The following is a 56190-nucleotide window of genomic DNA, read 5'->3' as shown; positions in this document are numbered from 1 at the left end:
ACCACGTGGCGCTGCTGGCAGATGTTGTTGGTTGGCGTGACCCAATTGCCAAAGGCGAGGTAGGGCTTGTGGAGCACGGGCGCGCCCTCGGCGCGGGCCTCCTCGATGGAGCGCACGGGCTCGAGGACCTCGTACTCCACCTTGACGGCACGCTTTGCCTTCTCGAGCGTGGCCGCGTCCTCGGCCACCACCAGGGCAATCGCGTCGCCCACGCAGTGGGTGATGTCGCCCTCGGCCGTCATGACGTCCCAGTCGTAGAGCAGGTGGCCGACGGCGTTCACGGGCACGTCGGCGGCCGTGAGCACGGCGAGGACGCCCGGCATGGCACGGGCCTTCTCGGCGTCGATCTTGACCACGCGGGCGCGCGGGTACTTGGAGCGCACGGCGCTGGCGTAGGTGAGGTCGGGGAAGTCGCGCTCGTCGATGTCGTCGGGGTACTTGCCGTAACCAAGGACCTTGCGGCGCACGTCCACGCGGAAGGCGCGCTTGCCCACGCCATAGTCGTCGCCGCGCTCGAGCTCGGGGTCGATCTGGGCGTCACCACGCAGGATGGCGGCGGCGAGCAGGATGCCCTCGATGATCTTCTTGTAGCCGGTGCAGCGGCAGACGTTGCCGCGGATGGCCACCTTGACCTGGTCCTCGGTGGGGTCGGGTACCTTGTGGACGAGGGCCGCGCCCGCCATGACCATGCCGGGGATGCAAAATCCGCACTGGACGGCTCCCACGGCGCCGAAGGCGTAGACGAAGGCCTCCTGCTCCTCGTGGGGCAGGCCCTCCACGGTCACGATGTCGCGACCGTTGGCCAGGCGCGTGGTGAGGACGCACGCCTTGGTGGCGCGGTCGTCCACGAGCACGGTGCAGGTGCCGCACGCGCCCTCGGAGCAGCCGTCCTTGACGGAGGTGAGATGAAGCTCGTCGCGCAGGTAGCGCAGGAGCGGCTTGTCGGTGGTAACGACCTGCTCCTCGCCGTTGACGGTGAAGCGGTACTCGGCGGGTGCCTTGACGGCGGTGCCAGCTGCCATGGTCTCCTCCCCTACTGGGCCGGGGCGTAGATGCCCAGCGTGTCGTGGATGACGCCCTTGCGGCACTTGGTGGCGCACATGCCGCACGCGATGCAGAGCGCGTAGTCGATGCGGGCCTGCTTGTCCTCCACGCGCATGGCGCCGGTGGGGCACGCGCGCTCGCAGAGGTGGCAGCCTATGCAGCCCTCGTCGGCGACCCAGATGCGCTTGAGCTCGTCGTCCATGTCTCTCCCCTCCGGCGTGCAAAGGGGACAGTCACTTTTGCACGCACCCAGATTCCGAACCCGGCGAGTTCATGCGCGGCGTGCAAAAGTGACTGTCCCCTTTGCACGCTGCGGCTTGGTTACTTCAGCAGATAGGCGTAGCTGTCGCGGACGGCGCAGATCGTGAGGCGCACGTCCTCGGGCAGGCCGCAGGCGGCGTCGTTCACGTCGTAGACGCCGTCGGAGCCGGCCAGGCGCACGCGGAAGCCGCCCTCGACGGGCAGGAACCCGCGGTTCTCGCTCGCGTCCATGTCCTCGGCGCTCCAGAAGAGCGTGAGCTTGTCCTTGTACGGACGGCCGCTCCACGGGCAGAAGACGGCGCAGTTGCCGCACTCGTTGCACATGCCGTCCACGTGGACGACCTGCTCCTGCGCGAGGCCCGGCACGTGCACGGCCACGTTGGCGCGGTTGGGGCAGACGTCGCAGCAGACCTCGCAGACGGTGGCGCAGCCCAGGCAACGGCTCGTGGTGCAGCCGGCCACGTCGAGGCAGATGTCGCCCTTGCGGCCCATGATGGCGTCGTACTTGTCTGCGCGGACGTTCTGGGCGGCATAGGCGTTGAAGTCGACGCCGGCCAGGTCGCGGGCGACGGCCTGCGCGTCGGCGATGGCCTCCACGAAGGTGGCCGGCCCGCGGCGGCAGTCGCCGGCGGCCCAGACGTGGTCCACGCCGGTGGCGGTGCCGGCCGGGCGTCCCCGACGGTCGACCTCGACGCCCGCGCCCTCGTAGAGCCCGCGCTCGATCTGCTCGCCCACGGCGCATATCACGGCCGTTGCCGGAACGTCCACGGTGTCGCCCGTGGGCTCGGGACGGCGACGGCCCGACTCGTCCGGCTCTCCGAGGCGCATGACCTCGCAGGCCAGCTGGCCGTCGGCCACGCCGATCGGGGCGAGAAGCTCGCAGAGCTCCACGCCCTCCTCGAGGGCCAGCTGCAGCTCCTCCTCGTCCGCCGGCATCTCCTTCTTGGTGCGGCGGTAGACGATGCGCACGTTCTCAACGCCCTCGGCGCGCTTGGCCACGCGCGCGGCGTCCATGGCGGTGTTGCCGGCGCCCACGATCACGGCGTCCGTGCCCAGCTCCATCGGCTCGCCGGACTTGGCGGCCTCGAGGAACTCCAGGACGTCGATCTCCTCGCCGGCCTTGAGGCCCACCTTGCCCGGCGCCCACGCGCCCGTGGCCACCACGACGTCGGTGAAGCCCTCGTCGAAGAGCTCGGCCACGCTCGTGACCTCACGCCCCATCTGGACCTGCGCGCCAAAGGCGAGGCAGAGCGCCACGTCCTTGTCGATGTCGTCGTGAGAGATGCGGAACTCGGGGATGACGTGGCGCGCCACGCCACCGAGCTTGTCGGTGCGCTCGATGATGGTAACGCGCGCGCCCGCGCGCGTGAGGAAGAACGCCGTGGCCAGACCCGCCGGGCCGCCGCCCACGACCGCCACGTTCTTATCGGCCGCAGAAGCCAGCTGAGAAGGACCGGCGGCCCGCAGCGCCTTCACGACCTCGTCGAAGCCGCCGCGCGCCGCGGCAAGCTTGTGCTCGCGGATGCGCGCGCCCTCGGGCTCGTAGAAGGCGCGCTCGCACTTGGCGCCACAGGGGTGCGGGCAGAGGTTGCCGGTGATGTGCGGCAGGGCGTTGCGCTCCACGATAATCCGCAGCGCCTCGGCGAACTTGCCCTCGTCCACGCGGGAGAGGTAGGCCGGGATGTCCTGCTGGATGGGACAGCCGGTACGGCACGGCGCGGTGAAGCAGCTCATGAGCGGGAGCTCGGCGTCAATCTTGTGCGACTTGGCCGGCTTGATGGGCTTCTGGTAGTCGCGCCCGGAGGCCACGCGGGCCGCAAGCTCGGTCACGGCGTCGACGTCCACGACCTCCGCGCGCTTCTCGCCGGCGAGAAGACCGGCGATCTGGAAGAAGCGCTCGTAGCCACCGGGCTTGAGGACGTTCGTGGCCATGGTGATCGGCCAGATGCCGGCCGCGTAGAGCTCACGGATGTTGCGCGCATCGGCACCTCCCGAGTAGGAGATGCGCAGCTTGCCGTCAAACTGGCGGGCGATGCGGCGCGCCAGCTCGATCGTGAGCGGGAAGAGCGAGCGGCCGGACATGTACATCTCCTCGCTCGGCAGCTCGCCGCGGGTCACGTCCACCGGGAAGGTGTTGGTGAGCTTGACGCCAAACGCGAGGCCCTTCTCGGCGCAGAGCTTGATGAGGCGGTTGAACATCGGCACGGCGTCGACCCACTGCAGGTCCTCGCGGAAGTGCGTGTCATCGAAGACGATGTAGTCAAAGCCGAGCTCGTTCAGGCGCGCGCGGGCAAAGTCGTAGCCCAGGAGCGTCGGGTTGCACTTGATGTAGGTGTTCACGCCCTTCTCGGTGATGAGGTAGGTGGCGATGCGCTCGATCTCGTCGGGCGGGCAGCCGTGGAGCGTGGACTCGGTGACGGAGGTGGAGACCTGCGGGGAGACGGCGTTCACGAAGTCGGCGTCGACGTTGTCAAAGCGGTCGAGGTTGGCGAGGGCCCAGTCGCGGCACTCGGCCCAGACGTCGCTCCCAGAGGCGTCCTTCATGCCCTCGATGTAGCGGTCGACCTTCTCGGACTTGATGCCCTCGAGGCTGTAGCCAACGGACATGTTGAAGACGAAGCCGTCCGGATCGCCGAGGCCGTACTCGCGGGCGATGAGCTTGCACGCCCACCAGGCCTTGACGTACTCCGCGAAGGCGTCAGGCACCGTGAGCTCGGTGGACCACTCGCAGTTGTAGCACTCGTCCTCGGCCACGATGCAGGGCTTGTTCACGCAGGCGGAGAGCTCCTCGCCGTCCATGACCTGGACGGTCTTGAGCTCAAAGAAGCGCGAGCCCGCCACGTAGGAGGCCACGATGTTCTGCGCGAGCTGGGTGTTGGGGCCGGCGGCCGGGCCAAAGGGGGTCTCGATCCTCTCGGCAAAGATCGGCTCGGCGCCGCCCTCGTGGACGTAGGCCTTGCGCACGCCGAAGATGGACCCCTGCGTCTCGTGCTCGGTCAGGACCCAGTCCATGACCTGCGCAAACGGCATCGGCCTCATGACGTCGCTCATTGTTGCTCCTCTCCGTGTGCAAAGGGGACAGTCACTTTTGCACGGTCCTCACGATTGATCGCGCCCCTCCGCGTGCAAAAGTGACTGTCCCCTTTGCACGCCGCGCAGGACGGTCTAGTACGTGCGCTCGTTCAGCGTGCCCCAGAGCAACTTGCTCTGCTCGAGGGTCCAGGCGTTGATGCGCTCCTCGTCAAAGGCCACGAACTCGCGGTCGCGGTAGAGTACCTTGCCGTTGACGATGGTGGTGCGGCAGTTCTTGCCCATCATGCCGAAGAGCATGTGGCCGTCGACGTTCTCGTCCGAGAAGGGCGTGAAGACCGGGTAGTCCATCACGATGACGTCGGCCGCAGCGCCGGGCGCCAGGACGCCGATCTTGCGCCCGAAGTACTCGCTCGCCATGGCGGGGTTATTCTGGAAGAGCATCGTCATGGCCTCGACCCAGCCCACGTTGGGCATGGCCGCGTTGTGGCGCTGGATGATGAGGAAGACCTTGAGGCTCTCCAGCATGTCGTGCGTGTAGGCGTCGGTGCCCATGTGCACCGGAATGCCGCGGCGGAAGAACTCGAGCACCGGCGCGCAGCCCACGGCGTTGCCCATGTTGGACTCGGGGTTGTTGACGATGTGGGTGCCGGTCTCGTGGATGATGTCCATCTCGGCGGGCGTGACGTGGATGCAGTGGCCGAGCATCGTGCGCGGGCCCAGAAGATTGTGCTGCAGCAGGCGCTCCACGGGCGAGATGCCGCCGCGGTTGAGACGGCTGTCCCAGACGTCGTTCATGCCCTCGCAGACGTGGATGTGGAAGCCGGTGAGGCCGGCGTTGGCCTCGGCCATCTTATCCATCGTCTCGTCGGAGAGCGTGAAGGTGGCGTGCCCGCCGAACATCGCGGCGATCATGGAGTTGCCCTCGGCCCGGGCCTTCGCGGCCCACCGCGCGAACTCGGCGTTCTCGGCGATGGCCTGGTCGCGCTTCTCGGGGCCGCGACGGTCGGAGGTCTCGTAGCAGAGGCACGCGCGGATGCCCGTCTCCTCGCAGACGTCCTTGATCGCAAAGAGCGAGCCCGGAATCTCGCAGAAGCTCGCGTGGTGGTCGAAGATCGTGGTCACGCCGTCGCGCAGGCTGTCGAGCACCGTGGCGTAGGCCGAGGCGCGCGTGCCGTCGAGCGTGAGGTTGTCGTCGATCTTCCACCACTGCTGCTCGAGGTTCTCGAGGAAGTTGGTGGGGTTGCAGCCCTTGATGGAGAGGCCGCGGGCAAGGCCGGAGTAGATGTGGGTGTGGCAGTTCACGAGGCCCGGCATGATGACGCCGCCGTGGGCGTCCACGTACTCGGCGTCCGGGTACTTCTCGACAAGGGCGGCCTCGGGCCCCACCTCAGCGATCGTGTCCCCGTCGATGGCCACGGCCCCGTGCTCGAGGTATGCGTTGTCAGCGTCGCGCGTGATGACGCGACCGTTTGCGACGAGCAGCATCTGCTCCTCCTATCTTTTGCTGGCGAGAAGAACGCGAGAAGAACGTCAGGCCGTTCTGGCCGGGCCTCGCGGCAAAGGACCCTGCCGCCCTTGCCGCGAGGCCCGGGACCGGCTACTCCTTGCTGGCGGGCATGACCTTGGCGACGGCCTGCTCGCGGGTCGCCGCGCGGCGAATCTCGTGCGGCGGGTCCACGGGCAGGATGAGGTTCAGGATGATGGCCATGAGTGCGGCCGGAGTAATGGCGTTGGAGCCGATGACGGTGGTCACCCAGGAGGGCATGCCCTCGCCGCCAAGGCACCCGGAGGCCATCCAGATGCCCAGGCCAAAGACCACGGAGGTGCCCACGATGGTGGTGGTGCGCGGCGTGAGGCCGTCCTTGGTGAACATGCGGATGCCGTTCATGGTGATGGTGCCAAAGACGCCAACCGTGGCGCCACCGATGACGGGCTGCGGGATGGCCGTGAGGAGCGCCGAGAGCTGCGGCAGCAGGCCGGCGGCGGCAAAGACGGCCGCCACGATCACGAAGACCCACTTGTTGACGACCTTGTTGGAGACGATGATGCCCACGTTCTGGCCAAGGGCCGAGGTGGGCAGACCGCCGATGAGGGCGGAGACGATCGAGGTGCAGCCCTGCGAGACGATGGCGCCGGAGAGCTCGCGCTCGGTGGGCATGCGGTCCATGGAGCCGAGGCAGGCGGCGGAGACGTCGCCGATGACCTGGATAGCCACCATCGGGTAGACCACGGCCAGGGTGATGCAGACCTCGGGGTGGAACTCGAGCGCGTACGGCATGATCTTGGGGAACGCGAAGATGCCCGCGGAGCCCACGGCGGAGAAGTCGAGCATGCCAAAGGGCGCGGACACGATGATGCCGGCGATCATGCCAAAGAACACGCTGCCCAGCTTGAGGGTGCCCTTGGCAAAGTTGTTGAGGCCAAAGACCACGGCAAACGTGACGAGCGCCACGCACCACGCCTGCGGGGTGCCCCAGAGCGCGGTGCCCTCGCCGCCGGCCATGTACTTGATGGCCGTGGGGTAGAGCGAGACGCCGATGGTAAAGATCACCGTGCCCGTGACGACCGGCGGGAAGAACGCCTTGAGCTTCCCGTAGAAGAGGCCAAAGAGGATGGCCGCGATGCCTCCCACGATCTCTCCTCCGAGCAGCGCCCCAAAGGAGAACGTGGCGCCCATGGCCTGGAGGGCCGGCAGGAACGCAAAGGAGACGCCCATGACGATGGGCAGGTTGCCGCCGATGCGGCGGAACGGCGCAAAGGCCTGCAGGCCCGTGTCGATCGCCGAGAGAATGAGCGCCACCTGGATGATGTCGGTGCGCTGCTGGGTGGTGAAGTCAAACGTGGCGGCAATGAGGATCGCCGGCGTGATGATGCCGGCAAAGGAGGCCAGTACGTGCTGGAGCGCACAGGGGAGCATCTCCCCCACGGGCGGCATGCCCTCGCGCCTGAACAGGTTCGCGGAGGCACCCTTGGGCCCCGCAGCGGCAGTCTTCGCCATGATCGTCCTCTCCACGATGCTGCGAACTATGTTTCGATGGTATTGCGTGGCGCGGCTAACAAATTGTCTGCTTTCAAGAAAATCTGTTAGACGGTAGGTTGTGGGGCGTGAGCGGTCGAGCGTGCCGCCGACCATCCCCTCCCCCGTTATCTGCGTGGTGATATAACGGCATGTCAGAACCCCCGCTCCGGTCCGCACGGCCCCCCGAAGGGACAGTTTTGACACCTAACAAAAAGTCAGATTTCAGGCCAATCAGGTAGTATGGCTATCATACGCCCCGCTTCCAAGGAGGTCTCATGCAGGAGGCACAGCTCGACTTCTACCGACGCCTCGCCCACGCGCTCGCCCTGCAGTTTGGCAGCGGCTGCGAGGTCGTGGTGCACGACCTCGAGACGAAGGACCCCAGCCACTCGATCGTGGCCATAGAGAACGGCCACGTCACGGGACGCAAGGTGGGCGACGGCCCGAGCCACGTGGTGCTCGAGGCCCTGCACGCCGGCGAGCACACGCTCGAGGACCGCCCCGCCTACCTCACCAAGACCGCGGACGGCAAGACCCTCAAGTCCTCGACCGTCTTCATCCGGGACGAGCGCGGGCGGGCCGTGGGAATCTTTGCCCTCAACTTTGACATCACGGTGCTGCGCGCCGCCGGGGACCTCATCGGGGAGCTCGTGGGCACGGAGCCCAGCGCCCCGCACGAGCCCGAGCCCATCGTGCGCAGCGTGGCCGACCTCCTGGACGACCTCATCGAGCAGAGCGTGCAGCTCGTGGGCACGCCCGTGGCCCTCATGACCAAGGAGGAGAAGGTCCGCGCGATCCGCTACCTCAACGACACCGGTGCCTTCCTCATCACCAAGAGCGGTCCCAAGGTCTGCAAGTACTTCGGCATCTCCAAGTACACCCTCTACAGCTACCTCGACGAGGCACGCTCCGGCGAGAAGGACGCGTAGGTCGGGCGCTTTCGGCGCGTCCTCGGCTCGCTTTCGCGGCGCTACTCGAGCGCGGCGCAGTACGCGCGGGCATCCATGCTGGGGACACGCGACCCACGATAGGCCGACGCGTCACGCGTGACGATCGCCTCGGCACCCAGAAGCTCCGCCGTCGCGCGGACGATGCCGTCCTCGAGGTCCGGCTCGTCCGACGCGAGGGCCGCGTCCAGGACGGGACCCGTAAGCTCCGCCACCTCCATCAGCGCGCGGAAGTCGTCCAACCGCGACCGCACGAGCGCCTCGTCGTGATAGTGGCGACACAGGATGTAATAGGCGTCCTTGATGCCGGCCGCAAGGATCACGGGCGTCTTGTCCTCCGAGGAGAGCAGCACCTCAAGCAGGTCGACGGCATCGTGGTGCCTCTCGCGCGTCGCGCTGAGGTAGTCGAGGATGATGTTGGTGTCGAGCACGACCCTAGCCAAAGCGCCTCACCCTCTCCTCGTCGAGCAGCTCGCGGTCGCTCTTGTCCGCCTCCCAAGCCGGCTCACGCGAGACGTCCTGCTCGATGGAGGCAGTGAGCGCATGAAAGCGCTCGAGGCGCGCGCGGCGGCTGGCCGCCTCGGGATCGGCCGGGTGGATGGTGACCCATGGCCTGTTGTTCTTGAGCACCACAAGCGTTGACCCCAGCTCGTTGACCTGTGCGGTCAGCTCGCTGAATCGGTTCTTCGCCTCACGGACGCCCACCGCAGAAAGCTCCGTCATGTCAGCCTCCCTCAACGTAGCTACAATATACCCCTTTGTGGCCACATTACGAGGACACCGCAGAGACCCACGAATGTGTGCGGGATATAAGTTCACCGTCATTCTCGCCATCGCGCCCACCCCTTGGACCTAGGTTGGAAGGGAGTCGGAACACCCCCCTTGGGCGAGAAGAACGGCGGGAGATGATGGGGATGCGCAACGCAAGGACCCTGTCAGGCGTGCTGGGCATCGTCGCCGGCGCGCTGGCGCTCTTTGGGACCGTGGCCGTCGTGGGCGTGGAGCTCCCGCTCGCAACCATGCCGCTCTCGGCGGGCAGGCTGGCGGACGCGCTGCTCACCGCCTCGGAGTCACTGCAAAGCATGCCACTCGTCGGGGAGCGCGTCGCGCAGGTCGTCGCCTTCCTGCAGAGCGTCTCCGGCGGGAGCCTTGCCGCCCTGCTGTGGGCGCTCAGCATCGGGCACGTGGCCGTGTGCGTGACCGCCATCACTCTCGCGGCGCTCGGCCTCCGGGACACGGGCCGCACCTGGCAGCTCGCGGTGGCGGGCGCGCTCGTGGCGGCCGACGTCATCGCGGTCCTCATCCTCTGCTCGGTCATGAACTGGCAGCTCTACCTTGTGGTCCGCTCGGTCGCGCAGGGCAATCCCTGGGCCGTGGGACGTGGGGTCGCGGGGCTCGAGCTTACGCTCACCCCGGGACTTGGCCTTGCCATCGGCGGCTTTTCCGGCGGGTACGCGCTCGCGCAGGCGCTTCTCGCCCGACGCCGCGCCAGCTAGTTGACCCCACGGAAGCCGCGGCCGATGATCTCGGAGCTGCTCGTGATGGTGATGAAGGCGCCCGGGTCCGTCGCGCGGACAAAGAGCCGCAGCTTCATGGCCTCGCGGCGCGAGAGCACGCTCGTGAGGATGGTCACGCGGCGGCCGGAGTAGGCGCCCCAGCCCTGCGTGACCGTGGCCGTGCGGCCGAGCGCCTTGACGATGAACTCCTCCACCTCGCGCGGGTGCGAGCAGATGACCTGGCAGACCTTGCGCTGGCGAATGGACTCGATGAAGCCGTCCACCACGAAGGTCTTGCCGATGAGCGCGAGCACGCAGTAGAGGCCCACGCGCGGCCCGTAGAGCCCGATGGCCGCCACGACCACGGCCACGTCCACCGCAAAGAGCGCCTTGCCGATCTCCAGGTCCGTGCGCTTGCGCAAGATCATGGCCAGGATGTCCGTGCCGCCGGTGGAGGCCCCGATGTCAAATACGATGGCCGAGCCCACGGCCGGCAGCAGCACCGCAAAGCAGACGTCGAGCCAGAGGTCGCCGGTGATGGAGGACGTCACGGGGAAGAGCCACTCGAAGAGAGATGTGTAGCCCGAGAGCGCAAAGGACGCGAAGGCGCTCCAGAGCACCGCCTTGCGGTCCAGGAAGAGCAGGCCCAGACCCACGAGCACGGCGTTCAGGATCCACATGTACACGGAGACGGGCAGCGCGGGAAACACCGTCGCAAGCAGGATGGCAAAGCCCGTGGTGCCGCCAAAGGCCAGGTTGTTGGGCGTCTTAAAGAGCACGAGCGCCACAGCGGTGAGGATGAGGCCCACGTTGAGCAGGCCAAAGAACTGCGGGAAGCTGTAGGCCATGCGCCTCTTGGAGAGCCTCTGCCCGCGCGCCGCCTCGTCCTCCGTCACGACCTCAGAGACCGGCTCCACCGCCGCCTCCATCTGCTCGTCCACCGCACGCTCCCCTCTTGCGAACCTGCCCCCTGAAGACGGCAGTCTAGCAGGTTGGCGCAGCTGCGGCATGGACGCGCAAACTCGTTTTACAGAAACTGCGAGCTACGCGTTATGTAGTTTGAGTTTTTTCACGCGTAAACTCGTTTTCCTGTTCATTTTTACCCTTTTCCTCGCGTTACGTATTCAAAATATGAAACTGAATAACGCGCATTCTCAGAAACCCGAAAACCGGGATTGCGCATGCATCCCACAAAACACGAACAGCAAGAGCCCCCTCGCGAGAAAAACCTCCGCCCCACCTCATATCCCGGCGGTTCGCCTTGCGACGAACGAGAGGCCGCACCGGGAAACGGCGGCGCCCCACTTGGCGACGCAGGATCTTCCGCGTAGCGCAGTCCTGCGTGCCAAGTGGGGCGCCGCCGTTTCCCGGTGCGTCTACCCCTCGAGCTTCTCGGCGAGCATCTTGTTGAACGCCTTTGGGTTGCCGGAGCCCTTGGCCGCCTTCATGCACTGGCCCACAAGGAACCCGAGCACCTTCTTGTTGCCGTCGCGGTACTGCTGGACCTGGTCGGTACAGCGGCCGAGCACCTCGTCCACGATGGCGCCGAGCGCGTCCGTGTCCGTGGACTGGCGCATCCCGTGGGCGTCCACGTAGGCGGCCGGGTCCTCGCCGGTGCCGTTGACGGCGTCGAGCACCTCGCGTGCCTGCGCAAACGTGATCGCGTCTTCGGCGAGAAGCCCCGAGAGGCTCGCGACCTGCGCCGGCGTGAGGGCGTCGTAGCTGGGGACGAGGTTCACCATGACCTTGGCCACGGTCTCCACAGCCTTGACGTTCTTCTCGCCCGCGCCCGCCGCAGCGAGCGCCTCCTCGAAGAAGGCCGCGACCGTCGGGTCGCCCGCGAGCTGGGCGGCGTCCGCGCGCTTGAGGCCAAAGTCGGCCATGTAGCGGTCGCGCTTGGCGTCCGGCAGCTCCGGGATGCGCGTGCGGCAGCGGTCGATGAACTCGTCCGTGAGGTCGAAGGGCGCGAGGTCCGGGTCCGGGAAGAGGCGGTAGTCGTCAGCGGTCTCCTTGACGCGCATGACCACGGTGCGCCGCCGGCTCGGCTCCCAGTGGCGCGTCTCCTGGTAGACGATGCCACCCTCCTCGAGCACCTCGGCCTGGCGGCAGATCTCGTACTCCAGCGCGTCGTGCAGGCTCTTGAAGGAGTTGATGTTCTTCATCTCGGTCTTGGTGCCAAACTCCGTGGTGCCGCGGCGGCGCAGCGAGATGTTGCCGTCGCAGCGCATCGAGCCGCTCTCGAGCGAGCAGTCGGAAATGCCGAGCGTGAGGAACGTCTGGCGCAGCTTCTCCATGAAGAGGCGCGCCTCCTCGGGCGTGCGCAGGTCGGGCTCGGTGACGAGCTCGATGAGCGGCGTGCCGCAGCGGTTGTAGTCGATGAGGGACTCGGTGGCCGCGGTGATGCGGCCCTCCTCGCCGCCCACGTGCACCATCTTGGCGGCGTCCTCCTCCATGTGGATGCGCAGGATCCGGATGGGCGCCACGTAGGAGCCGTCGTCGTTCTTCTCGACCGTGGAATCCGGGCGCTCCTTGGCGCCGGCGCCGCTGACCTCAAGGTCCAGGTGGCCGTGCATGCAGAACGCCACGGGGCCCTGCGTGGTCTGGAAGTTCTTGGCCATGTCCGGGTAGAAGTAGTGCTTCCGGTAGAACATGGAGTGGCGCTGGATCTCGCAGTTGGTGGCCAGGCCCGCCATGACGATCGACTCGATGGCCTTCTCGTTGGGGACGGGCAGCGCCCCCGGCATGCCCAGGCAGACGGGGCAGACGTTGGTGTTGGGCTCGTCGTCGTGGCTGAGGCGGCAGTTGCAGAACATCTTGGTCTCGAGCGTGGTGAGCTCGGTGTGGACCTCGAGGCCGATCACGGCCTCCCAGTCGCGCAGGACCTCGGCGAGCTTCTTCATGCGAGCTCACCCCCCTTCCCGGCAAACGCGGGCGCGACGGGGGCCCCGGAGTCGGACGGCGAGAAGGACCGCTCGATCGCGCGCGCAAACGTGAGCAGCGTGGCGTCGGCGAAGGCCGGGCCCTGGAGCTGCGCGGAGACGGGCAGGCCGCTCTGCGCGCCCAGGCCCAGCGGCACGGAGACGCCGCCGTTGCCGACGATGTTGTTGGAGATCGTGAACAGGTCGGAGGCGTACATCTGCGTGGGGTCGCTGAGCTCGCCGAACTTGAACGCCGTGCGCGGCGCGGCCGGCATGAGGATGACGTCGCACTGCTCGTAGGCGCGGGCGTAGTCGGCCGTGATGAGGGTGCGGACCTGCTGCGCCGGGTAGTAGTACTTGTCGTAGGTGCCGCTGGAGAGGAGGTAGGCGCCCAGCATCTGGCGGCGCTTGGCCTCCTCGCCAAAGCCGTGCGCACGGGAGAGCGAGGTCTGCTCGGCAAGCGTGGCCTGGCCGGGCTCCTGGTAGCCGTAGCGTACGCCGTCGAAGCGCGCGAGGTTGGAGAAGGCCTCGCACGGCGCGATCACGTAGTAGGCCGCGATGGCGGAGGCGATGTTGGGAAGGTCCACCTCCACGAGCTCGGCGCCCTGGTCGGCGAGGGCCTGGCCGGCAGCGGTGACGGCGTCGCAGACCTCCTGCGTGAGGCCGGCGGCCTCCATGAGGGCGGGCACGATGCCCACGCGGCGCCCCTCGATGGGGTCGTCCAGGTGGGCGAGAAAATCGGTGGCGACCGGCTGGCTCGTAGAGTCCCACGGATCGCGACCACCGGCGGTGAGCGCGTTCATGGCCAGGGCCACGTCCTCGACGCGGCGGCCGAAGGGGCCCACCTGGTCGAGCGAGGAGCCAAAGGCCACGACGCCATAGCGGCTGACCGCGCCGTAGGTGGGCTTGAGGCCCACGACGCCGCAGAGCGAGGCCGGCTGACGGATGGAGCCGCCGGTGTCCGAGCCCAGGGAGACCGTGACCTCGCCGGCGGCGACGGCCGCAGCGGAGCCGCCCGAGGAGCCGCCCGGGACGCGCGCGGTGTCCCAGGGGTTGGCCGTGGGGTGGAAGGCCGAGGACTCGGTGGAGCTGCCAAAGGCGAACTCGTCCATGTTGGTCTTGCCCACGGGCGTGGCGCCGGCGTCGAGCATGCGCTGGACGCAGGTGGCCGTGAACGTGGACTCGTAGTTGGCGAGCATCTTGGAGGCACAGGTGGTGCGGGTGCCCACGAGGTGCATGTTGTCCTTGAAGGCAACGGGAACGCCGGCGAGAGGACCGAGCTTCTCGCCCGCCGCGCGGGCCTTGTCGGTCTTCTCGGCCGCCGCGAGCGCGAGGTCAGCGGAGACCTGCAGGAACGCCTTGACCTCGCCGTCGCGGGCCTCCACGGCGTCAAGCGCCGCCCGGGCCACCTCGGTCGCGGTGAAGTCGCCGTTTGCGACGCCCGCCGCGATCTCACGCGCGGAGAGCTGGTCGAAGTTGGCCATCAGCGGTCACCCCCCTGGTCGCCGAGGATGGACGGCACGCGGAAGCTGCGGTCGCGGGACGCGCCGGCGTTCCTGAGCGCCACGTCCACGCTCAGGTGGCGCACCTCGGTGTCCGGCACGTCGTCGGCCATCACGTTGGAGAGGTCGCCGATGGGGTGGAACGTGGGCTCGACGCCCTCGAGGTCGTACTGACGGATGGGCTCGAGCAGGTCGATGGCATCGTTCATGTACGCGGTCATCTCGTCGAGCTCCTCGGGCGTGAGCGCGATCCGCGCGTAGTCCGCGATGCCCGCGACGTCTTCTCTGGTAAGGGGCATGGGTCCTCCTATCTTGGCTGCGCCCCATTCTACGACAGGGCGCGGACGGAGCACCCGCGCGGCGGGTCGGCCGTATCCCCTCCGAAACAGGGCGTCGCGGCCCTTCTCGCCCCGTGGCCCTTCTCACCCGCCGCCTTGCCCCACGCTTTCGCCGAGTGTACGAGTTACCCGCCAACCACGAGCAAGAATCGTCATCGGTACGTATGTTTCAGCAGATAATACATGTCCATATGCTCATATATTCACGAGAAAATCGGCTAACTCGTACACTCGATGAGCGATGAGGAGGGGGTGAGGCAACGAATCCCGCACCCGCCGCGCCTCAACCTTACGAAAGTGAAAGCCGGCAGTAAGGCGCGTCGATGGCTCCGCGGGCGCGCCCCTGCGAGGATTGACCCAGCAACCACGAGGGAGGTCACCATGAAGAAGCTCATCTTCATCGCGCTGGTCGTCATCGCCGGACTCGCGGTCATCCTCGACGACGGCAAGCCGCGCCCGCGGATGTACCGCCACCACTAGGCCCCGTGCCCGTCCCCCGCGCGCCCGGCGCGCCGCAGCCGCCGCAGCAGGCTGCCAAAGAGCGAGGCGAGCACCTGCTGGAAGAGCGTCCCTATGACCACGGGGAACATCACTTCGCCGGGGAAGTACTCCCCCGCGATCACGGCGCCGGCCGAGATGTTGCGCATCCCCACGAGGAAGGTCATCGAGGCCGTCTGGTCGTCCGGGCAGCGCAGCGCTCGCGCGGCGAGAAGCCCGAGCGCGTAGCCGCACGACGCGAACGCGGCAATGAAGATCGCCACCGCGACGAGCGTCGGCGTGAGGTGGCGCACGTAGGGCGCCACGCCGGTGGAGTTGCTCAGGATCACCAGCACGAGCGCGATCTTGGCAGCCGGGGCGATGGCCGGAGAGAGCTCGCGCGCCGCCCACCCGCGCGAGAGGTCGTTCGCCGCCGTGCCCACAAGCGCCGGCAGCGCGATCGAGACCGCCATCTCCCCCATCATCCGCGCCGCGTCGACCTCGACCGTCTGGCCGAGAAGGACATGCAGGGTGAGCGGGATCGTGACGGGCGCGGCAACCGTGGAGACGAGGATCGTGGCGAGCGAGAGCGCCGGGTCGCCGCCGAGCATGTTGGTCCACATGGCGGCGACCACCGCCACGGGCACGCAGTACTCGAGCACGATGCCGCACACGAGGTTGGGGTCGGAGCCAAAGAGCGCCGTTGCGAGCGCGCACGCCACGACGGGCATGGCGACCGTGGCCAGCACCAGAGAGACGAGCATCGGCGCCGGGTGGCGCGCCGTCCGCGCGAGGTTGCCAAAGGTGTTGGAGAGCGCGCTCTGGAACGTCATGAACGCGAAGAAGGGCGTCACGAACGGGTGGAGGATGACGTCGACCTGCGGAAACAGCACGCCGAGCGCCACGCATACAGGCGAGACGAACGCCATGTGGCTCCCGATGAAGCCGCCGAGCCGCTTCCACGCGTCCATCCCGAGAACCACCTCCCTTGCGTCGAGCGCCCGCGCACATGGTACTTCTCGGCCGTGGGGCGTCCCGCAGCCGTAACGCGGCCGCAAAGGGGCGCGCCCGCGGGCCGCCTGAAATGCCCCCAAGCTAGTAGGAATTGTTGCGAAGCCACGTTTTTCTCGGCTGAGGCCTTGCCTTTAATTCCCCACTCATTACTATGAATTAGGCAAAAAAGACGCGGCGCCCGCGGGCCCGCGAGGAGAAAGGCAGACCACCATGGCCACCCAGCTGCTCACCGTGAGCAACCTCTCGGCGGGAACCGAGGACAAGCCCATCCTGCACGGCGTCGACCTGGCCGTGGGCGCCGGCGAGTGCCACGTCCTCATGGGCCCCAACGGCGCCGGCAAGTCCACGCTCGGCCACGTCATCATGGGCGACCCCGCCTACCGCGTGACCTCCGGCAGCATCGAGTTCGACGGCGCCGACGTCACCGAGCTCTCGGCCGACAAGCGCTCGCTTGCCGGCATCTTCCTCTCCTACCAGGCGCCCGTCGAGGTGCCCGGCGTGCCGCTCTACAGCTTCCTGCGCTCGATCTGCCAGATGCGCCCGGAGCTCAAGACCACCGCGCGCAAGTTCCGCGAGCGCGTGGGCGCCATCGCCGACCAGCTGGAGCTCGACCAGGGCTTCCTCATGCGCGAGCTCAACGTGGGCTTCTCCGGCGGCGAGAAGAAGAAGATCGAGATGCTGCAGCTGCTGCTGCTCCAGCCCAAGCTGGCCATCCTCGACGAGACCGACTCGGGCCTGGACGTGGACGCCCTGGGCATCGTCTCCCGTGGCATCCAGGCCTATCGCGAGCAGGTGGGCGGCGCGCTGATCGTGATCACGCACAACACGCGCATCCTCGAGCGCCTCGAGGTCGACCGCACCCACGTCATGGTCCACGGCCGCATGGTGGCCGAGGGCCCGGCGGAGCTCATCGCCGACATCGACAGGAACGGCTTCGAGCGCTTCGAGAAGTGCGAGGACTGCGGCGGCTGTCCCATGGTCGGTGATGCCGAGTGAGCGACGAGCGCAAGCGCACGCAGGTCGCCGACGTCGATCGCTCCCTCTACGACTTCACCAAGTCGGAGGAGGGCTACGAGCGCTACGACGACGGCCTGACGCCCGAGATCGTCCGCGCGATCTCCGCCAAGAAGGACGAGCCGGAGTGGATGCTCGAGATGCGCCTGCGCGCACTCGACCTCTACCACGCGCGCGAGATGGCGCCCAACTGGGGCCCGAGCATCGAAGGCCTGGACCTGGACCACATCTCCACGTACGTCTCGCCCAAGACCAAGCAGGCCAAGAGCTGGGACGACGTGCCCGCAGACATCAAGGACACCTTCGAGCGCCTGGGCATCCCCGAGGCCGAGCGCGAGAGCCTCGCCGGCGTGGGCGCCCAGTACGACTCGGAGATCGTCTACCACAACATGCGCGAGGAGGTGGCCGAGCAGGGCGTCATCTACACCACGATCGAGGACGCCCTCCACGACCCCCAGTGGGAGCCGGTGGTGCACGAGTACTTTGGCACGCTGATTCCGCCCACCGACCACAAGTTCGCGGCGCTGCACTACGCCGTATGGAGCGGCGGCTCCTTCGTCTACGTGCCCGCCGGCGTGACGCTGCCCTACCCGCTGCAGAGCTACTTCCGCCTCAACGCCGCCGGCGCGGGCCAGTTTGAGCACACGCTCATCATCGTGGAGCCGGGCGCCGACCTGCACTTCATCGAGGGCTGCTCCGCACCCAAGTACTACGAGGCCAACCTCCACGCCGGTGCTGTGGAGCTCTTCGTGAAGGACGGCGCGCGCCTGCGCTACTCCACGATCGAGAACTGGTCCAAGAACATGTACAACCTCAACACCAAGCGCGCCACCATCGGTGCCGACGCCAAGATGGAGTGGGTCTCCGGCAGCTTTGGCAGCCACGTGAGCTACCTCTACCCCACCACGATCATGGCGGGCGACCGCGGCACCTGCGAGTTCACCGGCATCACGTTCGCCGGCGCCACTCAGGACCTGGACACCGGCTGCAAGGTGATCATGAACGGCGCGGACACCACGGCGTCCGTGAGCACGAAGTCCATCTCCAAGGACGGCGGCGTGAACACGTTCCGCAGCTCCGTGGTGATCGGCCGGCACGCGGACCGCGCACGCTGCAGCGTGAGCTGCCAGAGCCTCATGCTCGACGACATCTCCCGCTCCGACACGATCCCCGCGATGGACGTGCGCAACGCCACCGCGCAGGTAGGTCACGAGGCCACGATCGGCCGCATCTCGGACGACACGGTGCTCTACCTCATGAGCCGCGGCTGCTCCGAGGCCGAGGCGCGCACGCTCGTGGTCAATGGCTTTGCCAACCCCGTCTCCAAGGAGCTCCCGATGGAGTACGCCGTGGAGATGAACAACCTCATCAAGCTCGAGATGGAAGGGGCGATCGGATGATGGCCGAGAAGGACCTGGCGCCCGAGCTCACCCTCGAGCGCGTCAACGTTGCCCCCGCGCAGACGTGGAACCGCCTGCGCACGAACGACATCACGCTCACGGTGCCCGCGCGCGGCCGCAAGGGCGACGTGTACTTCTCGCTGCCGCGCCTCTTCGAGGGCGTGGAGTGCGGGATGGGCCGCGAGGTCACCGACTGGGTGGAGTCCCAGGCGAAGGACGCGCGCTACGTGGAGGTCCCGCGCGGCGAGAAGCGCGAGGAGCCGATCGTGGTTGCCGTGGGCTCGGGCGACGTCGCCGACACCGGCGTCCTGGTCCGCGCGGGCGCCGAGGCCACCATCGTCGTGGCCGCGGACGCAGGCGAGAAGGACGGCGAGGCCGGCACGTCCGCGTCCCTCGTGCGCATCATCGCCGAGGCCGGCGCGCGCGTCCACCTGCACGAGTACGTGGGCGTGGGCGCGGGCCAGCAGCACCTCGAGAGCGTGGGCATCTCCGCGGCTCGCGACGCCCGCGTGGACGTGCGCCAGTACCTGCTCGGCGGCGGGACCGTCGCGCTGGGCTTTGCCTGCGACCTCGCCGGCGACCACGCCCGTGTGGATCTGGGCTGCCGCTACCACGCCGGCGGCACGGAGGTCCTGGACATCAACGAGATCGTGCGCCAGCACGGCCGCAGGACGCGCTCCGAGCTCTCCTACAACGGCGTGCTCGAGGACGCCGCGCGCAAGGACCTGCGCACCACGATCGACCTTATCCACGGCGCCAAGGGCGCGCAGGGCAACGAGGCAGAGACCGTGCTCGTGCTGGGCGATGACGTGGTCAACAAGACGCTGCCCACGATCCTCTGCGACGAGGACGACGTCGCCGGCAACCATGGCGCCACAATCGGCTCCGTGAGCCCCGAGCAGCTGGCCTACCTCGCCGACCGCGGCCTCTCCCGCGCAGACGCCGAGCGACTCTTCGTGCGCGCCCTCTATGAGGACGCCCTCATGCACGCCCCTTGCGACGAGGCCCGCGCCGTCGTGGAGGCGGGCGCCGGCACCCTGCTCGACGAGGAGGCGTAGGCGATGGACATCCGTCAGAACCCGTATCGCGCGGACTTCCCGCTGCTGGCCGCCCACCCCGAGATCGCGTTTCTCGACAGCGCGGCCACCGCGCAGCGCCCGGCCTGCGCGCTCGACGCCCAGCGCCGCTTCTACGAGACCATGAACGCCAACCCGCTGCGCGGCCTCTACAGCCTCTCCGTGGCGGCCACCGCGGCCATCGCTGACGTCCGCGCGCAGGTCGCCGCCCTCATCGGCGCGCCCGACGCGCGCGATGTGGTCTTCACGCGCAACACGAGCGAGAGCCTGAACCTCGTGGCCAAGTCCTTCTCGCCCTGCGTCCTGGGCCCCGGCGACGAGGTGGCCATCACGATCATGGAGCACCACTCCAACCTGATTCCCTGGCAGGAGGCCTGCCGCGCCGCCGGCGCGCGTCTCGTCTACCTCTACCCCGAGTCCGACGGCACGCTCACGGACGCAGAGATCGCCGAGAAGATCGGGCCGCGCACCAAGATCGTCTCCTGCGCGCACGTCTCCAACGTCATGGGCTGCGAGCTGCCCGTTCGCAAGCTGGCGGACGCCGCACACGCCGTGGGCGCCATCATGGTCGTGGACGCCGCGCAGTCCGTGCCCCATCTGCGCGTCAACGTGGACGAGCTGGGTGCGGACTTCCTCGCGTTCTCCGGCCACAAGGCGCTCGGCCCGATGGGCGTGGGCGTGCTCTGGGGGCGCCACGACCTTCTCGACCAGATGCCGCCGATGCTCACCGGCGGCGAGATGATCGACTCCGTGCGCGAGCAGGACGCCACGTGGGCGCCCGTGCCCGAGAAGTTCGAGGCCGGCACGCAGGACGCCGCCGGCATCTACGCCACCGGCACCGCGCTCGCCTACCTCACCGAGACCGTGGGCATGGACGCCGTGGCCGAGCGCGAGGCGGCACTCGTGGCCTATGCGTTCGAGCGCCTGGCGGATCTGGACTTCGTCGATCTTATCGGCAGCGCCGACCCCGCCCGTCACCACGGCGTCATCAGCTTCAACGTGCGCGGCGTCCACCCGCACGACGTGGCGAGCATCCTCGACGCCTCCGGCGTGTGCATCCGCGCAGGCCACCACTGCGCGCAGCCGCTGCTCGCGTGGCTCGGCGTGGAGAACCTCGCGTGCTGCCGCGCGAGCCTCGCGTTCTACAACGACGCCGCCGACGTGGACCGCCTCGTCGACGGCCTGAGCCAGGTCTGGGGGATCTTCCATGGCAGTGACTGACCTCTACAACGCGGCCTTCATGGACCACGTCTCGCACCCCGACTACAAGTACCAGATGGAGGACGCCGACTGCAGCCACGAGGGCGTGAACCCCTCCTGCGGCGACGAGCTCACGTTCTCGGTGCGCTTCGCCGACGACGGCACCATCGAGGAGGCGGCGTTCACCGGACACGGCTGCGCCATCTCGCAGGCGAGCGCCGACATCATGAGCGACCTCATGATCGACAAGACGCCCGAGGAGGCGCGCGAGCTCTGCGCCCTGTTCATGCGCATGGTGCGCGGCGAGGAGACCGACGAGGCCGCGCTCGAGGCGCTGGAGGACGGCGTGCTTCTGCGCGACATCGCGCACATGCCGGCGCGCGTGAAGTGCGCCGAGCTCGCCTGGCGCACGCTCGACGAGATGCTCGAGGCCCGGCAGTGATGCGTGCGGCGTGCAAAAGTGCCTGTCCCCTTTGCACGGGGAGGTGACGAGATGGCTGGGATGTTCTCGACCAAGGGGATGTACGCGCTGCGCGCGATGGCGGACCTCGCGAGCCACGAGGGCTGGGTCTCGCTTGGCGACGTCTCGCGCCGACAGGGGATCTCGCGCAAGTACCTGGAGCAGGTCATCTCGCTCATGCACAAGGCCGGCTACGTGCGCAGCCAGCGCGGCAAGGGCGGCGGCTACCAGCTCACGCGCAGGCCGGAGGACTACACCTTGGGCGAGCTCCTGCGCGCCGCGGAGGGGTCGCTCGCGCCCGTGAGCTGCCTCGACTGCAGGAGCGACGAGCTCTGCCCCCAGCGCGACACCTGCACCACCGTGGGCGTCTGGCGCGACCTCGGCCGCGTGACGTCCTCCTACCTCGACTCAAAGACCCTCGCCGACCTCGTGCGCCCCGACGACGCGGGCCCCTGCACCGCCAAGCCGATCTAGCGGCGCCGCAGCGCCCTGCGCCCCACTCCGGCAAGCGTTCCCGGAAAGGCCGACGAGCCCTCCCGCAAGGAGAAGGACGACGCAGGAGAGAAGGACGAGCGCCTGGTCCGGGTAGAAGGCCGCAAAGTCGCGCCAGCGCATGCCCGTGAGAAGCGGCGGCACGCCCAGCAGGTAGACGGGCACCGCCAGATGCAGGAGCAGGGCCGGGAGCGCCCGACGGCCGCGACGGCAGCCAAGGCGCCGCCGCAGCGCGCCCCACGCGAGCGGCAGCGCGCAGAGCAGCACGGCCAGCGCGTAGAGCGCGTCGTAGCGCACGTGCTCCCCCAGCGGCGGCACCACGTCCGCGGGGTCCGCGCGCCCGCCCACGGCGATGGCCGTCACCCCGTCCGCCAGCGAGAAGAACGCCTCGTTGCCGCCGAACTCGTCGTTGCCGTCCGCCAGCACCACGACCCCGAGGTCGCGCCCGGGAATCGCGCACATGCGCGCCACGTAGTTCTCCACCTGCCCGTCGTGCGACATCACGAGCTCACCGTCGTCCCAGGAGTAGGTGGTCCAGCCCATGCCGTAGTAGGTGTCGCCCGCAGGGTCGGGCACGCGCGAGAAGACCATCCGGTGGACGGAGCCCGCCGAGAGCACGCGCGCCCCGCCGGGCGCCGCGCACCCGCTGTTGAGATACATCCGCAGGTACGCCACCATGTCCGAGACGCTCGCGCGGACGTAGCCGGAGGCCGGGCCGCCCCAGGCGTCATCCCCCTCCCCGTGCTCGAAGCCGTCCGCCACCCACGCGCCGAACCACGAGCGGTGCCCCTCGGCCCGGGGCGCCCGCTCGGGCTCGTCGCCCGCCGAGGCGTCGTCCATCCCCAACGGCGAGAAGACGCGCTCGCGCAGGTACGTCCCGAGGCCCAGCCCGCTCACGTCCTCCACGATGCGGCCCAGAAGGTCGTAGTTGGCGTTGGCGTACGAGAAGGACCCGGCGCTCTCGCCCACGGACGCCCCCGCGAGCGGCTCGAAGTACCCAAAGCCGCTCGTCTGGTTGAGCAGGTCGCGCACCGTCACCGCGGCGGGGACGCCCGTCTCCGGGGCGTAGGCGCACGCGGGCCCGTCAAGGTCGACGAGCCCCTCCTCGACGAGCTGCATCACGGCCACGGCCGTCATGGACTTGGAGAGCGAGCCCACCACGAACGTCTGGTCCTCGCTCGTCACGTCCCCCAGGCAGCGCAGGTAGCGCACGCCGCCCGCATCCACCACGGCAACCGCGGCGCCCGGCATCCCGCAGGCGGGGAAGGCCTCGTCGAGAAACGCGTCGAGCCGCGACGCGAGCTCGGCGCCCACGGGCTCGTCGCCCGGCAGCGCCGCGCCCTCGTCGGTGGGGTCGAGCTCGGGTGCGGCGATTTGGGCGACCTCCTCCTCGGAGAGGCCCGGGTCGCCGACGTCGTCGGGTCCGGGCAGCAGCGCCTCGTCGGCCCGCGCGGGCGCCGGGGCGCCGAGCGCGCACGCCGCCAGAAGCGCGGCGGCCACGACGCCCGCCGCGAGCAGCCGTCCCCGACCCCTCATGCGACCATGCCTAGAAGCTGTCATAGATGAACTGCACCGGCCCCGAGAGACCCGAGAACACCAGGAACCACGCGATCACCGCCACGAGCGCCACCACGGCGAGAAACGCGCCCGCCGCGAGCAGCCCCGGGCGCGCCTCCAGCCACGTGCGGGCCCGCGCGGCGAGGTCCTTCCTGCCCGGCATCACGAGCCACCTCCCTCCGCGGCGAGCCCCGGCGCGTCGCCAAGGTCCGCGCCGCCCAGGAAGTCGTCGTCGCGGCCGTTCACGAAGTCGTAGAGCGCGCGCTCGATGCGCACCCAGCCCACCCAGCCGGGATGCACCGTGTCGCACAGGAAGTACTTCTCGTACTCGCAGCTCGAGAAGTCCGCATAGGCCGCGCCGGCCTCGTCGCAGATGCCGCGGATGCGCTGGTAGTAGGCCGCGCGCTCCTCGGCGGAGACGTCGGCGAGGTCATACCACGCCCCGTGCACGGGCAGGATGCACACGAGCGGCTCCAGGCCCGCCTCCCGGCAGACCTCGAGCAGGCAGGCAAGATCCGCGTACTCGTCGTCCGCCTCGTGGAAGTTCTCGAAGAGCTCGGGCATGTAGGTGTGGTTCTTCTCCCAGTACGCGTCATAGACGCCGTAGTCGTTGGTGGTGCAGGACGCCGCCCCCTCGGCGCGCGCCGCGTCCAGCAGGGCGTCCCAGTCGGGCTCGCCGGTGGGCTCCCCCGCCGCGCGCGCCGGGCTCTTGGAGGGCGCAATGGCCACGATCCCGGGCACCTCCGAGCGCAGGCGCCAGCCGTCCGCAAGCGAGAGGAACCAGTCGTTCACCGCGTCGAGCGGCGTGTCCTGCGCGGCGGCCGCGAGCTGGCCTGTGTCCACGCCCAGCTCCTCGCAGCGCCGCCGCACGTAGGCCTTGGTCTCATCGGAGATGCTTGGGTTCTGCGCGAAGGCGCGGTAGAGCGAGTAGGAGAACTTGCTCTCGAACTTGTCCTGGTCGCCGTTGCCCTTGAAGAACCACTGCGGCGAGACCACGATCATGACCTTCTTGTTCCTGACGCGGCCCCCGTAGGCGCCGGCGGCGATGGCCTGCCAGAGGCTCTGGTCGTAGCCCTGGCCCACGAAGGTCATGTCCACGCCGGTCACGTTCTCCCCAAAGACGGCCTGCGGGCACATGCTCACCTTGTCCTTTGAGATGTAGAACTCCGAGGAGCCCAGGCAGAGGTAGGAGTCGTCCGACATGTTGGCGAGCACGAAGTCCGCGTTCTCCGACTTGCCGTCGGCATAGACGTAGTCGTAGATTCGCGAGGGATCGGCGGGGCCGTTGCCGGGGAGCAGCACGTCCAGCGCCACGAGCCCCGCCGCGGCCACCACGAGCCCGGCCGCCACCGCAAGGAGCAGCCGCACGCCGGGGCCCATCCGGCGACGGGGGCGCCCCAAGGCGGCCGCGGCCGCGTCGTCCTTCTCGCCACGCCCCTTCCTGCCGCGCATCACGCCACCCGCTTCTCCACCTGCGCGACGATCTTGTTGGGCGTGTTCATCTGCTCGCGCGGCACCGCCGTGGGCGCGATGGACACGCCCAGCTCGTCCTCTATGCCCACGAGCAGCTCGATAGCACCCATCGAGTCAAGAAGCCCCAGCTCAAAGAGGTCATCGTCCAGGTGGTCCCGCACCGCGTCGTCCCCGCAGACGTCCACGAGGAGGTCGAGCACCCTCTCCCGGACCGTCACGTCGCCATCTGCCATGTCAATCAGGCTCCCTTCACGAGATAGGAAATCTGGCCGGAGAAGATCGCAAAGCCCAGCATCACCAGCTGCAGCGTCACGAACCACATGAGGGCGCGCATCCAGCGGTCGCGCCGGTGCGCGCGATAGAACCCGGAGCGCTTCTGGAGCCACTCGTTGGCGGCGAGAAGGACCCCGTGGTAGAGGCCGTAGCCCAGGTAGTCGGGCGTGAGTCCGTGCCAGCACCCCATGACGAGCATGTCCGCCACGAACCCCGCCTGCGCCACGCGCACGCGGTCGCGCGCCCAGCCCCAGCCACGCCGACGCCCGCAGCGCATGAGGGCGCGCGTGAGCCGCATGAAGACGAAGTCCCTGAACCACGTGGAGAGCGTGATGTGCCAGCGGTTCCAGAAGTCGATGACGTCGGACGCCAGGAACGGCGCGCGGAAGTTGCGCGGGCAGCGGATGCCCAGGCAAAAGCTCGCACCCATGGCCATGAGGCTGTAGCCCGCAAAGTCAAAGAAGAGGTAGGCGGCGTAGGCATAGGCGATGCGTACCTGGTTTGCCAGCTCGGCGAGCCAGGGGCGTCCCCCCAGGGCTCGAGCACCCACCAGCGCTGCGCGACCTGGGCGATCACCAGCTTGTAGACCATGCCGGCGAGCAGCAGCAGGATGCCGCGCGCGAGCATGCCGGCGTACTCGTCGCGCGCGGGGACGCGGTGGGCGTCCGCGAGGAAGCGGCGGCTGCGGTCGATGGGGCCGGAGGTGAACTGCGGAAAGAAGAGCAGGAAGCTCAGGTAGTCGAGAAGGCCTAGCTCGTCGCGCCCGATGAGCCCGTCGTGCACCTCAAAGACCACCTGGAGCGCCTTGAACGTCACATACGAGATGCCCGCGAAGCCCCAGAGCGAGACGCTGCCCGCGGTGAGCTTGTAGACCACGAGCGGCAGCAGCGTGAGGCCGGCGGACGCGTAGAAGAGCCGCTGGTCGTCCGGGTGGCCCGCCAGGACCACCACGCACGCGCGCGCGACGGCGAGAAACGAGACGAGCGCCACGGCCTGCGTCCCCGAGCCCAGCAGGCAGGCGAGAAACACGACCGAGGTCACAAGGCCCCAGCGCTGGAGCGAGTGCCCCGTCAGGCCGAGCACGGCCGCCACCGCCACGGCGGCGGCGAGGAGCACGAAGAACGCAGGGTCGGCAAAGAACTCCACCTCGGGTCACCCGCGGCTCGCGAGCGCGCGGCGGTCGATCTTCTCGTTGGCCGTGAGGGGCATCTCGTCGATCACGCGGATGCGACGGGGCACCATGTAGGAGGGCAGGGTGCGCCCGAGCGCCGCTTTGAGCGCACGGGAGAGCTCGAAGTCCCCCGGCACCCCGCCGGCCAGCCCGAGCCCACGGGCAAGCGCGCCGCGGTCAACCACCACGAACGCCGAGAGGCTCGTGACGCGGCCCCGGGCCTCGCGCGGCACCACGGCCGCCTGCTCGATGCCTGCCATCCCCTCGAGGGCCCCCTCGACCTCGGTGAGCTCGATGCGAAAGCCGTTCACCTTCACGAGCGAGTCGAGCCGGCCCGCGCAGTGCAGGACGCCGCGCCCGTCGAGATGCCCCAGGTCGCCCGTCCGATAGCCGCGCGCGGGCGTGCCGTCGGCGAGGGTCGTCTCGAAGAAGCACGCGGCCGTCTTCTCGGGGTTTGCGTAGTAGCCCTTGGCCACGGTGTCCCCGCAGATGACGATCTCGCCCGTCTCCCCCGCGGGAAGGCGCGCGCCCGTCTCGTGGTCCACAATCAAGAGCTCGGTCCCCGGGCGCGGGCGGCCCACCGGCAGCGGCTCGGGGTCCGCGAGCTCGGCAGCGCCGATCTCCCCGTAGGTCACGGCGACGGTGGACTCCGTGGGCCCGTAGGTGTTCGCGATCACGGCGTCCGGGAAGCGCTCGGCGAGCGCGGCCGCCGTGGTGTGGTGGAGCGTCTCCCCGCAGAACAGGAAGAGGCGCAGGCGCGGCAGCAGCTCCGAGCGGAAGGATGGGTCGGCAAGGCAGAGGTCCGCGAAGGAGGGCGTGGAGACCCACACCTCCAGGCCCGAGGCGGCGAGTCCCGCAAAGAGCCGCGAGAAGTCCATCTCGTCGGCGCCGCCCACCGCGCAGAGGCACCCGCCCGTGGCGAGCGCGCCCACGAGCTCGTACTCGGAGAGGTCGAAGGAGTAGTGCGCCTGGTCGAGAAAGGCGCGCCCCCCGTCGCGGATGACCGGGAAGCCCACGAGCCAGCGCATGAAGGCGACCACGTTGTCCGCGCTGACCTCGATGCCCTTGGGGCGGCCCGTGGATCCGGAGGTGAAGATCACGTACTGGGTCTCGTCCCCCGCAACCCAGACCCGCCGGTCGGGCACCTCGCCCGCCGGCTCCCGGAGCAGGCCGTCCGCGTCGAGCAGCTCGCAGCCCGTAAGAACCGAGCGCAGCTCGTCCGGCAGCGCGCAGGTGGCAAGAAGGACGGGCCGCTCGATCTGCCCCGCGATGTCGCGCACGCGTGCGGCGGGGAGGCTCGCGTCCACCGGGACGAAGGCGTGCCCGCTCATGAGGCAGGCGAGAAACGCGGCGACGGTGCGCGCGTCCTTCTCGCCGAGCACGAGCACGGGGCCGCGCCCGCGGGTGTTGCGCACGAGCGCGGAGGCGAGCGCCCCCGCGAGGCCCCAGAGCTCACCGTAGCTCGTCACCATGCCGTCCGCCGACCTGAAAGCCGGGGCGCCCGGCGCCGCAAGAGCGTTCTTCCTGACCGCCTCGAGCAGCTCGTTTGCAGAATCGCCCATGCCCGTCCCCCTTAAACCTGGAGCATGTCACGGGGCATGGTAGGGCCGCGGGGACCTGCCGGGAGGCACCCTGCGCGCATCGGCACAAAGGGGAGAAAAAGTATAAAGTCAGCTGAATACGTGGCCCGGCGCACGCTGCACGGGACCCCCCAACCGCTGCGCGCCGTCGGCGCGCACGGGGACCAACGGCCCAAGAGGCCCCTCACCTGCGATATCGCAGCAGCGACCCGCTCTTCGCGCCCAGGGGCCGGGCTTTGGGGCGGCGCCACAGAAAGGCGCCCGGCCCCGCGTGCGGCGGGACCGGGCGTCGGCGTTACCTATGCGGCGCGAGGGTTCTTCTCGCCCGGCGCGCGCTTTTCTTGCTACGCCCAGCCCTTGCCGTCGGAGCCAAACTCAACCATGAGCTCCTTGGTGCGAGCGACGATGGCGTCACGACCGGGCTTGAGGAGCTTGCGGGGATCGAAGCCCTTGCCCTGCTGGTCCTTGCCCTCCTCGATGTACTTGCGGGTGGCCTCGGCGAAGACGAGCTGGAGGTCGGTGTTGACGTTGATCTTGCAGATGCCGAGGGAGATGGCCTTCTGGATCTGGTCAACGGGGATGCCGGTGCCGCCGTGGAGGACGAGCGGCAGGTCGCCGGTCTCGGCCTTGATCGCGGCGAGCTGGTCGAAGGACAGGCCCTCCCAGTTGTCGGGGTAGATGCCGTGGATGTTGCCGATGCCGCAGGCGAGGAAGTCGACGCCCAGGTCGGCGATGGCCTTGCACTGCGCGGGGTCGGCGAGCTCGCCCTTGGCGGTCACGCCGTCCTCGGTGCCACCGATGCCGCCGACCTCGGCCTCGACGGAGATGCCCTTGGCGTGGGCGGCCTTGACGACCTCCTCGGTGCGCTTGAGGTTGATCTCGAAGCTCTCCTCGTGGGAGCCGTCGTACATGACGGAGGTGAAGCCGGCCTCGATGCACTTGAAGACGTCGTCATAGGAGCCGTGATCGAGGTGCATGGCAACCGGGACGGTGATGTTCATGTCCTCGACGAGGTTCTTGACGAGGTCGGCAACGACCTTGTAGCTGGTCTGCCACTTGGCGGCGCCGGCGGTGCACTGGATGATGACCGGGGACTGAAGCTCCTCGGCGGCCATCAGGATGCCGGTGGCCCACTCGAGGTTGTTGGTGTTGAAGGCACCAACGGCGTAGTGACCCTTCTCGGCGGCCTTCAGCATGGCAGCGGCGTTGACGAGCATGTTTACCTCCACAAGTTGGAAAAGCCCGACAGAACAATGCATGTCTATCATACCCTCTCCCGGGCCCGTTGCCGCGAGGCATCGCCAACTTTTTCACCTTGCGGACAGCCGCGGGCTGCCTGCCGTCGCCCCCGCAGCGGGAGGGCCGCCCCACGCGGTCGCCGGATGGTAGAATCGGGGGCTGTCATGTACCTACGAGAAGGGAGCCACCACCACATGGATCGCCCGAACGCCTGGAAGGACTACACCGCCGAGCAGCTCGACCGCCTGCACTACCTCTGCGAGGGCTACAAGGCGTACCTCTCCGAGAACAAGACCGAGCGCGAGTGCGTCGCGGCCGGCGTGGCCATGGCCGAGGAGGCCGGCTACGTCGACCTCGCCGACCGCATCGCCTCCGGCGAGCCGCTCGCTGCCGGCGACAAGGTCTATGCCGTCAACCGCGGCAAGACGCTCATGCTCCTCCACCTGGGCACCGAGCCCCTCACGAACGGCGTCAACATCCTCGGCGCCCACGTCGACTCGCCGCGCCTCGACATCAAGCAGGACCCCGTCGAGGAGCGAAACGAGCTCGTCACGCTGGACACGCACTACTACGGCGGCGTCAAGAAGTACCAGTGGGTCACCATGCCGCTCGCCATCCACGGCGTCGTTGCCAAGAAGGACGGCAGCGTCGTGCCCGTGGTGATCGGCGAGGACGATGACGACCCGGTCTTCTGCATCACGGACCTCCTCCCCCACCTCGGTGCCCAGCAGATGGGCAAGAAGGCCTCCGAGGTCATCGAGGGCGAGATGCTCGACGTCCTCGTGGGCAACCGTCCGCTCGTCATCGAGGAGGGCGAGAAGAACGACGACGCCGAGAAGAACCCCGTCAAGGCCAACGTCGTCGCCATCCTGCGCGAGACCCTCGGCATCGAGGAGGAGGACCTGCTCTCCGCCGAGCTCGAGGTCGTGCCCGCCGGCCCCGCCCGCGACCTCGGCCTCGACCGCTCGATGATCCTTGGCTACGGCCAGGACGACCGCGTCTGCGCCTACACGAGCCTCGTGGCGCAGCTCGACTGCGAGACGCCCGCGCGCACCGCGGTGACGCTGCTCGTGGACAAGGAGGAGATCGGCTCGGTGGGCGCCACCGGCATGACGAGCCACTTCTTCGAGGACACCATGGCCGAGGTGCTCGAGCTCGCCGGCGAGAGTGGCCCGCTCGCGCTGCGTCGCTGCCTCGCGCGCTCCAACATGCTCTCGAGCGACGTCTCGGCTGGCTTTGACCCCGCCTTCGCGAGCGTCTTCGAGCCCAAGAACTCCGCGTACCTGGGCCACGGCCTCACGTTCAACAAGTTCACCGGCCGCGGCGGCAAGGGCGGCTCCAACGACGCCGACGCCGAGTACGTGGCCACCATCCGCCGCGTCATGGACGAGGGCGGCGTGCACTGGCAGACCGCCGAGCTCGGGAAGGTGGACGCCGGCGGCGGCGGCACGATCGCCTACATCCTAGCCACCTATGGCATGAGCGTCATCGACTGCGGCGTGCCGGTGCTCTCCATGCACGCGCCCTGGGAGACCACCAGCAAGGCCGACGTCTACGAGGCCTACCGCGGCTACCAGGAGTTCCTCAAGCTCGCATAGGAGACTTCGTTACGGCAGCGACGGCCGTCCCTCCGACCTGCACGCAGAACTGCGCTTTGCGGAAGATTCTGCCTAGCAGGTCGGAGGGGCGGCCTCTTGCGTGAGCGGCTGTCTGCAGCGGCGTGAGGAACTCCTGGTGGCCGTCGCTCAGGGCTCCACCTTCTGGAGGGCGCGGGGAGGGTCACTCGATGGCGAGCGTCACCTGGGTGTTGGGGAGGCCGGTCACGGTGGCGGTGGTGCGGTCGCGGTCCCAGCTGAGGAACGTATCGCTGTTGATCCGGAACTCCCACTCCTTGCCGGCCTCGTCGACGCCACGGAGGTAGTACGTCGCGCCGCTCTCGCCGCTCACGTCCCTCGTCTCGACATCGTGCAGCTCGACGCGCACGGGATCGAAGAGGTACGGAATGTCCAGCAGCGGCTGCCCCACGAAGACGTAGCAGGTACACACCATGAGCGCGATGATGACCGCCCCGAAGATGCGCTCGCCCACGCCCTTGAAGTCGTCGCGCAGCTGCTGCGCCACCGCCACGACGCCAAAGGAGAAGATGGCAAGCCAGCCTGGAACGCCCACGAGCCGATACACCACCGCAATCGGCCCCTCGTCCGTCTTGCCCAAGGTAAAAAGGCCGATGAGCCCCCACACGACGTAGCTGACCACGGCCAGGGGAACAATCACAATCAAGGCAATCGCCAGATAGCGGCGCCGGCGGTCACGGGCGGACTCCACGGGGGACTCGCTCGCCTCCGCCTCCTCCATCGCCGCCTTGAGCCTCGCGTACGTATCGTCCTCGTGCGCTTCCATATACCCCCTCTGCTCTCAGGACAACGTTAGCCTGACGCAAGGGGAAATGTTGGCTTGGCCGGCATCCCTTGCGCAACGCTTACGTCGCGGGCCAGGGCGGCCGGGCCGGGCAGGACCCTTTGCAGAGATCTCGGATTGCGCATGGCGAGAAGAGCGCGTAGCTCGGGATTTTGCGGCCAGACGGCCACATTTCCCAAGCTACGCGTTCGGTAGTTCAACTTATGCCCTCACGCACCAACCGCATCCTGGAGATCCTGACCGAGCGCGAGCGCGTGGAGGTCTCAGCCCTCGCCGAGGAACTCGGCGTCTCGCAGGTCACCATGCGCAAGGACCTCACGGAGCTCGAGCGCCGTGACCTCATCCGTCGCGAGCACGGCTGGGCCATGCTGCGCAGCACGGACAACATCGAGGGCCGCCTCGCCTACCACTACGAGGAGAAGCGCACCATCGCCCGGCGCGCCGCGGAGCTCGTACACGACGGCGACACCGTCATGATAGAGAACGGCAGCTGCTGCGCCCTGCTCGCCGCCGAGCTCGCCGCCCAGGGCCGCGACGTCACCGTCGTCACCAACAGCGCCTTCATCGCGGCCTACGTCCGCGACACGGCGAGCGTGCAGACGGTCCTTCTTGGTGGCATCTACCAGAAGGACGCACAGACCACGGTGGGGCCCATGGTCCGGCAGTGCGTCGAGGGGTTCTTCGTCGACCTGCTGTTCGTGGGTACGGACGGCTTCTCCGAGCGCACCGGCTTCACCAACTGCGACCAGATGCGCGCCCAGGCCGTGCGCGACATGGCGGAGCACGCGGAACGCGTCGTGGTGCTCACGGAGAGCGAAAAGTTCAGCCACCACGGCACCGTGCCGCTTGCGCTGGGCGAGAAGAACGTCTGCGTGATAACCGACGTGCACGTGAGCGACGAGGCGCGCGCCGAGCTCGCCGCCGCCGGCGTGGAGCTCGTCTGCGCCGAGTAGGCTGCGTCCTTTTGGAACGCGCTCTACGCCTCTGACCCCCTGTCGACGCTCATCCGCTCGGCATAGGCGTGGGCGCGCTGGAGCTGGTCGTTCAGCACGTCAATGGTCTTGGAGAAGGACTCGTTTGCCTGCTCGCGGAACTTGTCGATGCTGTCAAGCGTGGAGAAGACCGCATCATAGGCCCGGCGCAGCGTCTCCGGGGAGACGCCACTCGAGACCGCCTGCTGCTGCGTGCGCAGGGAGTTCTCCTGCAGGAGCTTGCTCGTGCGGTCAATCATGGCGTCCGTGGTCTTGTTGACCGCGTCGATCTGGTCGAGCACGAGCTTCTGGTTCTCAAGCGACTGCGCCACGATCACGGCCGTGCGCAGCGCGGTCACCGTGGTGGTCTTGGCGCGCTCGACGCCACGCACGAGCTGGTCGTTGTTCTGCTGGATGATGCCCATCGAGAGGTAGGCCTGGATGGTCACGGCGGCCTGCGTCTGCACGTCCTGGCGACGCTGGCGCACCGCGAACAGGGCGTCTCTCTCGAGCGATGCCGCCAGCTCGGCGTTTCCCGCCGCACGCTCCCGGTCGATGCGCGCCACGAGCTCGCCGTCGATGCTCGTGAGCAGCTCGTAGGCGCGCTTGAGGGTGCCCAGGTTGCCCCAGAGGCTGCGGCGCTCCACGTTGAGGGCGGCGTTGTCCCTGCGCAGCAGGTCCTGCCCCTTGCCGAGCGACAGCAGGATGGCGTTGAGCTGCTGCTGGTTGGACTCGTAGCGCTTGAAGTAGCGCTTCACGCGATTGGCGAAGGGCAGGGCCCCCAGCAGGCGCTCGGCGAAGGTGTCCTCCCCCGGCGCGAGCTCGTCGACCTCGTTGCGCAGGTCCACGAGGCTCCTGGAGACCTGCTCCTGGGCGCCTCCGCTCTTCGACGTCACCAGGGACTGCTCGAGAAAGCGGCTCGAGGTGCTGGCCGTCTCCCGGAAGGCGTCGGACCCCACCTCGAAGATCGCGTCGACCTCCTGCTTGAACTCCAGGCTCTGGGGCGGCAGGGCGGCCACCTTGGCAACCCAGGAGCTGGCGTTGCCGCTCAGGCGCAGGAGCTCCTCGGGGCTTGGCGCGGGCACCTGCGCGAGGGCGCCCTCGGTCTTGACGGGCTCCGGCGCCGGCGTCACCTCCAGATCGAAGCTGTCGTCGGGCGCGTCGAGAAGGTCGTGTGCCATGATGGCTCCTCTCCAAGTGTCAGATCGTTCCGTCGGCTACGAGAGGTCATCGGGAGGCTCCCCCAAGGAGAGCTCGGGTGACCGATGGCCGAGACGCTGGCGCAGGTAGTCGGAGCCCGTCTCGATCTTCGCGGAGGCCCCGTCGACTATGTTGGTCCGTATGCGGTCGAGCGCGCCGGCGACGTGCGCGCACTGCTCGTCGAGCGCGGTCACGTTCCGCCTGGCGCGCGAGCTCGCCCGACCGCCAAACCCCAGGTAGCGGACGTTGGTCACAAGCTGGTCCCAGGCGCCCGGCAGCCATGTGGTGGCAAGCGAGAGGACGAGGTGGCGGTCCTCCTCCGCCCCGGCCGTGGCAAACTCGGGCAGATCCACGAGCTCCGCCATGGAGGACACGAGGGCCCGCAGCCGCTCGGACTCCGCCGCGATGCCGCGGGGGCTGTCCGCGGCGCACGCCTCGTCGATGCGGCCCGCCATGCCGCTCACGGCCTCGGCGGACTCCTTGAGCGTGGGGTCGGCCCCGACGAGCGCGTCCAGGTCTATCGCCGCCACGTGACGAGGCATGTTGAGCGAGGTGAGCAGCAGCCACGAGCCCGCCGACATGAGGGCGCCGACGACCACGAGCGCCACCTGAGCGGCGAGCCCCGAGGCAAGAAGGGCGGAGACGCAGAACACGACGAAGACCGTCGCCGACATCCCGAGCACGAGGCCCCGTTCCCCTGGCATCGAACCTCCCATCCGTGGCGACGTGGCGGGCACCCCCAACCTGTCCCGTTTTCTCTGAGAGAACAAACCCGTCCCCAGTTTACAGATAGCCACGAATCTCCTTGAAGGCGGCCGTGAGGTCGCCGTTCTCGGCGTCGAAGACGCGCCCGCCCGTCAGCTGGGTGAGCTGCTCCATCTCCGCCCTGCTGGCCTCGCCGAAGAGAATCGCGTAGACGGGGATGCCCTGGACCTCGGGCGTGGCCTCGTACCAGGAGGAGAACTCGGCGATGCCCGGGTAGTCGGTGTTCTCCCCGTCCGAGAAGAGCACGACCGACGTCACGTTGTCGTCCGAGCGGCTCTGCGCCGCCAGCTCGAGGGAGCGCTGGAGGGTGCCGTAGATTGCCGTGTTGCCCGCCGTGCGAAGCCCCTCCACGTAGGCGCGCACGTCGGAGAGGTCTCCGTCCGCCGCCACCTCGAGGTCCTTCTCGCTCTTGATCTCCGAGCCAAACTCGACGAAGTGCACCGTCTCTCGCGGCTGGAACGTGAGGAGCGAGGTCGTGCCGTCCGCCCCGGTGTCCGTGAGGGAGACGAGCGCGGCCTTGAGCGCGTCGAGGCGCTCGCCCTCCATGGAGCCCGAGGTGTCTATCTGGAAGACCATGTTGGCGGGCTTGCGCACGTCGGAGACCCAGCTGGAGAGCAGGGCGCGCACCGTCTCGAGGCGGTTGGGGAAGGGAATCTCGAAGGCGGCCACGGCGTCGTCTGCCGTGGTGGCGTCCGTGCGGCGGAACGTCTCGTCCGCGATGCGCCGCTGCACGTCGTCGCGGCGCAGGTAGTCCACGAGCGCCCGGTAGGCCGCCTCGACTTTCTCCCCGCGACCGGCGAACAGCGTGAGCGGGTAGTCAGCGGTGATGACGCCGTCCTGGGGAATCACCTCCACGAGGCCCGGGTCCTGCAGGACGAGCGACTCGTAGTTGAAGACCCCGTCGACGGCGGACGAGTCCTTGTCATAGGCCTCCATGAGCCAGCCCGAGGACCCACTCGTCAGCTTCTGGCCCTGCGCAAAACGCGAGAGGTCGGCTGCCACGGCGGTGACGTCGTCGGCCGTGATGGCAGCGCCCGTCCCGGAGAGCGCCGTCGCGAGCTCCACCAGCGCGGAGAAGCCGCTGTTGGAGGAGACCGGGCTGGACATGCCGTAGGAGAACGCGCCCGAGGCGGCGGCGTCCACGACCTCGGCCCACGTGGGGCTCTTGTCGTCCCAGCCGAGCTCGGCCGCGCGCTCGGCCCGCACGCCCAGCACCACGGGCGTCCGCATGATCGAGGTCTCCTGGCTCACGAGCGCCGCCTTCTGGTCGAAGAGGCTCATGTAGGCGTTGGACGGGAACCACGTGGCGTCGCAGTCGGCATCCCCCGCCATGACGGCCTCCGTGCCGTCGAGCGTGCCCGCGTAGGTGAGCTCCACGGTGATGCCAAGCTCCTCCTCGGCATCGTCCAGGATGGGCTGCATGTCCTGGACCTCGGAGCCCGCGAGCACGCGCAGCGTCGTGCCCGAGACGTCGACCGCGGGGTCGGGGTCGGAGCCCTCTCCGGCGACCTCTCCCTCAGACTCGCTCGCCGCTGGCCCTCCGTCCCCGCATGCGGACAGGGCGACCGCCCCGCCGAGCGCGCAGCCCAGGGCGAGAAGAACGGCGAGCCATCGGCGGCGAGTAACAAGTGCGTTCATCACGGTTCTTCTCCTCCCCGGCGCCTAGTAGAGCGCCTCGATGGTCTGGAGCATGGCGTCGGCAACCTCGTAGCTGGGCGCCTGCGCGACGTCGATGAAGGTGCCGTCGGCGGCATAGCCCGTGAGGCCGGCCTCGCTCACCTGCTCGGAGAAGGCCCCCGAGTTGGCACCGTTCACGCGAAATCCGTGCCGGGCGATGACGCGCGCCATGTCAGGGTCGTTGTCCAGCACGTCCTGGACCCGCTGGCCGGCCTCGGAGAAGGCCACGACCACGTGGTCCGAGAAGATCGTGGGGTCGGGGTAGCAGATGCGCATCTCGGAGGTCACGCGCGTGGGCTCGTTCATCTGGGCCTCGAGGTACTGGCTCTCGTAGATAAGCGTAAGCGGCTGGTTCATGGGGCCCTTGGAGAGGAAGGACTCCCACGGCCCCGCGGAGGACGACTGCGAGTAGCCCTGGTCGAGGAAAAGCCGGGCAAGCGAGGACGCGGCCTGCTCGCGCGCGGCGTCCTCGCTCGTGATCACGGCGTTGCCGTTGAGGACATAGCTCGCGAGGCCGAGGTACATGAGGGCGGAGTTGGAGGAGCGCACGTCGGTGGTGGTGATCATGACGTTTCTGCTGGAGGGATAGGCCTCGGAGCCCGCAAGGTCCGTCCAGCGCCGGCCGCTTGCCACGGCATCGAGGTAGGCGGCCATGTCGAGGTACCACACGCCGTCGCGCTGCTCGGCGAGGCCGTTTGCCGCGAGCACGTCGAGCACGGTGCCACCGGTGGCGATTGCGAGCGGCGAGTAGAAGGGCGTCGAGGTGGAGAGGACGGCGTCTCCGTGGACGTCCGTGAGGTGCGCGGCGGCCACCTCCGAGGAGGGCGAGGCGAAGTCTGCCTGCGTGAGGTCCGCGCGCTCCGCCATGGCCCAGGAGCCCGACGTAGTGACCTGAACGTCGAGGCCATGACGGGCGAAGATCTCCTTGGCCTCGGGATCGGCGAAGAGTGACTCCTTCTCCGAGCCGATGACTCCGTGGACCACGGTGAGCTCCTGCTGGGTGGCGGGGGCGTCATCTGCGGAGGCCCCCGCGCCGAGCAGCCCCGGACCGAGCGCAATGGCGCCCGCCACCACGACCGCAACCAGAATGAGGGCAACGCCCGCCACCAGCGTCTTGGCTCTCGAGCCCACCAGACCTCCCCTCCAACGTATCCGTGACTCAACGATACGTCTGAGGGCGGTCCTCTCCCCACCTGCGGGGGCGGACCTTTCGTGAGCCTTACGGACGCCTTACGGGCACCTGACGCGGTCTAGGGGACGGTGGTCGCGACGTCCAGCCGTGGTTGTCCGCGGGCCGCGCGGGCAACTCTCCGCAAGGCGCGCGATGCAGTTCTCCGCGAAATATCGTCACTTGGAAACGGTTCCAAAGCCCTCAAAGTGACGAAATTTCGCGGAGAACGCTTGAGGCGAGACGGAGCGCCCGTCACCCCGAGCACGGCGCCCCGCGGCCCTACCCCAGCAGCGCCATGACCTGGCGCTTGGCGGCGAGGTACTCGTCCGTGAGCTCGAAGCTCCGCTCGCCCGCGGGGCGCGTCACCGCCACCTCGCCGATGACGTGGCTCGGCTCGCCCGCGGCGGGCGCCCCCGCGAGCACGTAGATGCGGCTCGCCATGGAGACGGCCTCGTCCACGTCGTGCGTGATCACCAGGGCGGAGAGCCCAAGCTCGGCCGCTACGCCCACGAACCACTGGCGCACCTCCGTACGCGTGAGGGCGTCGAGCGCCGAGAAGGGCTCGTCGAGCAGCGTCACGTCCGCGCCCATGAGGTAGGTGCGCAGGAAGGCCGCGCGCTGGCGCATGCCGCCGGAAAGCTCGCTCGGCCACTTGAGCTCCGAGCCCGCGAGGCCAAAGCGCTCGAAGAAGGGCGCCGCCTTGGCTCGCGCCTCGTCGCGGCGCATGCCGGCGAGCACGAGCGGCAGGCACACGTTGTCGATGATGCGGCGGCTCGGCAGCAGCAGGTCCTTCTGGAGCATGTAGCTCACCCGTCCCGGACGCCCGGTCACGTCCTCCCCGTGCAGGAGGACGCGGCCGGACACGGGCGTCGTGAGGCCGGCGAGCGCGTGCAGGATCGTGGTCTTGCCGCAGCCGGAGCGGCCGACGAGGCAGCAGACCTCGCCGGGCGCCACGTCGACGGTAACGTCCGCCACCACGACGTGCTCCCCGTCCCAGGAGAGCGTGAGCCCCTCGGCGGAGAGGGCCGGGACCTGCGCGTTCTTCTCGCCAGCCGTGGTCATGCGCTACTCCAGGAAGGTGAGGTCGTAGCCGGCGTTGACGTCGAGCTTGTTCTCGACGAGGTCGTTGTCGTTCAGCCACTGGTAGAAGGCCGCCCAGCGCTCCGGGTCGATGACGCCCCAGCTCTCCGCGTCGGCGGTGTACTGGTCGGCAAGATAGGCCTGGCTCTGGTGAACGAGATCGGCGTCGAGCTCGGGCACCTGCTCGCAGAGGATGTCCGCGGCGCCGTCGGGGTTCTCGATCGCGTACTCGTAGCCCTTCTTGACCGCGCGCAGGAAGGCCCTCACGGCCTCGGGGTTCTCCTTGGCGAAGTCGTCGTTGGCGGCGATGACCGGCGTGTAGTAGTCAAAGACCGGATCGATCGAGATGAAGCTGAAGTAGTTGTACGGGAAGTCCTGCACGACGGCGTTCTGGACGGCCCAGGCCTCGTAGACCCACACGGTGTCGAACATGTTGGCGTGCAGGCCGCTGACCTCGTCGGTCACGCTTGTGGTGACGAGTTCGACCTTGGACCAGTCGCCACCGTCCGCCTCGACGCAGTGGCGCACCGTGGCCTGCTCGACGGGCATGCTCCAGGTCGCGTACGTGTGCCCCTCCATCGCGGCCGGGTGCGTGATGCCGTCCTCCTCGCGGCTCATGATGCCGGAGGTGTTGTGCTGGATGACGGCGGCCACGGCCGAGTAGGGCATCGGGTGGTCGGAGGCCAGGCTGTTGGCGATGTAGTCCTGGTAGGAGACGCCCATCTGGGCGTCGCCGGAGCCGATGAGCGCGTCGGCGCCGTCCTCGGGCGGCTGGATGACCTCGACGTCGAGGCCCTCCTCGTCGAAGTAGCCCTGGGCGAGCGCCACGTAGATGCCCGTGTGGTTGGTGTTGGGCGTGTAGTCGAGGACAAACGAGATGTGGGTCTTCTCGCCCTCCGCGGCCGGGGTCGTGCCGCCCGCGCCCGTACCGCCGCAGCCGACGAGCGCCGTGGTCGCAACGGCCGCGCCCGCGGCCGCGAGGAACTGGCGCCTGTCGAGGTTCCTATCGCTCATTCTTGTTCCTTTCCGCCCTCTTCCAGGGCATGCCTGCGCGCTGGGCGAGCTCGACGAGCTTCATGAGCCCAAGCGACAGAATCGAGATGATGATGATCGAGGCAAAGAGCCGGTCGTAGGAGAAGGACTTGCGCACGCGCGTCATGTAGACGCCCAGGCCCACGCTGCCGCCGAGCCACTCCGCGATCACGGCGCCCACGATGGCGTAGGTGGCCGAGATCTTGAGGCCCGAGAAGAACTGGTCGGCCGCGGCGGGCAGCTTCGCGTACCGAAAGATCTGCCAGCGCGAGGCGTTCATCGTGCGCATGAGGTCGACGACGTCGGGGTCGACCGAGCGGAAGCCCGAGGCGAGCGAGACCGTGACCGGGAAGAAGGTGGTCACGATGACGAGCACGACCTTGGGCAGCGCCCCGTAGCCGAGCCAGAGCACCAGAAGCGGCGCGATGGCGATGGTGGGTATGGTCTGAGAGATCGTCATGAGCGGCTCGAAGGCCAGGTAGAACGTCTCGAAGCGGTCCATGAGCAGCGCGAACGCAAAGCCGAGGGCAACGCCTCCGGCAAGGCCGGCCGCCGCCTCGCCGAGCGTGACGAGCGAGTGCTCCAGAAGGAGCGGCGCGTCCTCGGCGAGCGCCATGACCACCTGCGACGGCGCCGGCAGCATGAAGCTGGGGATGACGCCCACGTCGACGAGGGCCTCCCAGATGACGAGCAGCGCGACGACGGCAACGAGCGGGGCGAGCACGCGACGGGCGCGGCTGGGCTCGGGACGCGACGCCACCCTAGGCCGCCGCGTCCGCGCTCTTCTCGGCGAACTCGGGGTCGCCGGGGTGGTACTTGCCGACCTTGCGCTCGGTGGACATGACCTCGCCCTCGGGCCGGAAGTTGATCTTGGCGTAGGTCATCATGTGGCGGCAGCCCGCCCTGGCACCCACGAGCTGGCAGTTCTTGAGGATCTCCATGCAGGTCTCGTAGTCGCCCTCGATCGCCGTCTCAAACGGGCCGACGAAGTAGTCCACCCCCGTGGAGTCGATGTAGGCGATGACGGCGTCCACCGCGTCGCACGTGGCGTCGTCGGTGGTGGCATCCATGGGCAGGAACTGGATTGCGATCGAGCAGTTCACGCGCCCTCCCTTCCGGGTGCTCGAGGCACCCCGTCTCTCGTAGGTGCCTCGGTGCGGGCGCGTCCCCGCTGGTCCCTACGCCGGCATTACCCGGATCAGGTTCCTGGGTCAGGGCCGCGCGCCGGCGCCCCCGCCGACGATCCTGGACCCAATCTCAGCCGGCGTGCGCCAGCCCCCCGTTGTCGGTGACAGTGTAGCACGGCAGGCTGACGCGGGCGCGAGGTTCGTCTCGGCCGCGGGCGACGGGGCCCGACGCGAGGGCTTCCTCCCGCGGGCCTCCTTCGGGATTACCTTCCGGAATTGGGTGGCATCTTTGATGTGGCGGGCGGCCTACTTCCGGAATTGGGTGGCATCTTTGATGCAAGGGGCACCCATGGCCGCACGGCATCCGACAAAACCGCAGGTGGCGAGAAGAACGCGTGCTCTGTGACCACGCGTAACCGCCCATTTCCCGATCTGGGCATCAAAGATGCCACCCAATCCCGAAGGATTGACGTCACCCAATCCCGAAGGATTTCAGCCCGAAGCCGCCCCGAGCGGGGCGCCCCGGACGTCACCCACACAAAACCCCACCTCTCCCGGCGGGAACAACCGGCGCTACCATAGGGCAGCAGGCGCGAAGGGAGGGAGGACGCATGACCGGACGGACGCACCTCGCCGTGGGCGCGGCCGCGGCGCTGGCGGCCGCAGGGCCGGCGGCGGGGCTCGCGGGCCTGGCGGCAGCGGCAGCCGGCGGGGCGGTCGGCGCCGCGCTGCCGGACCTCGACGTGCGCGACACGGCGCACCCCTGGCGCGAGCGCCTCGTGCGCGCCTCGGCGGCCGCGCTGCTCGCCGCCGCGCTCCTGCTGGACGCGACGCACGGCGGGCCCCTCCTGCGCGCTGCGACGGAACGAGGCCTCGGGGCGCTCGCGCTCGGGGCCGCGGGGCTCGCCGCCCTTGCCTGCGCGGCACGGCTCTCGGCCCACCGGTCCTTCTCGCACTCGGTGCTCGCGCTGGCAGGGTTTGCCGCGGCCACGCACCTCATCTGCCCGCCGCTCGCCCCCTACGTGGCGCTCGGCTTTACCACGCACCTCGCGCTCGACGCGCTCACCCACCGGGGGATGCGCCTGCTCTGGCCGCTGCCCGCCCGGGCGAGCGCCGGCCTCTGCAAGACCGGCGGGGTCGTGGACGCGTGCCTGCTCGTGGCGGCGCTCGCTCTGGCGGCAGTCGTCATCTGGACGGCGCTGGGCTAGGGAAGCCCGCCTGCAGCCAGAAGGGCCGCTACGCCTCCGCGCGCACGCCGAGCTCGCGGCAGAGCACCCGCGCCGCGGCACCGGCCGCGAGCGCGCAGTGGTCCTGGCACTGGGAGACGCGCTCGTCGCCCCACCAGTCCATCCCGCGCGTGAGCACGCGGCAGCACGTGGCGTGACGGGCCGTCCCGTCGCGAAAGGCGTCATGGAGCTCGGCCGCGAGCGGCTTGGCGCGCTCCTTGGTCCCCATCATGAGGCCGAGAAAAACCACGGCGCCCGCGAGCGCGCCGCAGACGCAGCCCGAGCCGCCAATGCCCGCGCCCATGCCGGCGCCCGCGGCCACCACCGCGCGCGGGAAGTCGGGCTCGAAGGCGTCCCAGAGCGCCGCGATCACGGACTCCCCGCAGTTCATGTGGTCAGGTCCCGGCCGGTTGTTGGCCCGGGCGGCAGCCTCAACCGCCGCAATGCTCACGCTGTCCGTCATGGTCTCCCCCTCCGTCGAAGCTCCGCCAAATTCTAGCAGCGGAACGGCTAGCATAGGGCCGTGCGGGCGGCGCGTCCGCAGACCATGACAGATGACCCGGTCGCCTTTGTCAGAAGAGGGAAGACATGAGGATCTTTGCCTATTCGCTGCGTCCCTACGACGAGCTGCCCTGCCTCGAGGCCCTGAGTCACGAGCTAGGATTTGAGTACGGCTGGACGGCCGACTACCCCACGCCGGAGAACGCGGGCCTTGCCGCGGGAGCCGACGGTGTCACCATCATCACCAACCCCATGCCGCGCGAGCTCCTGGCGACCTACCACGAGCTCGGCGTGCGCGGGCTCGCCACGCGCTCCATCGGCTACGAGCACATCGACCTGGCCGCCGCGCGCGAGCTGGGCGTCCGCGTGGGGCACGCGTCCTACCCGCCCGAGGGCGTGGCCGACTACGCCATCATGCTGATGCTCATGGCGCTGCGCAAGGTCAAGCTCGTCTGCCGTCACGCCGCCGCGCAGGACTTCACCCTCGAGGGCAAGCTCGGGCGCTCGCTCGCCGGCTGCACCGTGGGCGTGGTGGGAACGGGCGCGATCGGCTCCTGCGTGGTGCGCCAGCTCACGGGCTTCGGCTGCCGCGTGCTCGCATGCGACCCGTTCCCGTGCGCCGAGCTCGCGGGCCTTGCCGCCTACGTCACCCTGCCCGAGCTTCTGGCGGCCTCCGACGTGGTGACGCTCCACGCGCCGGGGCTGCCCGAGAACCGCCACATGATCGGCGCCGGGGAGCTTGCGCTCATGAAGGAGGACGCCGTGCTCGTGAACGCCGCGCGCGGCAGCCTCGTGGACACGGCGGCGCTGCTTGACGCGCTCGAGTCCGGGAGGCTCGGGGCCGCCGCGCTCGACACCATCGAGCACGAGGCGGGCCTCTACTACCTTGACCGCAGCCGCGACGTCCTCCCCAACCGGGACCGCGCCGCGCTCATGGCCCTGCCCAACGTCATCGTGACCCCGCACATGGCGTTCTACACCGCCGAGAGCGTCGAGGGGATGGTCCGCAGCAACGTCGAGGCGCTGCTCGCCTTTGCCGCTGGAGCCGAGACCCCGCACGAGGTCCGGTAGGCCCGACGAGGCTCGGTCAAGCCGCCGGGGACGCGCATCGGCCGGGCGTCAGGGGGTCGCGCTCCTCCCAAAGCCCGTACCGCCAGAAAACGTCTGGTATTGGGTGGCATGTTTGATGCTCGACGATGCCACACGGCCGGATGCGGGACAAAAGGCCAGGTTCTTCTCGCGACTGGGCGGCTTACTTGATGCCAGAGCGCCCGGTTCCATCAAACATGCCACCCAATCTCGAAACGAAACGCGCCGCCCAGCCCCGACGTGCGCCGGGGACGTCCGCCGGGGCAGCAGCAAGACAAAAGCCCCGCAGCCCAAGCCCTGCGGCACAAAGAGGCCGCGCGGCGAGAAGAACCGCGCGGCCGAGGGAGGCAGATTGCCGGGACGGCTACTCCTCCGGCTCCTCCTCGTCCTTCTCGTCCTTCTTGGCGGGGACGGCCCTGCGGGAGCGCTGCTCGATCTCCTCGGGCGTGAGGACGTCCTCGATCCGCAGGTTCACGCCCGCGACCTCGAGGCCCGTCATGCCCGTCACCTGCTTGACCACGGCTCGCTTGACGTCCTCGAAGACCTGCGGGGCATACGCGCCGTACTCGATGAGCACGGAGATGTTCACGCGCACCGCGCTCTCCGGCGTCACCTCCACGGTCACGCCCTTGGTGGAGTCGCTCGCGCCGAAGGCGTCCTGGACGCGATTGAACCAGCTGCCCTTCATGCCCACGACGCCGGGGACGTCGCGCATGGCAATGGCCACGATCTTCTCGATGACGCCGTTTGAGAAGGTGAGGGAGTCCTCGGAGTCGAGGTCCTCGTCGCCCTCGGTGGCAAGGTCGATGTCCTGGCCGGCCTCGGCGGCCTCGGCCAGCTCGCCCGTCTCTGTGTCGTCGGAAAGGACGAGGTCCGTCGTCTCCCCCGTGCCGTGGGGCTCGTCCGTCGGGACCTTGGTGGTGTCGACCTTGCTCATGTCTGCTCCTCGCTGCCGGGGCGGCGCGCCGCCCAAGGGTCACGTCTACTGGTTACGGGAAAAGAGCTTCCTCAGGGTGTTGATGATCTTGGGGTCTCCGTCGAGCATCTGGCCCACCGCGACGCCCACCACCACAAGGACGGCGATGAGCGCGGTGCGCCAGGGCCCCAGCACAAAGAAGGCAACGGCCACGAGCAGACCGATCACGCCGCCCCAGAACGCGTTCTCGTGCCCGGGGAACGTGCGGGACACCCATGCTGAGACGCGCCCGGCGCCGTCCCGCACGGCCTCGCCGACGGTGTAGGAGCCGTCGTCGCGGGGCGCGTCGTCGTGCGCGGCGCCCGGGGCGGCGGTGCCGTCGTCGCGGGCCGCGCCCCTCTCGGCCGCGCCCTGCGACCCAAGCTCGATCCGCGCCTTGGGGGTCTTCTCGTCAGCCATGGGCCTACGCCTCCCTCTCCGCGTCGCGCGTGCCTCCCATGGACACGGTGATCTCGCTCGTGGCGTCGGACGGCTCGGGGACGGCCGGCGACGCCTCGTCCTCGGGCGCGGGCCCCGTGGCTTCGCCCGCCTGCGCGAGCGTCACGGACTCGGGCTCCACGAACTCGAGGCTCACGGACTCCACCGTGTCCCCGCAGACGGCGGAAAGCCCGCCCACGAGCTCCTCATGGAGCTCCGCGCCCTTGAGGACCACGTCCACGGTCTCGCGCGGGAGCACGCGGACGCGCACGCGCACGCTCCCGCGCGGCTTGGCGTCCACCGTGACGCGATCGGCCCGACAGGTGCCGTCGGCCTCGACGATGTGGGCCGCCTGGGCCGCAATGGCGTCGCGCGTGACCGAGATGGTCCCGCCGTCCACGCTGGCAACCTCCACCGTGCGCACCTTGCGCACCACGAGGGCGCGGGCGAGAAGGACCACGAGGCCGAAGACGCTCACGGCCATGCAGGCGAGAAGCGCCATGGAGTAGGCGTCGATGGTGAGCAGCGCCGAGGCCCCGGCCGTCCAGGGCCCGTACCACGTGAGCGCGAGGGCCCCCAGGGCGAACAGGCTGGCCAGCACGTAGACCACCATGCAGAGTCGTTTGAATCCACCCATGCGAATCTCCAATCAGGCGCGGGCGCGTCGGGCGCGGGCGCGGTCATGCCCTGTCCTCTAGGATACCCCTTGCCCCGGACGCGTATCACCCTGAGGTCGAGGCGCGCCCCGACCGCCGGCGCGCCGGCGCCTTCCGCGCGCAAAGACCCGGACGAAGGCCGCACCCAGGACGGCCGAGGTGACCGACCCCATGAGGATCGCGCACTTGGCGGCGAGGACGTCCCCGCCGTCCGCGAACGCGAGCCCCGCGATGAGGATGGACATGGTGAAGCCCACGCCCCCGAGGATGCCCACGGCCACGACCTGCGCCCAGTCCATGCCGCGCGGCAGCCGGGCAAAGCCCAGGCGGACGAGCAGGAGCGTCACGAGGATGATGCCCACGGGCTTGCCGAGCACGGCGCCCAGGTACACGCCCACGGCCACGGGGTCCGCAAAGAGCGTGCCCAGGCTCTCCCCCACCAGGTGCAGCTCCGCGTTCACGAAGGCAAAGAGCGGCAGCACGCAGAAGTTGACGAAGACCGAGACGTAGCGCTCCATGCGCTGGAGGGGCGGCGTGACGTGGTGCATGACGCGCTCGACGCGCCGGGCGCCGTCCGTGAAGTCATGCTGGCCGAGGACGTGGTGGTCGTCGTCATAGGCGTCGTCGAGGTCGCGGGCGCGCTGGGCGAGCCAGTCGCCGAGCTCGCCCAGGTGCACGTCCGAGCGCGAGGGCAGCGCAAAGGCCAAGATCACGCCCGCGAGCGTGGCGTGGATGCCCGACTTGAACATGCAGGCCCACAGCACCACGCCGAGAAACGCGTAGGGCGCCACGGCGTAGACGCGCGCGCGGTTGAGCGCCGCGAGCGCCAGCACCACGACGAGCGACGCGAGGCACCAGCCGAGGTCGGGCGCATGGCCGTAGAAGAGGGCAATGACCACGATCGCAAGGATGTCGTCGGCGATGGCGAGCGTCTGGAAGAAGACCTTGGCCGCCGGGGAGAAGCGGTCCCCGAGCAGCGACACCACGCCAAGGGCGAAGGCGATGTCGGTGGCGATGGGGACGGCCCAGCCGCCGGCCGTGGGGGTGCCCGCGTTGACGGCAAGGTAGATGAGGGCCGGCACGGCGACGCCGCCCACCGCGGCGAGCATGGGCAGCACCGCCTGGCGCGGCCTGCGCAGCTGCCCGATCGTCATCTCGTACTTGAGCTCTATGCCCACGAGCAGGAAGAAGACCGCCATGAGGAAGTCGTTCACGAAGGACTCGACCGAGAGCGAGACGACCAGGGGGCCCACGCCCGCCTCGACCTGAAGGCCGAGCAGCCACTCGACGCCCTCGTAGAGCGGCGTGTTGGCCACGATGAGGGAGAGCAGGGCCGCCCCCACCATCACCGCCGCCGCGATGGTCCCGTTTGAGGTGATCTTGCGCAGCGCGCCGCGGCGCTCGATGCGCGCGACCACGCGGTCGTGACGAAAGATGCTGCTGGACACGGGACCTACGCCTCCCCCTCGCCAAGAAGGAGCGTCTGCTCCACGGCAACCTTGTCGGCGAGCGCCTCCATGGCGGCCTGGAGCAGCCACGCGAGCTCCGGGCCGGCGGGCTCGCCCGCCTCGTTGACGAGCTCGAGCGCGGGCGCGGGCGCCTCGGGCGAGAAGCGCCGCGCGAGCGCGGCCTCGAGCGCGGCGCACGAGCGGTCGTAGAGCTCCTCAAGATCGAGGCCCGAGCCCCAGACGAGCGACGCCAGGCTCCTCACCTGGGAGATGGAGAACACGCGCTTGAGCGCGCAGACAAACAGCAGCGACGCCACGTGCCGCCGGGTATAGCGCTTCTTGCGGGGCGCGGGGATGACGCCCTGCTTGACGTAGTTGTTGACCATAGATCCGGTCACGAGCGTCTCCCCGGGGACCGCCATGAACTCGAGCTCCTGGGAGACCAGCGTGAGCAGCTGGTCGAGGTAGAGCTCGATGCGCGGCATCTCGCGTATGCGCGCAATGTGCACCGAGCCCATGCTCCGCGCAAGCTGCTCGAGGCGCGCGTCGCCCGCCCGCGGGCCCCTCGGCCCCACCGTCTTCTCCGTCATGCCGCTCAACTCCGAACAATTTCCAATAACCGATAATCTAGTATTCAAAACCATATCAAAGGGTTATAGTCGACACTGCTATGATAGCGACCGGGAGCAGTCCCGAACAGCTCACGCAACGTCACGGGGGCCAACATGAACGAGCAGCGCATCGCCGTCATCACCGACTCCGGCACCGACACGCCCGCCGCCTTTGCCGCGGCCCATGACGTGCGGGTCGTTCCCCTGCGCATCAACTACTCCGACGGCTCGACCTACGAGAACGGGGTGGACATCTCCGTGCGGGAGGTCGTCGAGCGCTTCGCCGACGAGGTCCCCACCACCTCGCTCCCCTCTCCCCTGCGCATCCGCGAGACCTTCGAGGCGGCGCGCGCCAGCGGCTACACGAGCGCGGTCTTCGTGGCCATCTCCTCCGGGCTCTCGGCCACCTACGAGACCGTGAGCATGGTCGCCCGACAGATGGAGGACTTCCCCGTCGTCATGGTGGACACCAAGAGCATCGGCGTCGCCGCGGGCCTCGTCGTCATGGAGGCCGTGCGCCTCGTCGAGTCCGGCACGCCCCTCGACGCCCTCGGCGGGCGTCTTGCCGAGGTGAGCGCACGGACCCGCGTGTTCTTCTCGGTGCAGAAGCTCGACTTCCTGCGCAGGGGGGGCCGCATCAGCGAGGCCGTCTACCGCGTGGGCTCCGTCCTCAACATCAAGCCCGTCCTCATGTGCGACGAGCACGAGGGCAAGTACGTCATCGCAAAGAAGGCGCGCGGCTGGCAGCGAGCCCTTGACGCGCAGGTCAAGCTCGTCGTGGAGAGCGCGCGTCAGTGGCGCCGCGTGCGGCTGGCCGTGTGCACGTACGACCCGGCGCTGCGAGACGACCTCGCGGCGCGCGTCCGCGAGCACGTGGGCGCCGTGGCAGAGGTCGTGGAGCTCGTGAGCTGCGGCATCTCCGCCGACCTGCTCGTCCACACCGGCCCCACCCTTGTTGGCATGGCGGTGCAGGGAGCCTAGGCAGCCGGCAGGGTCAACGAGGCCGCTTGCCGGCGGCTCGTGGCAAACGGGGCCGCTGGCTTTGTCGGGCCGCGCACGCGGCGTCACGCACAAACGAGGATTTACGCACATCCCGGTTTACGTATGCCGAGAAGAACACGTAAACCGGGATTATGCTCGTTTTTGCAGAGAAATCGCGAGCTACGCATCCGAAGGTTTCACTTTTTGCACGCGCAAAACGCGATGTCCGAAAATCCTCGTTTGCGCGTGCGGCAGACGCTACAGCCCGGCCACCATGTGATCGACGATCTTTGCGCAGCGCTCCGCGGAGGCGCGCTCGAAGGTGGCGTAGTCCATGGCCTGGCCGTCGGTGCCGGGCTTGTCGGAGATGGCGCGCACCACGACGAAGGGAACCCCGTTGGCCTCGGCCGCCTGGGCGATGGCCGCGCCCTCCATCTCGCAGCAGAGCGCGCCGAAGGTGCCCACGATGCGGCGGCGGTCCTCCTCCGCGGAGATGAACTGGTCGCCGGAGGCCACGCGACCGGTCAGGGCACGCACCTCGGGCGCCACCGCGGCGGCCGCCTCGAGCGCAGCGTCGCGCAGCGCCGGGTCGGCCACGTACTCGGGACGCTCGCGGCCGGGGACGAGGCCGGGCGCGTAGCCGAGCGCACCCACGGAAAAGTCGTGCTGCACGCAGTCCGTGGAGACCACGAGGTCGCCGATGTCGAGGCGCGCGGCGTCGAGCGAGCCCGCCACGCCCGTGTTGATGAGGTGCGTGCAGCCGAAGTGGTCGGCTAGGACCTGCGCGCAGATGCCGGCGTTCACCTTGCCGATGCCGCACTTGACCACCACCACGTCCTTCTCGCCCAGGCGCCCGGAACAGAAGTCCGTGCCGGCCACGCGCTCCGCGCGCGCGTCCGTGAGCTCCGCCTTGAGGAGCTCCACCTCGACGTCCATCGCCCCGATGATTCCGATCTTCATATTGTGTCCCCTAGCCTTCCGGATAGACGAGGTGCGCCTCGTCGATGCCCGCGAGCGTACCCTCCACGTAGCGGCGCGCCCACCAGCGAGCCTGCGCGAGGTCGGCGTCGTGCCAGTTGCCGCACTCCTCGGGACGCGCGCCCGGAATCTCGCCCGTAAAGTCACGGATGAACTCGAAGCACGAGCGCACGAGCGGCGCCACCTCGGCGGAGGTGTGCTCGCCAAAGAGGATGAGGTAGAAGCCCGTGCGGCAGCCCATGGGGCCAAAGTAGACCACGCGGTCGCGCCACTCGGGGCTGTTGCGCAGGTAGGTGGCGCCCAGGTGCTCGATGGCGTGGACGGCGGCCGTGTCCATCACGGGCTCGCGGTTGGGCGCGGTGAGGCGCAGGTCAAACGTGGTGACCACGGCGCCGGTGGCGGGGTCGGCGTCCACGCGGCTCACGTAGACGCCCGGCTCGAGCATGAGGTGGTTGACGGTGAAGCTGGCGATCTTCTCCATGGGGCTCCCTGGGACGAGGTTCTTCTCGACGGTTCTTCTCGCCCCCCAGTGTAGCGGGTCCGATCGTGTACAGGAGGCACGAGGGACAGCGCGCCCCTCTCGCCGAGGAGGTAGCGAGAGGGGCGCGTGGGGAGATCCGTCTTTGGGGCTACTCCTCGGAGCCGCCCGTCACGCGAGCGCCGATGCCTGCGGCGAGCGCGGCGCCGCCGAGCACGGCCGCGGCCGTCACGGCTGCCATGTTGGAGGCGTCGCCGGTCTGGGGAAGGGTTCCACCGCTGCCCGAGCCGCCGACGTTGCCGGTGCCGGACTGGCTTCCGCCGCCAGCGCTGCCGGCACCGTTGCCGGAGCCGCCGTTGCCACCCTGGCCGCTGTTGCCGCCCTGTCCGCCGTCGCCAGAGTCGCCGCCCTGGGCGGACTGGCTCTTCTCGATCGCCTCGATCGCTGCGGCAAGGTCAGCGCGGGCCTGGGCAACCTGGGCCTCGGTCGCGTTGGGGTCGCTCATGACGCGCAGCGCCGCGGCGAGGGCCGCGTAGTACTTGTCGAGCGCAGCCTGCGAGGCACCGGCAAGCTCGAGAACCTCGGCCTGGTCGATGACGGTCTGGAGCCCGGACTTGTCCACGACGTCCTGGTCGTGGTCGTCGTCCGGGTCGCTCGGGACCGTCGCGGACGCCTCCAGTGAGAGGTCGTGGTCCTCGGTGACGTTGGTGTCGTGCACCAGCGTGTCGAGCGCGTTCTGGGCGAGCGCGGGGACGGGCTGGCCCATGAGGTCGAGGCCGGTGACCAGGCCGGCGAGCGTCGCGCCGAGGTCGAGGCCCGCCATGTCGACGACCGTGTCGAGCAGCGCCTTGACGTTCTCCATCATGCCCGCAACCATGTTGATGGCGATGGAGCCGATGAGGAAGACATCGCTCTTGAGCAGCGTCTTGGCGTCGAGCTCGATGCTCGTGGCAAAGTCCACGAACTCCTGGTCGGCCAGACCGGCGTTGACGCCGCTCGCAACGACGCTGGCGAGAAGCCCGGTCTCCCCGGGGATCGCCTTGATGGCCGTCTCGACCCAGCCCTCGGTCTTCTCGCAGCCCATGAGGTGCGCCTGATAGCAGAAGTCGACGAGGTCGAGGAGGCTGTGCGGGGCCTCGTCCACGGCGGCAGTGATGAGCAGGCGCACGAGGAGGTTCACGATCGAGAGGAGCTTCGCCTGACCCTCGGCGGAGAGCGCCTCGAGGTCGATCTCCCCGTAGGTCTTCTCGAGGAAGGCCTCGAAGGTCTCCTGCGTGATGTAGAGCAGGCAGACGTTGGGCTCAACCGCCATGGTAGCCGGGACCTGGGCGAGGTCGGCGGCAAACTGGCGCGAGGCCTCCTCAGGGAGCGTGTAGGTGACGTCGGCGATGGCGGCCACGTCCTCGGTCTCGGTCACGGTCCAGGCCTCGATGCGCGAGGTCTCCGGGTTGTAGTAGATGTGGACGTCTCCAACGATCGACACGTCCGGGATCACGATGCCCACGTCAAAGCCCTGCGGCAGGACCTGCGTGGTGATGAGGCTCCACAGCGTGGCGTTGAGGTTCTCCGTGGTCACGCCGGCAAAGGCGTCGCCGCCGAGCGAGGGCAGCAGGCTCGCTACGATGCCCTTGATGCCCAGGGGCGCGTACTGCGCGAGCAGCGGCTGCACGAACATCCCGCCGAGCATGGTCTGGATGGAGTCCACGGTGAGCGTGCGCTCCTTGCCGTAGGCGGTGATGCCGGCGGTGGTGGCAAGGCCGCATTCGTCGAGCGTCACGTCGCCCAGGTCGTGAGAGTCCACCGTCAGCGTGCACTCGAGCTTCTCGCCCTTCTGCGCGAACTCGAGGGAGCCCATGCGCATGCGGGACGGGTAGGTCACGAGCGAGCCGGTCTCGATGTCGTAGATGGTGTTCTCGCCATAGGTGGCCGCCGCGATGTCGTTGGCGTGCATGTGGCCGGTGAAGACGGCGGAGATGCCGGCGTCGGCGTAGGCCTTTGCCACGGTCTCGTAGTCGTCCACGAGGTACTCGCCAAAGATGACGGGCTCGTAGCCAAAGTGCGGGACGATGCCGTGGTGCTGGAAGGCGATGACCACGTCACCGGCGGCGCGCGCCTCGCGAGCCTGGTCGCAGACCCAGGTAAGAAGATCGGCGGGGACGTGGCCGCTCGTCTCCTGGGCGAGCGTCCCGTCATCGGCGGCAACGTTGTACTTGCAGGTGTCCACGGCGATCAGCGTGAGGCCGGGGCACGGGTGCGCCACGTAGGAGAGGCTGCCGTCCGCGGTGCCGTCCGCGTCGTAGACGACCGTGTCCGTGTAGCCGCACTCGGCCCAGAGGGACTTGTAGGTCAGGGGGTCGGTGCGCTCGGCGTCTGTGGCCGCGCCGGACGAGAAGTCCTTGCCGTGGTGGTTGTTGAGGTCGTGGTTGCCGTTGATCACGTAGAACTGGGTATCGACGCCAGCGGAGGCGAGCTGCTGCCTGGCGGCGGCAAACTTCCTCTCGAGGCTCTCGTGACAGGCGTACTCGCCGTCCTTGGTGAGGTCGCCGGGAACAAGGATCATGTCCGGCTTGGCTGCCACAACATCGGCAAGCGCCTTGTCCAGGATGTCTGAGCTCTCACGGAACATCTTGCGGTCGGAATTCTCCGCCGTGGTGTAGTCGGGGCAGTCGCTCCAGAGCTCGGGCGCAAAGAGGTGAACGTCGCTCATCACGGCAAAGGTGAACGAGTCCGGGTATGCCGGGCTCTCTGCGGCGAGCGCGGCCTCGGGAGTCGTCGCCGCGACGGCGGCAGCGCCCCCACCCATGGCTATGAACAGCTTCAGAAAGCCGCGGCGGGAAACGCCGCCGCGCGGACGAATGGAGAAACCAGACATCCCAAACTCCCATCTCTCAGCTTAAGCCTGCAATCGGCAATCCAATTCGCCAGAGAGGGACACTACGCCCCAAACAACAGGGCGAGGTAAGGGCGCCGTCTCAATTCGCAGCGCGATTTCGTAAGGCTCGGTAAGCCCGGGGTCAGACGCCGAGGCTACGGCGGGACGCGCGAGCCGAGGTCAGGCGGCGCGGCTACACCGCGCTCGCGAGCCAGCTCATGCCGGAGAGGGCGCGGGCCAGGCGGTCCTGCGCCGTGGAGAAGACCACGTCGGGCAGGACGTGCAGGCGGACCTCGCCCTGCGTGCCGTAGGCGGTGAAGGCCGTGAAGATGACGTCCGTCTCGAAGGCGGGGTCGAGCAGGTCCGCGAGCTCGCGCCCCGCGACTTCGCGGCACTCCCGTGCGACGGCGTTCAGATCCGCGCCCGGCACCACCGCGATGGGCACGCCGCAGTAGCCCACGGTCCAGGGCGTGATGCGCGTGAGCGCGGTCTTGGAGAGCACCGAGTTGGGAATGACCTCCTCGGCACCGCCGCGCATGAGGACGGTGGTGCTGCGCCAGTTGACGTCCACGACCTCGCCCGTCACGTCGCCCACGGAGATGTGGTCCCCAGGCTGGACCGACTTGCTCAGCATGAGGCTGATGCCGCCGATGATGTTGGAGATCGTGTCCTGCATGCCCAGCGAGACCGCGATGGACACCACGCCGAGGGCTGCCACAAAGCCCGCGGGGTCAACGCCAAAGACCGGCCGCATCACGCTGAGCAGGGCGAGCACCCAGATGAGCGCGCGGGCGATGTTGATGAAGAGCGACGCGCTCGGCAGCTCGGAGGCGTCGAGCAGCTTGTGCATGAGCCGCACCACCACGCGCTGGATCACGAGGGCTATGGCCACCGCCACGACGAGCGCGATGACCTTGTCGAGCCACCCGCCCGCGTCTATGCCAAAGAAGTGCTCCATCACGTCCTCTCCCCCTCTGTTACGAGCTTGATTTATGCGTTCGCATAAATCAACGGCTGGTACCGCAGAGTTTATGCGAACGCATATGTGACGCGAAGAGGCTGCCGCTGCCTCACCCCTCGATCTTGACGAGCGGGGCAAAGCCCTTGAGGAGCTTCTTGGTCTTGCCGGTGCGCGTGAACCTGACCTCGATCGTGTCCCCGGAGACGGCAAGGACCGTGCCGGGGCCAAAGGTCTTGTGGGAGACCTTGTCGCCTGCCGAGAAGGACGTGGAGGGCGCGGGGCGCGCCGGCTCCCGCCGCGCGGGCGCCGCCTCGGACGCGCGCGGGCCCACGCCCGTGGAGCGCGTGCGCGAGCCGAAGACGTTGCCGCCGTAGACCGAGGAGCCGCGGCCGCTACCGAAGGTGCCGCGACGGTCCCCGCGCTTCTCCCAGCCCACGCCCGTGAAGCCCGAGGAGCCCACGCCCGTGCGCTCCACGTCGGAATCGGGGATCTCACGGAGGAAGCGGCTCGGCGGGTTGGCCTGCACGGAGCCGTACGTGCGGCGCGTTGCCGCGTGCGTGAGGTAGAGCTTCTTGCGGGCGCGCGTGATGGCCACGTAGGCCAGACGGCGCTCCTCCTCCACCGCGGCCGGGTCGCCCTCGTAGGAGGTGTGCGGGAAGATGCCCTCCTCCATGCCGGCGACGAACACGACCGGGAACTCGAGGCCCTTTGCCGAGTGGATGGTCATCATGGTGATGGCGTGTGTCTGACCGGCGAGGGAGTCGAGGTCGGAGCGCAGGGCCAGCCACTCGATCAGCGCCGGGAGCTTCTCCGAGGCGACGGGCGGCCTGAGAGGGGCAAGCTCCGGGGCGACGTCCCCAGAGGGCGACTCGCCTTGGCGAGCGAGCGAAGCGAGCGCGGAGCCCGTCGGGGACGTCGCCCCGGAGCCGGACGGCTCAAGCGCGCCTGCCGCCCGCAGCTGGGCCAGGGACTCGAGGGTCTCCACCGCGTCGTGCGTCTCGTCGAACTCGGCGGCGACGCCCATGAACTCGCGGATGTTCTCGATGCGACCGTCCGCCTCCACGGAGTGCTCGGCCTCGAGGGCGCGGATGAGGCCGGAGCGGTCCACGATCGCGTCCACCACGTCGGCAAGCTCGCCCGTGAAGTGCCGGCCCGCCTCGATTACGCCCGTGAACTCCGCCAGTGCCGAGCGCACCTTCGCACCCAGGAGGCCCGTCTCGGCGATCGCCAGCTCGCAGGCGCTGAAGAACGAGATGCCCTCGTCGGCCGCCAGCTCGCGAATCTTGTTGATGGAGGTGGTGCCGATGCCGCGCCTCGGCGTGTTGACCACGCGCAGGGCAGCCACGTCGTCGTCCGGGTTCACGACGAGCTTGAGGTAGGCCATGACGTCGCGGACCTCGGCGCGGTCGAAGAAGCGCGTGCCGCCCACGATCTTGTACGGCACGCCCGCGCGCAGGAACATGTCCTCGAGGATGCGCGACTGCGCGTTGGTGCGGTAGAAGACGGCCATGTCGTCGTAGCTCGTGCCACCGTCGTGAAGCTTCTCGATCTCGGAGCCAATCCATCGGCCCTCGTCGCGCTCGTCGGAGGCCTGGAACACGCGGATCTTCTCGCCGTCCCCGGCGTCGGTGAACAGGCGCTTGGGCTTGCGGCGGGAGTTGTTGGCCACCACGGCGTTGGCGGCGGCCAGGATGTGGCCCGTGGAGCGGTAGTTCTGCTCGAGCCGCACCACGCGGGCGTCCGGGTAGTCCTTCTCGAAGTCCAGGATGTTCTGGATGTCCGCGCCGCGCCAGGAGTAGATGGACTGGTCGTCGTCGCCCACGACCATGAGGTTTCTGTAGCGCGCGGCCAGGAGGTTGGTGATCGCGTACTGGACGTGGTTGGTGTCCTGATACTCGTCCACGCTGATCTGGCGGAAGCGGTCCTGGTAGCGCTCGAGCACGGCCGGGTTCTTGGCCAGGAGCTCGAAGGTCTTGACGAGCAGGTCGTCGAAGTCCATCGCGTTGGCCTTGGCGAGGCGGCGGTCCAGCTCGCGGTAGACGCGCGCCGCGGCGCGGTCGGCCGGGTTAGAGGAGCTTGCCATCTCGTCCGGCCCGACCATCGCGTTTTTTGCCGAGGAGATCTTGGCGCGAATCGAGTTCATCGGGAACTGCTTCTGGTCAATGTCAAGATCGGCCATGATGGTCTTGACCAGGCGGCGCGAGTCGTCGTCATCGTAGATGGTGAAGTTGGGGCGGTAGCCCACGAGCTCCGGGTCCTCGCGCAGCATCCGCACGCACATGGCGTGGAACGTGCAGACCCACATGCCGCGCGTGCCGCCGGGCAGAAGAGCGTCCAGGCGCTCGCGCATCTCGGCGGCGGCTTTGTTGGTGAACGTGATGGCCAGGACCTGCCAGGGACGCACGCCCTCGTCCGCGATCATGTGCGCGATGCGCACCGTGAGCACGCGCGTCTTGCCCGAGCCCGCGCCCGCGAGCACGAGCAGCGGGCCGCGCGTGCACTCAACCGCCTCTCGCTGGGCCGGGTTGAGGCCGTCGAGGTCGATGGCGGGGGTGGGAGCCGGAGCGGGGG

Annotated in this window: 52 protein-coding genes (1 of these 52 only partly in view); 13 read left to right on the top strand and 39 right to left on the bottom strand. The window is 68.9% G+C overall.

The features are described from left to right. The 5 genes from xdh to B5F84_RS03840 all read right to left on the bottom strand — a co-directional run. On the bottom strand, positions 1 to 1022 hold the 5' end (the start) of the coding sequence (gene xdh, locus B5F84_RS03860; RefSeq protein WP_087321040.1) for a selenium-dependent xanthine dehydrogenase. It extends 1753 nt beyond the left edge of the window; 1022 of the gene's 2775 nt are visible here — the first part of the coding sequence; it begins with the start codon at positions 1020 to 1022; its stop codon lies off the left edge, out of view. Positions 1023 to 1033: 11 nt separating this feature from the next. Beyond that, positions 1034 to 1246: a 4Fe-4S binding protein gene (locus B5F84_RS03855; RefSeq protein WP_087321037.1), complete on the bottom strand. Its 213-nt coding sequence runs from the start codon at positions 1244 to 1246 to the stop codon at positions 1034 to 1036. Positions 1247 to 1365: 119 nt separating this feature from the next. Further along, the gene (ygfK, locus tag B5F84_RS03850; RefSeq protein WP_087321034.1) at positions 1366 to 4356 is read right to left on the bottom strand and encodes a putative selenate reductase subunit YgfK; all 2991 of its coding nucleotides are present in this window, start codon (positions 4354 to 4356) and stop codon (positions 1366 to 1368) included. A 114-nt stretch (positions 4357 to 4470) separates the two neighbouring features. After that, positions 4471 to 5823, bottom strand: coding sequence for a putative aminohydrolase SsnA (gene ssnA / locus B5F84_RS03845; protein ID WP_087321031.1), 1353 nt, complete (start codon positions 5821 to 5823; stop codon positions 4471 to 4473). 112 nt (positions 5824 to 5935) lie between these two features. Further along, positions 5936 to 7336 (bottom strand): solute carrier family 23 protein, encoded by a 1401-nt coding sequence (locus tag B5F84_RS03840; protein WP_087321028.1) that lies wholly within the window; start codon positions 7334 to 7336, stop codon positions 5936 to 5938. A gap of 296 nt (positions 7337 to 7632) precedes the next feature. Here B5F84_RS03840 and B5F84_RS03835 point away from each other — a divergent pair, with 296 nt between their 5' ends. Further along, the gene (locus tag B5F84_RS03835) at positions 7633 to 8286 is read left to right on the top strand and encodes a helix-turn-helix transcriptional regulator (protein ID WP_087321025.1); all 654 of its coding nucleotides are present in this window, start codon (positions 7633 to 7635) and stop codon (positions 8284 to 8286) included. A gap of 41 nt (positions 8287 to 8327) precedes the next feature. Here B5F84_RS03835 and B5F84_RS03830 read toward each other — a convergent pair whose 3' ends face one another. Further along, the gene (locus B5F84_RS03830) at positions 8328 to 8747 is read right to left on the bottom strand and encodes a PIN domain-containing protein (RefSeq protein WP_087321022.1); all 420 of its coding nucleotides are present in this window, start codon (positions 8745 to 8747) and stop codon (positions 8328 to 8330) included. Continuing rightward, on the bottom strand, positions 8740 to 9027 hold the full coding sequence (locus tag B5F84_RS03825; protein ID WP_087321019.1) for a type II toxin-antitoxin system Phd/YefM family antitoxin: 288 nt from the start codon (positions 9025 to 9027) through the stop codon (positions 8740 to 8742). The genes B5F84_RS03830 and B5F84_RS03825 overlap by 8 nt, the downstream gene beginning before the upstream one ends. Positions 9028 to 9218: 191 nt before the next feature. On the opposite strand from B5F84_RS03825, the gene B5F84_RS03820 reads away from it, so the two are divergent. Then, positions 9219 to 9800: a hypothetical protein gene (locus B5F84_RS03820; RefSeq protein ID WP_239378237.1), complete on the top strand. Its 582-nt coding sequence runs from the start codon at positions 9219 to 9221 to the stop codon at positions 9798 to 9800. On the opposite strand, the gene B5F84_RS03815 is transcribed toward B5F84_RS03820, so the two are convergent. The 5 genes from B5F84_RS03815 to B5F84_RS03795 all read right to left on the bottom strand — a co-directional run bounded on the left by B5F84_RS03815 (position 9797) and on the right by B5F84_RS03795 (position 16006). Then, on the bottom strand, positions 9797 to 10741 hold the full coding sequence (locus B5F84_RS03815) for a YitT family protein (RefSeq protein ID WP_239378235.1): 945 nt from the start codon (positions 10739 to 10741) through the stop codon (positions 9797 to 9799). The genes B5F84_RS03820 and B5F84_RS03815 overlap by 4 nt on opposite strands. A gap of 435 nt (positions 10742 to 11176) precedes the next feature. Next, positions 11177 to 12700, bottom strand: coding sequence for an Asp-tRNA(Asn)/Glu-tRNA(Gln) amidotransferase subunit GatB (gene gatB / locus B5F84_RS03810; RefSeq protein ID WP_087321014.1), 1524 nt, complete (start codon positions 12698 to 12700; stop codon positions 11177 to 11179). Then, the gene (gene gatA, locus B5F84_RS03805) at positions 12697 to 14202 is read right to left on the bottom strand and encodes an Asp-tRNA(Asn)/Glu-tRNA(Gln) amidotransferase subunit GatA (RefSeq protein ID WP_087321011.1); all 1506 of its coding nucleotides are present in this window, start codon (positions 14200 to 14202) and stop codon (positions 12697 to 12699) included. Before gatA ends, gatB begins: the two co-directional genes overlap by 4 nt. Continuing rightward, positions 14202 to 14519, bottom strand: a complete 318-nt coding sequence (gene gatC, locus B5F84_RS03800) for an Asp-tRNA(Asn)/Glu-tRNA(Gln) amidotransferase subunit GatC (RefSeq protein WP_087321008.1) — start codon at positions 14517 to 14519, stop codon at positions 14202 to 14204. Before gatC ends, gatA begins: the two co-directional genes overlap by 1 nt. Before the next feature lie 515 nt (positions 14520 to 15034). Further along, positions 15035 to 16006 (bottom strand): bile acid:sodium symporter, encoded by a 972-nt coding sequence (locus B5F84_RS03795; RefSeq protein WP_087321005.1) that lies wholly within the window; start codon positions 16004 to 16006, stop codon positions 15035 to 15037. A 253-nt stretch (positions 16007 to 16259) separates the two neighbouring features. Between B5F84_RS03795 and sufC the strand changes: the two genes are divergently transcribed. Genes sufC through B5F84_RS03765 form a run of 6 tightly spaced genes read left to right on the top strand, consistent with a single transcriptional unit; the run spans position 16260 to position 21673 of the window. Beyond that, entirely contained in the window at positions 16260 to 17045 is a 786-nt protein-coding gene (sufC, locus tag B5F84_RS03790) for a Fe-S cluster assembly ATPase SufC (RefSeq protein ID WP_087225935.1), read from the top strand. Beyond that, on the top strand, positions 17042 to 18463 hold the full coding sequence (sufB, locus tag B5F84_RS03785; RefSeq protein WP_087225932.1) for a Fe-S cluster assembly protein SufB: 1422 nt from the start codon (positions 17042 to 17044) through the stop codon (positions 18461 to 18463). The genes sufC and sufB overlap by 4 nt, the downstream gene beginning before the upstream one ends. After that, entirely contained in the window at positions 18463 to 19521 is a 1059-nt protein-coding gene (locus tag B5F84_RS03780; RefSeq protein WP_087321254.1) for a SufD family Fe-S cluster assembly protein, read from the top strand. The genes sufB and B5F84_RS03780 overlap by 1 nt, the downstream gene beginning before the upstream one ends. Before the next feature lie 3 nt (positions 19522 to 19524). After that, the gene (locus tag B5F84_RS03775) at positions 19525 to 20760 is read left to right on the top strand and encodes a SufS family cysteine desulfurase (RefSeq protein WP_087321002.1); all 1236 of its coding nucleotides are present in this window, start codon (positions 19525 to 19527) and stop codon (positions 20758 to 20760) included. Beyond that, positions 20747 to 21181: a Fe-S cluster assembly sulfur transfer protein SufU gene (sufU, locus tag B5F84_RS03770; RefSeq protein ID WP_087320999.1), complete on the top strand. Its 435-nt coding sequence runs from the start codon at positions 20747 to 20749 to the stop codon at positions 21179 to 21181. The genes B5F84_RS03775 and sufU overlap by 14 nt, the downstream gene beginning before the upstream one ends. 51 nt (positions 21182 to 21232) lie before the next feature. Continuing rightward, on the top strand, positions 21233 to 21673 hold the full coding sequence (locus tag B5F84_RS03765; RefSeq protein ID WP_087320995.1) for an Rrf2 family transcriptional regulator: 441 nt from the start codon (positions 21233 to 21235) through the stop codon (positions 21671 to 21673). Here the strand turns inward: B5F84_RS03765 and B5F84_RS03760 are convergent. From B5F84_RS03760 to fba, 7 genes are all read right to left on the bottom strand, one after another. Continuing rightward, positions 21608 to 23227 (bottom strand): serine hydrolase domain-containing protein, encoded by a 1620-nt coding sequence (locus tag B5F84_RS03760; protein ID WP_087320992.1) that lies wholly within the window; start codon positions 23225 to 23227, stop codon positions 21608 to 21610. The two genes, B5F84_RS03765 and B5F84_RS03760, sit on opposite strands and share 66 nt — an antisense overlap. A gap of 10 nt (positions 23228 to 23237) precedes the next feature. After that, positions 23238 to 23411, bottom strand: coding sequence for a hypothetical protein (locus tag B5F84_RS09555; protein ID WP_158094479.1), 174 nt, complete (start codon positions 23409 to 23411; stop codon positions 23238 to 23240). Further along, positions 23411 to 24700: a D-alanyl-lipoteichoic acid biosynthesis protein DltD gene (dltD, locus tag B5F84_RS03755; protein ID WP_239378233.1), complete on the bottom strand. Its 1290-nt coding sequence runs from the start codon at positions 24698 to 24700 to the stop codon at positions 23411 to 23413. Before dltD ends, B5F84_RS09555 begins: the two co-directional genes overlap by 1 nt. Beyond that, on the bottom strand, positions 24700 to 24954 hold the full coding sequence (dltC, locus tag B5F84_RS03750) for a D-alanine--poly(phosphoribitol) ligase subunit DltC (protein ID WP_087320989.1): 255 nt from the start codon (positions 24952 to 24954) through the stop codon (positions 24700 to 24702). The genes dltD and dltC overlap by 1 nt, the downstream gene beginning before the upstream one ends. A 5-nt stretch (positions 24955 to 24959) precedes the next feature. Further along, on the bottom strand, positions 24960 to 25544 hold the full coding sequence (locus tag B5F84_RS09670) for an MBOAT family O-acyltransferase (protein ID WP_239378232.1): 585 nt from the start codon (positions 25542 to 25544) through the stop codon (positions 24960 to 24962). A 602-nt stretch (positions 25545 to 26146) separates the two neighbouring features. Beyond that, a complete protein-coding gene (locus B5F84_RS03740) occupies positions 26147 to 27727 on the bottom strand; it encodes an amino acid adenylation domain-containing protein (RefSeq protein ID WP_087320986.1) in 1581 nt (526 codons plus the stop codon). Between the two features lie 362 nt (positions 27728 to 28089). Further along, positions 28090 to 28962 carry a class II fructose-1,6-bisphosphate aldolase gene (gene fba, locus B5F84_RS03735; RefSeq protein WP_087320983.1) on the bottom strand — a complete coding sequence of 291 codons (873 nt, stop codon included), beginning with the start codon at positions 28960 to 28962 and terminating at the stop codon, positions 28090 to 28092. 216 nt (positions 28963 to 29178) lie between these two features. Between fba and B5F84_RS03730 the strand changes: the two genes are divergently transcribed. Then, positions 29179 to 30582 carry an aminopeptidase gene (locus B5F84_RS03730; protein WP_087320980.1) on the top strand — a complete coding sequence of 468 codons (1404 nt, stop codon included), beginning with the start codon at positions 29179 to 29181 and terminating at the stop codon, positions 30580 to 30582. Between the two features lie 181 nt (positions 30583 to 30763). Here B5F84_RS03730 and B5F84_RS03725 read toward each other — a convergent pair whose 3' ends face one another. After that, positions 30764 to 31384 (bottom strand): hypothetical protein, encoded by a 621-nt coding sequence (locus tag B5F84_RS03725; protein ID WP_087320978.1) that lies wholly within the window; start codon positions 31382 to 31384, stop codon positions 30764 to 30766. 221 nt (positions 31385 to 31605) lie between these two features. Here B5F84_RS03725 and B5F84_RS03720 point away from each other — a divergent pair, with 221 nt between their 5' ends. Next, positions 31606 to 32355 (top strand): DeoR/GlpR family DNA-binding transcription regulator, encoded by a 750-nt coding sequence (locus B5F84_RS03720; protein WP_087320975.1) that lies wholly within the window; start codon positions 31606 to 31608, stop codon positions 32353 to 32355. Between the two features lie 23 nt (positions 32356 to 32378). Here the strand turns inward: B5F84_RS03720 and B5F84_RS03715 are convergent, their stop codons facing one another. The 8 genes from B5F84_RS03715 to B5F84_RS03680 form a co-directional block, all read right to left on the bottom strand. Next, entirely contained in the window at positions 32379 to 33554 is a 1176-nt protein-coding gene (locus tag B5F84_RS03715) for a toxic anion resistance protein (protein ID WP_087320972.1), read from the bottom strand. 36 nt (positions 33555 to 33590) lie between these two features. Continuing rightward, positions 33591 to 34277, bottom strand: a complete 687-nt coding sequence (locus tag B5F84_RS03710) for a hypothetical protein (protein ID WP_143786044.1) — start codon at positions 34275 to 34277, stop codon at positions 33591 to 33593. Positions 34278 to 34356: 79 nt separating this feature from the next. Continuing rightward, positions 34357 to 35976: a VWA domain-containing protein gene (locus B5F84_RS03705; RefSeq protein WP_087320966.1), complete on the bottom strand. Its 1620-nt coding sequence runs from the start codon at positions 35974 to 35976 to the stop codon at positions 34357 to 34359. A 24-nt stretch (positions 35977 to 36000) separates the two neighbouring features. After that, complete coding sequence (locus B5F84_RS03700) at positions 36001 to 37146, bottom strand: hypothetical protein (protein WP_087320963.1); 1146 nt, start codon at positions 37144 to 37146, stop codon at positions 36001 to 36003. Positions 37147 to 37465: 319 nt separating this feature from the next. Next, positions 37466 to 38248, bottom strand: coding sequence for an ATP-binding cassette domain-containing protein (locus B5F84_RS03695; RefSeq protein ID WP_087320961.1), 783 nt, complete (start codon positions 38246 to 38248; stop codon positions 37466 to 37468). Positions 38249 to 38251: 3 nt separating this feature from the next. After that, positions 38252 to 39280 carry an ABC transporter substrate-binding protein gene (locus tag B5F84_RS03690; protein WP_087320958.1) on the bottom strand — a complete coding sequence of 343 codons (1029 nt, stop codon included), beginning with the start codon at positions 39278 to 39280 and terminating at the stop codon, positions 38252 to 38254. Further along, on the bottom strand, positions 39270 to 40058 hold the full coding sequence (locus B5F84_RS03685) for an ABC transporter permease (protein ID WP_204205493.1): 789 nt from the start codon (positions 40056 to 40058) through the stop codon (positions 39270 to 39272). Before B5F84_RS03685 ends, B5F84_RS03690 begins: the two co-directional genes overlap by 11 nt. A 1-nt stretch (position 40059) precedes the next feature. Then, positions 40060 to 40401, bottom strand: coding sequence for a thiamine-binding protein (locus tag B5F84_RS03680; protein ID WP_087320954.1), 342 nt, complete (start codon positions 40399 to 40401; stop codon positions 40060 to 40062). Positions 40402 to 41036: 635 nt separating this feature from the next. Between B5F84_RS03680 and B5F84_RS03675 the strand changes: the two genes are divergently transcribed. Beyond that, positions 41037 to 41633 carry a metal-dependent hydrolase gene (locus tag B5F84_RS03675; protein WP_087320951.1) on the top strand — a complete coding sequence of 199 codons (597 nt, stop codon included), beginning with the start codon at positions 41037 to 41039 and terminating at the stop codon, positions 41631 to 41633. Between the two features lie 28 nt (positions 41634 to 41661). Here the strand turns inward: B5F84_RS03675 and B5F84_RS03670 are convergent, their stop codons facing one another. Next, positions 41662 to 42114, bottom strand: coding sequence for a C-GCAxxG-C-C family (seleno)protein (locus B5F84_RS03670; RefSeq protein ID WP_158094478.1), 453 nt, complete (start codon positions 42112 to 42114; stop codon positions 41662 to 41664). Positions 42115 to 42239: 125 nt separating this feature from the next. Here B5F84_RS03670 and B5F84_RS03665 point away from each other — a divergent pair, with 125 nt between their 5' ends. Then, on the top strand, positions 42240 to 43223 hold the full coding sequence (locus B5F84_RS03665) for an NAD(P)-dependent oxidoreductase (protein WP_087320944.1): 984 nt from the start codon (positions 42240 to 42242) through the stop codon (positions 43221 to 43223). Between the two features lie 382 nt (positions 43224 to 43605). On the opposite strand, the gene B5F84_RS03660 is transcribed toward B5F84_RS03665, so the two are convergent. From B5F84_RS03660 to B5F84_RS03640, 5 genes are read right to left on the bottom strand one after another with little or no spacing between them, the layout of a single operon-like run. Next, entirely contained in the window at positions 43606 to 44178 is a 573-nt protein-coding gene (locus tag B5F84_RS03660; protein ID WP_087320941.1) for an Asp23/Gls24 family envelope stress response protein, read from the bottom strand. 45 nt (positions 44179 to 44223) lie between these two features. Further along, complete coding sequence (locus B5F84_RS03655) at positions 44224 to 44616, bottom strand: DUF2273 domain-containing protein (protein WP_087320938.1); 393 nt, start codon at positions 44614 to 44616, stop codon at positions 44224 to 44226. Between the two features lie 4 nt (positions 44617 to 44620). Then, positions 44621 to 45271: an alkaline shock response membrane anchor protein AmaP gene (locus tag B5F84_RS03650; RefSeq protein ID WP_143786043.1), complete on the bottom strand. Its 651-nt coding sequence runs from the start codon at positions 45269 to 45271 to the stop codon at positions 44621 to 44623. A 57-nt stretch (positions 45272 to 45328) separates the two neighbouring features. Then, positions 45329 to 46738, bottom strand: a complete 1410-nt coding sequence (gene nhaA, locus B5F84_RS03645) for a Na+/H+ antiporter NhaA (RefSeq protein WP_087320931.1) — start codon at positions 46736 to 46738, stop codon at positions 45329 to 45331. 5 nt (positions 46739 to 46743) lie between these two features. Then, positions 46744 to 47328: a DUF1836 domain-containing protein gene (locus B5F84_RS03640; RefSeq protein ID WP_158094477.1), complete on the bottom strand. Its 585-nt coding sequence runs from the start codon at positions 47326 to 47328 to the stop codon at positions 46744 to 46746. A 135-nt stretch (positions 47329 to 47463) separates the two neighbouring features. Between B5F84_RS03640 and B5F84_RS03635 the strand changes: the two genes are divergently transcribed. Next, positions 47464 to 48330, top strand: coding sequence for a DegV family protein (locus tag B5F84_RS03635; protein WP_087320925.1), 867 nt, complete (start codon positions 47464 to 47466; stop codon positions 48328 to 48330). Positions 48331 to 48588: 258 nt separating this feature from the next. Here the strand turns inward: B5F84_RS03635 and B5F84_RS03630 are convergent, their stop codons facing one another. The 5 genes from B5F84_RS03630 to B5F84_RS03610 form a co-directional block, all read right to left on the bottom strand. Next, positions 48589 to 49290, bottom strand: coding sequence for a 5'-methylthioadenosine/adenosylhomocysteine nucleosidase (locus B5F84_RS03630; RefSeq protein ID WP_087320922.1), 702 nt, complete (start codon positions 49288 to 49290; stop codon positions 48589 to 48591). A gap of 10 nt (positions 49291 to 49300) precedes the next feature. Next, complete coding sequence (locus tag B5F84_RS03625) at positions 49301 to 49789, bottom strand: S-ribosylhomocysteine lyase (RefSeq protein ID WP_087320919.1); 489 nt, start codon at positions 49787 to 49789, stop codon at positions 49301 to 49303. Between the two features lie 148 nt (positions 49790 to 49937). Further along, the gene (locus tag B5F84_RS03620; RefSeq protein WP_143786049.1) at positions 49938 to 52589 is read right to left on the bottom strand and encodes a metallophosphoesterase; all 2652 of its coding nucleotides are present in this window, start codon (positions 52587 to 52589) and stop codon (positions 49938 to 49940) included. A 262-nt stretch (positions 52590 to 52851) separates the two neighbouring features. Continuing rightward, a complete protein-coding gene (locus B5F84_RS03615; protein WP_087320911.1) occupies positions 52852 to 53616 on the bottom strand; it encodes a mechanosensitive ion channel domain-containing protein in 765 nt (254 codons plus the stop codon). A gap of 112 nt (positions 53617 to 53728) precedes the next feature. Beyond that, positions 53729 to 56164 carry a UvrD-helicase domain-containing protein gene (locus B5F84_RS03610; protein WP_087321249.1) on the bottom strand — a complete coding sequence of 812 codons (2436 nt, stop codon included), beginning with the start codon at positions 56162 to 56164 and terminating at the stop codon, positions 53729 to 53731. Positions 56165 to 56190 lie beyond the last annotated feature (26 nt).

The sequence above is a fragment of the Olsenella sp. An290 genome (assembly GCF_002159535.1).
Classification (GTDB): Bacteria; Actinomycetota; Coriobacteriia; order Coriobacteriales; family Atopobiaceae; genus Thermophilibacter.
Note: the sequence above shows the minus strand (reverse complement) of the source record. Positions and strands in the feature narration are given on the sequence as shown.

Bases quoted from the DNA above. Each gene is read 5' to 3' on its own strand.
- B5F84_RS03855 (WP_087321037.1), bottom strand. From the start codon at position 1,246: ATGGACGACGAGCTCAAGCGCATCTGGGTCGCCGACGAGGGCTGCATA.
- ygfK (WP_087321034.1), bottom strand. From the start codon at position 4,356: ATGAGCGACGTCATGAGGCCGATGCCGTTTGCGCAGGTCATGGACTGG.
- ssnA (WP_087321031.1), bottom strand. From the start codon at position 5,823: ATGCTGCTCGTCGCAAACGGTCGCGTCATCACGCGCGACGCTGACAAC.
- B5F84_RS03840 (WP_087321028.1), bottom strand. From the start codon at position 7,336: ATGGCGAAGACTGCCGCTGCGGGGCCCAAGGGTGCCTCCGCGAACCTG.
- B5F84_RS03835 (WP_087321025.1), top strand. From the start codon at position 7,633: ATGCAGGAGGCACAGCTCGACTTCTACCGACGCCTCGCCCACGCGCTC.
- B5F84_RS03825 (WP_087321019.1), bottom strand. From the start codon at position 9,027: ATGACGGAGCTTTCTGCGGTGGGCGTCCGTGAGGCGAAGAACCGATTC.
- B5F84_RS03820 (WP_239378237.1), top strand. From the start codon at position 9,219: ATGCGCAACGCAAGGACCCTGTCAGGCGTGCTGGGCATCGTCGCCGGC.
- gatB (WP_087321014.1), bottom strand. From the start codon at position 12,700: ATGAAGAAGCTCGCCGAGGTCCTGCGCGACTGGGAGGCCGTGATCGGC.
- gatA (WP_087321011.1), bottom strand. From the start codon at position 14,202: ATGGCCAACTTCGACCAGCTCTCCGCGCGTGAGATCGCGGCGGGCGTC.
- gatC (WP_087321008.1), bottom strand. From the start codon at position 14,519: ATGCCCCTTACCAGAGAAGACGTCGCGGGCATCGCGGACTACGCGCGG.
- B5F84_RS03795 (WP_087321005.1), bottom strand. From the start codon at position 16,006: ATGGACGCGTGGAAGCGGCTCGGCGGCTTCATCGGGAGCCACATGGCG.
- sufC (WP_087225935.1), top strand. From the start codon at position 16,260: ATGGCCACCCAGCTGCTCACCGTGAGCAACCTCTCGGCGGGAACCGAG.
- B5F84_RS03780 (WP_087321254.1), top strand. From the start codon at position 18,463: ATGGCCGAGAAGGACCTGGCGCCCGAGCTCACCCTCGAGCGCGTCAAC.
- B5F84_RS03775 (WP_087321002.1), top strand. From the start codon at position 19,525: ATGGACATCCGTCAGAACCCGTATCGCGCGGACTTCCCGCTGCTGGCC.
- sufU (WP_087320999.1), top strand. From the start codon at position 20,747: ATGGCAGTGACTGACCTCTACAACGCGGCCTTCATGGACCACGTCTCG.
- B5F84_RS03765 (WP_087320995.1), top strand. From the start codon at position 21,233: ATGGCTGGGATGTTCTCGACCAAGGGGATGTACGCGCTGCGCGCGATG.
- B5F84_RS03760 (WP_087320992.1), bottom strand. From the start codon at position 23,227: ATGAGGGGTCGGGGACGGCTGCTCGCGGCGGGCGTCGTGGCCGCCGCG.
- B5F84_RS09555 (WP_158094479.1), bottom strand. From the start codon at position 23,411: ATGCCGGGCAGGAAGGACCTCGCCGCGCGGGCCCGCACGTGGCTGGAG.
- dltD (WP_239378233.1), bottom strand. From the start codon at position 24,700: ATGCGCGGCAGGAAGGGGCGTGGCGAGAAGGACGACGCGGCCGCGGCC.
- dltC (WP_087320989.1), bottom strand. From the start codon at position 24,954: ATGGCAGATGGCGACGTGACGGTCCGGGAGAGGGTGCTCGACCTCCTC.
- B5F84_RS03740 (WP_087320986.1), bottom strand. From the start codon at position 27,727: ATGGGCGATTCTGCAAACGAGCTGCTCGAGGCGGTCAGGAAGAACGCT.
- fba (WP_087320983.1), bottom strand. From the start codon at position 28,962: ATGCTCGTCAACGCCGCTGCCATGCTGAAGGCCGCCGAGAAGGGTCAC.
- B5F84_RS03730 (WP_087320980.1), top strand. From the start codon at position 29,179: ATGGATCGCCCGAACGCCTGGAAGGACTACACCGCCGAGCAGCTCGAC.
- B5F84_RS03725 (WP_087320978.1), bottom strand. From the start codon at position 31,384: ATGGAAGCGCACGAGGACGATACGTACGCGAGGCTCAAGGCGGCGATG.
- B5F84_RS03720 (WP_087320975.1), top strand. From the start codon at position 31,606: ATGCCCTCACGCACCAACCGCATCCTGGAGATCCTGACCGAGCGCGAG.
- B5F84_RS03715 (WP_087320972.1), bottom strand. From the start codon at position 33,554: ATGGCACACGACCTTCTCGACGCGCCCGACGACAGCTTCGATCTGGAG.
- B5F84_RS03710 (WP_143786044.1), bottom strand. From the start codon at position 34,277: ATGCCAGGGGAACGGGGCCTCGTGCTCGGGATGTCGGCGACGGTCTTC.
- B5F84_RS03705 (WP_087320966.1), bottom strand. From the start codon at position 35,976: ATGAACGCACTTGTTACTCGCCGCCGATGGCTCGCCGTTCTTCTCGCC.
- B5F84_RS03695 (WP_087320961.1), bottom strand. From the start codon at position 38,248: ATGACCACGGCTGGCGAGAAGAACGCGCAGGTCCCGGCCCTCTCCGCC.
- B5F84_RS03690 (WP_087320958.1), bottom strand. From the start codon at position 39,280: ATGAGCGATAGGAACCTCGACAGGCGCCAGTTCCTCGCGGCCGCGGGC.
- B5F84_RS03675 (WP_087320951.1), top strand. From the start codon at position 41,037: ATGACCGGACGGACGCACCTCGCCGTGGGCGCGGCCGCGGCGCTGGCG.
- B5F84_RS03670 (WP_158094478.1), bottom strand. From the start codon at position 42,114: ATGACGGACAGCGTGAGCATTGCGGCGGTTGAGGCTGCCGCCCGGGCC.
- B5F84_RS03665 (WP_087320944.1), top strand. From the start codon at position 42,240: ATGAGGATCTTTGCCTATTCGCTGCGTCCCTACGACGAGCTGCCCTGC.
- B5F84_RS03660 (WP_087320941.1), bottom strand. From the start codon at position 44,178: ATGAGCAAGGTCGACACCACCAAGGTCCCGACGGACGAGCCCCACGGC.
- B5F84_RS03655 (WP_087320938.1), bottom strand. From the start codon at position 44,616: ATGGCTGACGAGAAGACCCCCAAGGCGCGGATCGAGCTTGGGTCGCAG.
- B5F84_RS03650 (WP_143786043.1), bottom strand. From the start codon at position 45,271: ATGGGTGGATTCAAACGACTCTGCATGGTGGTCTACGTGCTGGCCAGC.
- B5F84_RS03640 (WP_158094477.1), bottom strand. From the start codon at position 47,328: ATGACGGAGAAGACGGTGGGGCCGAGGGGCCCGCGGGCGGGCGACGCG.
- B5F84_RS03635 (WP_087320925.1), top strand. From the start codon at position 47,464: ATGAACGAGCAGCGCATCGCCGTCATCACCGACTCCGGCACCGACACG.
- B5F84_RS03630 (WP_087320922.1), bottom strand. From the start codon at position 49,290: ATGAAGATCGGAATCATCGGGGCGATGGACGTCGAGGTGGAGCTCCTC.
- B5F84_RS03625 (WP_087320919.1), bottom strand. From the start codon at position 49,789: ATGGAGAAGATCGCCAGCTTCACCGTCAACCACCTCATGCTCGAGCCG.
- B5F84_RS03620 (WP_143786049.1), bottom strand. From the start codon at position 52,589: ATGGGTGGGGGCGCTGCCGCCGTCGCGGCGACGACTCCCGAGGCCGCG.
- B5F84_RS03615 (WP_087320911.1), bottom strand. From the start codon at position 53,616: ATGGAGCACTTCTTTGGCATAGACGCGGGCGGGTGGCTCGACAAGGTC.